The following is a 56,769-nucleotide window of genomic DNA, read 5'->3' on the forward strand; positions in this document are numbered from 1 at the left end:
CCATGGGGGGATGTGGTTGTCGCGCTCGATCAGCGTGGCTACCGGCCCGGTCCGCTCCAGTACCTGGAGATACAGTTGCCAGACGTCGTTGTCGATGGGCGCGCCGTGGTTGTCTATCAGCAGGCGTGCGCCGAGGCTGTCGGTGTCCTCGGCAAAGCCGGCCAGGTGAATTTCACCGGTCGCTTGCTGGGGCAGGGCGTCGAGGTAGGCCAGTGGATCGCGGCAGTGGTTGACGCACGAAACGTAGACGTTGTTCACATCCAGCAGCAGGCCGCAGCCGGTGCGCCGGATCACTTCGCTGATGAAGTGTGGCTCGTCGAGGGTCGAGGCCTCGAACGCCAGGTAGGTGGCCGGGTTTTCCAGCAACAGCGTACGTTTGAGGCTGGACTGCACCTGGTCGACGTGTTCGCAGACCCGGTCGAGGGTCGCTTCGTCGTAGGCCAGGGGGAGCAGGTCATTGAGGAACACCGGGCCGTGGCTGGACCAGGCCAGGTGTTCGGAAAAGGATTGGGGCTGATAGCGTTCGACCAATGCGGCCAGGCGCTGCAAATGCGCGACATCCAGCGGCCCCTCCCCACCGATCGACAGGCCGACGCCGTGTAGCGACAGCGGATACTGTTCGCGTATCCGCCCCAGGAAGTGATGAAGCGGCCCGCCGGCCACCATGTAGTTTTCCGCATGCACTTCGAAAAAGCCCAGGTCCGGTCGGGTCTGGAGCACCTCACGAAAATGCTCGCTCTTGAGCCCCAACCCTGCCCTTGGCGGCAGCCGGTTATCAGTGGCGAGGGCGGGGGGATTCAACATGGTGGCGGGCCTCAGGCAGATGCGATCAGGACTTGGCTTTGAACGCTTCGAGCTGGCCGAAACCAGTCGGGGAGGTTTTGCTTTCCATGGTGGTGCAAGTGCCTTTGGGTACCGATTTCCAGGCGTTGCCCTGATAGTCCATTTTTGCCGTACCGGCGCAGGTGGTGCCGGCACCGGCGGCGCAGTCGTTCTTGCCTTTGAGGGCAATGCCGAAGCATTTTTCCATGGTGTCGTCGGCTGCGTGGACGGTCGAGACGGCTGTCATGCTCAGGGCAGAACCCAGGGCCAGGACCAGGGCGGTGGCGGACAGGGTGCGGGTCGAAGCAGTCATGATGATTCTCCAGTCATTCAGGGAAATGAACCGGCGTTAGCGCCGGTCTGCTGAACTAGAGAGGGGAGGTGGGGGAGTGTTACAGCGGGCTACCGATATTTTTTCGGTTACCCAAACCCGTGGCGAGGGAGCAAGCTCGCGCTGGGACCTGTAGGAGCTGGCGAAGGCTCGGGCCGCGTTCGGACGATCTTTTGATCTTGATCTTTCGCTTTAGACTCAATTGTCCGGGACAAGATCGCAGCCTCGCTTCGCTCGACAGCTCCTACATTGGGCAATAAAAAACGGCCCGAAGGCCGTTTTTTTATTGCTGCAGACTCAACCGCCCAGGTACGCCTCGCGTACTTTCGGGTCGGTCAGCAGGGCTTCACCGGTGCCTTGCATCACCACGCGACCGTTCTCCAGAACGTACGCCCGGTCGGCGATTTTCAGCGCCTGGTTGGCGTTCTGCTCCACCAGGAACACCGTCACGCCATCCTTGCGCAGCTGTTCGATGATGTCGAAGATCTGCTGGATGATGATCGGTGCCAGGCCCAGGGAAGGCTCGTCGAGCAGCAGCAGCTTGGGCTTGCTCATCAGCGCACGGCCGATGGCGAGCATTTGCTGTTCGCCGCCGGACATGGTGCCGCCGCGCTGGGTGAAGCGTTCTTTCAGGCGTGGGAAAAGGTGCAGGACCTTGTCCATTTGTTCCTGATAGTCGCCCTTGTCGGTAAAGAATCCGCCCATGGCGAGGTTTTCTTCCACGGTCAGCCGGGCAAATACCCGACGACCTTCCGGCACCACCGCAATGCTCTTGCGCATGATCCGTGACGAGTCCTGGCCCACCAGTTCCTCACCCATGTAGCGGATGCTGCCGCTGTGGGCCTGGGGCGAACCGCAGAGCGTCATCAGCAGGGTGGATTTGCCGGCGCCGTTGGCACCGATCAGCGTCACGATTTCGCCTTGGCGGACTTCGACGTTGACGCTGTGCAAGGCCTGGATCTTGCCGTAGAAGGTGGAAACGTTTTCGAATTGCAGCATTTACGCTTCCCCCAGGTAGGCTTTGATCACTTCAGGATTGTCGCGGATCTGTTCCGGCGAGCCGTTGGCCAGGGGAGTGCCCTGGTTGATCACGACGATGTGGTCGGAAATGCTCATGACCAGCTTCATGTCGTGCTCGATCAGCAGCACGGTGACGTTGTGCTCCTCGCGCAGCACGCCGATCAGCGCTTTCAGGTCTTCGGTTTCCTTGGGGTTCAGGCCGGCGGCCGGCTCGTCGAGCATGAGGATCCGCGGACGGGTCATCATGCAGCGGGCGATTTCCAGGCGTCGTTGCTGACCGTAGGCCAGGGTCCCGGCGGTACGGTTGGCAAACTCCTTGAGGTTGACCTTGTCCAGCCAGTACTCGGCGTACTCCATGGCCTCGCGTTCGCTTTTGCGGAACGCCGGGGTTTTGAACAGGCCGGCAAAGAAGTTGGTGTTCAGGTGACGATGCTGGGCGATCAGCAGGTTTTCGACCGCCGTCATGTCCTTGAACAGCCGCACGTTCTGGAAGGTGCGCACCACACCCTTGCGGGCGATCTGGTGGCCGGGCAGGCCCTGGATCGGCTCGCCGTCCAGCACGATGGTGCCGCCGGTGGGCTGGTAGAAGCCGGTCAGGCAGTTGAACACGGTGGTCTTGCCCGCGCCGTTAGGTCCGATCAGCGCAACGACCTGTTTTTCTTTCACGGTCAGGGCCACGCCGTTGACCGCCAGCAAGCCGCCGAAGCGCATGCTTAAATTTTCAACTTTCAGGATCTCGCGGCTCATTTGCGCAGCTCCATGTGGGGGCGTTGCATAGGCAGCAGACCTTGAGGACGCCAGATCATCATCAGCACCATCAAGGCGCCGAACATCAACATGCGGTATTCGCTGAATTCACGCATCATTTCGGGCAGCAGGATCATCACGATGGCCGCCAGGATCACGCCCAACTGCGAGCCCATCCCGCCCAGTACCACGATGGCGAGGATGATCGCCGACTCGATGAAGGTGAAGGATTCCGGGGTCACCAGGCCTTGGCGAGCGGCAAAGAAACTGCCGGCAAAACCGGCGAACGCAGCACCGAGGGTGAAGGCCGACAGCTTGATGATCGTCGGGTTGAGACCCAGGGCACGGCAGGCGATTTCGTCTTCACGCAATGCCTCCCAGGCGCGCCCGATCGGCATGCGCAGCAGGCGGTTGATGACGAACAGCGCGGCCAGGGCCAGCAACAGGGCAACCAGGTAGAGGAAGATCACCTTGTTGATCGAGTTGTATTCCAGGCCGAAGTACTCGTGGAAGGTCTGCAGGCCTTCGGCGGCTTTACGTTCGAAGGTCAGGCCGAAGAACGTCGGTTTCTCGATGTTGCTGATCCCGTTCGGGCCACCGGTGATGTCGGTCAGGTTGCGCAGGAACAGACGGATGATCTCGCCAAAACCCAGGGTCACGATGGCCAGGTAGTCACCGCGCAAGCGCAGGACCGGGAACCCCAGCAGGAAACCGAAGGTGGCGGCCATCATCCCGGCGATCGGCAGGCAGATCCAGAAGCTCAGGCCGAAGTAGTGGGACAGCAGCGCATAGCTGTAGGCACCGACGGCGTAGAAGCCGACATAACCCAGGTCCAGCAGGCCGGCCAGGCCTACCACGATGTTCAGGCCAAGGCCGAGCATCACGTAGATCAGGATCAGCGTGGCGATGTCCACCGCGCCGCGGGAGCCGAAGAACGGCCAGACCAGGGCCACGACGATCAGGCCCAGGACGATCCAGCGCTGGGTCGATGGCAGGGTCAGGAAGTTGCTGGCCTTGGCCGGGATCACCGGCAGGCCGGGCGACGACTTCCACATGGCGCTGATCTGCGTGCTGAACAGCACACGCAGGAACATCAGCAGCGAACACACGGCGATGGTCGCCAGGATGGCCGGGCTGGTGCCATGCACTTCCAGGTTGATACCGACGATGGTCAGTTTAAGACCCAGTACCGGGTAGGCCACGGCCCAGACCAGCAGGGCGCTGAAGAGCGCCGATTTGAGATGCCTAGTCATACTTTCTCAACCTCCGGGCGGCCCAGGATGCCGGTCGGCCGGAATAACAGAACCAGAACCAACAAGCCGAATGCCACGACGTCCTTGTACTGGTCGCCGAAGATGTCGGCGCCAAAGGCTTCCGCCACGCCCAGCACCAGCCCGCCGAGCATCGCGCCGGGAATGCTGCCGATGCCGCCCAGTACCGCGGCGGTGAAGGCTTTCAGGCCGACGAGGAAGCCGGCGTTGGGGTTGATCACGCCGTATTGCATGCTCAACAGCACCGCGGCGATGGCCGCCAGGGCCGCACCGATGACGAAGGTCAGGGCGATGATGTTGTTGGTGTTGATGCCCAGCAGGTTGGCCATCTTGATGTCCTCGGCACAGGCGCGGCAGGCGCGGCCCAGGCGGGAACGGGAGATGAACAGCGTCAGGCCGAGCATGGCGACCAGGGTCACCACGAACACCACGATTTGCATGTAGGAAATCAGCACTTCATGTGCCCCGCCTGGCCCGATGGCAAAGTTGCCCGGAATCAGGTTGGGTATGGATTTGTCCTTGGAGTCTTGCGAAAGCAGTACCGTGTTCTGCAGGAAGATCGACATGCCGATGGCGGAAATCAGCGGGATCAGACGGTTGCTGCCGCGCAGGGGGCGGTAGGCGATCCGTTCGATGCTGTAGCCATAGGAGCTGGTGACGACGATGCTCGCGATGAAAGCCGCGGTCATCAACAGCGGGACACTGTCGAGTCCCATCATGGCCAGCCCGGCGATGGCGATGAACGCCACGTAGGAGCCGATCATGTACACCTCGCCGTGGGCGAAGTTGATCATTCCAATGATGCCGTAAACCATCGTATAGCCGATGGCGATCAGGGCATACGTGCTGCCAACGGTCAGGCCGTTAACCAGCTGCTGGAAGAAGTGATAGATGTCAGGCATTACAGCGCTCCTAAAAACCTGATACGCATTTCACTGGTGGAGTCATTTTCCCGCCCGGGTCCCGTGGATCTGCATCCACTTCGAACACGAGGTTTGCCAGCGAACCGCTGATGACGGTTTTGAGATTTTCAGGTGGGGAGACTGGCGGATCACGCCAGCGCGGCCCAATACATTTAAAACAAAGCCCACGGCACGCCGTGGGCTTTATTGGCAGTCAGTCAGGCCAGGCCTTACTGAGGCGAAGCTTCGGTTTTAGGTTTGCCGAAGTGCCACTCGTAGACCACGAACTTGAAGTCCTTCAGGTCGCCCTTCGCATCGAAGCTCAGGTCACCGGTTGGGGTCTTGAAGGTGCCGGCGTGGATGGCTTCAGCCACTTTGGCCGCGTCTTCGCTCTTGGCTGTGGTGATGGCCTGGGCAATCACCTGGACAGCGGAGTAGGACGGGAACACGAACGGACCGCTTGGGTCTTCTTTCTTGGCCTTGAACGCGTCAGCCAGGGCGACGTTGGCCGGATCCTGGTCGAAGGATTTCGGCAGGGTCACCAGCAGGCCTTCGGAAGCGTCCTTGGCGATCTGCGAGATGGAGTCGTTACCCACGCCTTCCGGACCCATGAACTTGGCCTTCAGGCCTTTTTCCTGGGATTGACGCAGGATCAGGCCCAGCTCCGGGTGGTAGCCGCCGTAGTAGACGAAGTCGACGTTGGCTTGCTTGAGCTTGGCGATCATCGAGGAGAAGTCTTTGTCGCCGGCGTTCACGCCTTCGAAGACGGCAACCTTGACGCCTTTGTCTTCGAGGGTTTTCTTCACGGCGCTGGCGATGCCTTCACCGTACTGCTGCTTGTCGTGCAGGACTGCAACGACTTTCGGCTTGACGTGGTCGGCGATGTAGTTGCCGGCCGCAGGACCCTGGGCGCTGTCCAGGCCGATGGTGCGGAAGATCATCTTGTAGCCGCGAGCGGTGATGTCCGGGCTGGTAGCCGCCGGGGTGATCATGATCACGCCTTCGTCTTCATAGATGTCCGAAGCGGGCTGGGTGGAGCTGGAGCACAGGTGGCCGACCACGAACTTGATGCCGTCGTTGACGACTTTGTTCGCGACCGCGACCGCTTGTTTTGGATCACAGGCGTCATCGTATTCAACGGCGACGAGTTGCTTGCCGTCGACGCCGCCCTTGGCGTTGATCTGTTCGATGGCCATTTTCGCGCCGCTGAACTGCATGTCGCCGTATTGGGCTACAGGGCCGGTCTTCGGGCCGGCGATGCCGATCTTGATGGTGTCGGCGGCAAACGAATGGCTGGCAACCCCGGCCAGAACCATAGCGGCAAACAGTTTGGAAATCTGCTTAGTAGCCTTAGTCATAGTGCTCCACTCATGCTGTTGTAGTTTTTATAGTCCTGGCGCCGTAGCAGCAGAACCGGGTCAGATATCTTGGATATCCTCGCGGAAAATGCCCCCGGCAACTGTACCGGTACAGTGTAGAGCGCCGATTGTTGGCAAGGGAAGCTGGCGCTTGGGGGCAAAACCTGAGGGTGTCGCTTAATTGAAAGAAAAAGACAGAATGGCGGCGGGGTTTGTCCGGTCATATCGGCAATCCTTGGCTTTCCTGCACTTTTCAATCGGTACTGCAATTGCTACCGGGTTTTTCTGCCAGACCACCGACGTTATCATTCGCGCCGATTTCTTTTCCGGACAGGTCCCATGAATCAAGAACCTAGCACCCTCTATGCCAAGCTGCTTGGTGAAACCGCATCCATTACCTGGAAAGAGCTGGAGCCGTTCTTTGCCAAGGGTGCCCTATTGTGGGTCGATCCGGCACTGGATTTGATCGCCGCCGCCGAGGCTGTTGCCCAGGACGAAGGTACCAAAGTCGCCGCCTGGCTGGCCGCCGAGCAGCTCGCCAAGCTGTCTGAAACGCGGGCGCTGGATTTTCTGGAACGCGATCCGCAGCTTTGGGCGGTGGTGGTTTCGCCCTGGATTATGATCCAGGAAAGGGCGTCGAACTGATCGATGCACCAAGTTGGTTCGTGTTCGGGTGGGCAAGAAAGTGTGTAGGTGAGTAGCGTGATGGCGTCCTGCCGTGGCGAAACGCCACAGGGGAGGGTGACGTATACGTAACGGGAACAGTTTATGGAGCAGCCTTTGGGCTGCTCAATTGTTTCTGGATGTAGTGCAGATCAAAAGATCGTCCGAACGCGGCCCGAGCCTTCGGCAGCTCCTACAGGGGCGCGCTGCGAATTCAAGTGAACCGCAGCCTGTAGGAGCTGCCGAAGGCTGCGATCTTTCAAGACTTACCTCAATACGTCCTGCCAGTATGGTTATTAAGCGAAATAACCTTGGTCTTGCCAATGCGGTGACGGTAGATCTCGCGCAGGTACTTGATGGATTTCTTCACGCAGTCGCGGGACAAGCGGATGTCGTTGATCGAGACGAACTTGTCCTTGTCGTTGATCAGCTCGCGATACTTCTTCTCATACATCGGCTTGATCGCGTACCAGTTGGTGTCGAGGATCTTCGCCGGGTTTTCGAATTCGTTGAGCAGGTCGTCGATGCGCGCTTCGTCGAAGTCTTCATTGATGATGAAGTCCAGGATCGAGTTGTCCAGGGTGTCATCGAAGCGGTACGGGGTGCGGGCGAAGCAGCGTTTGATGAAGGCCACGATCAGGGTCAGGAAGTCGTCCGACAGGCACGGGCTCTTGGCGATCAGGGTAGTCAGCGACAGGTTCGCCGACGCGCCGATCACCAACGCGTAACGCTTGAGGGTGGTGTTGGGGAACAGGCTGTTGAGGTGGGTCTTGAGCCGGTTCAGGTCCATGTAGGACAGCTTGTAGTCCTTGGGCAAGGAAACGATGGACACCACCGACGAGCAGTTCTTGAAGAAGTGCAGGTCATGCAGGGCGGCTGCGTCGTAGCCGGAATTCTTGTACTGCTCCAGCGAGGCGCGGTAGCGCTTGGATTCGATCGGCAACAGGCTGATGCCTTCGATGGCCTGGGTGACCTTGTTGAAGTGCGGCAGGTCGATGGAGCGGAAGAACAGGTCGTCGATGTTCAGGCGTGGCGGCTCTTTCTCGAACACCTTGAACTTGTCGCCGCTCGGCGCCGGGGTTTCCGGGACGACGGACTCGGCGTAGGCAATTGCCACCGGGCCGGCCAGGCTCATGAACAGGTCGTTGGCGTCCAGGCGAATGGTTTCGCCAATGTCGATGCCGGCACGGCGGAAGTAGTTCTGATCGTAGTCGGTGGTAACCGCCTGGGCCGTCAGGATGTTGAAGATCTGCTGGGAGATGTACTGGTTGGCGTGTTTCTCCATGGCATTGACATCGATGTTCTGGATGTTGCCGTCATCGCTTTCTTCGGCGTAGCGCATGATGTCGTTGGAGATCAGCATCATCGCGTTCCAGGGGCGGATACGGCCCATCACGCTGGCTTCGCTGCTGTCTTCGTTGGCGAAGTTGTACGAGAAATCCCATTCTTCCGACAGGTACTTGCACAGCAGGCGTCCGGCGTTGATGTGCAAGGCTTCGGACATTTCGCTGCGGTGGTCGGAAATATTCGGAAGTACGCAGATGCCGCTGGTGAAAATCGGTTCGAAGACGAAGGAATGACCGCTCTTGCTGTCGTGTTCGTCCATCGGCTTGGTGTCGAACGTCTTGTTCATGTATGAGTATTGCTGGGCCAGGCCGAACTCCGAGGCCATGCCTGAACCGGTACCGCCGCCGGCACTGAAGATCGAGAAGTACAGGCGCGACTGGTTGGCCTTGATGCCGCAGCTGTCGATCAGGTACGAGTGGATCATTTTCCAGTCGGGGCTGGAGAACCGCTGGGTGTCCTTGTTCAGGATGATCTTGGCCAGGTACTGGCCCAGGATCGGCGCGTTACCGGCGCCACCGGCGTGGACTTCCGAGAGGTCCATGATCTTCATTTTGCTGTAGTCGCGCAAAAAGCCGCTTTTCTCGCCCTTGCGCGAGAAACGGATACGCCCGGCGATGTCCTTGTCCAGGTCGCCGAGCATCACCAGCGGTTCCACCAGGAACACCGGTTTGCTGGCCTTGCTGGTGCCCAGGCGCAGGTTGTTGCGGATCCACTGCGCGGGACTGTAGCCCTTGTCGCTGTAGGCCTTGTCTTCGGCGTTGAATTCGTTGAGGTAGAACTTGCGGGCGTTGTACACCAGCTCCGCCACGTCCAGGGCGATGTTGGAGCCGCAGCGCCCCAGGCCGATCAGGCACACCGACGGGAACTCCTGCTGGGCGCGGTCGCTCTCGTCCTCTACCAGATGGGGCGGGCGCGGGAACACCGCGTCGCGCAGGCCATCGAGGTTGTCGAGGATCCGGTCGGTGTTGGTTTCGGTGAAATACAGATACTGCTGAGTCGACAGGGGACGCGAGCTGCTCGATGGTTTCGAGACTTCAGGGCCGTTGGCGGCCGGGCTCAGGGTCAGATCGGATACCGCAGTGGCTGTTTTTTTGGAAGTCATTGTGCGCCATATGCCTGAACTGGTTGGTTCGACGAGTCGCTGTCATCGAACCATCGCGGATGGGAGCTCGCGTCCGTGGATGGCGCGAAGGTCGGCCCCGAGCGTCCAGGGCTATAGCCTGAGCGCCGCTCGAGAGATTCTTTCCTGATAGGTTGAATCGGCCACCGGAAGATGATCTTTAATCAGGAATGGGCGAAATGATGGCAATTGTTACAGGAAATTGACCGTTATCAAGAAACGCGCCGCTCGCCATGGGTGGGTATCAGCCGTGCGAATGATTGGAGACAGCCTGCGCGCCGCTGTCTAGATTGCAGATTCCGCTAATGCTCCATAACAATAAAAGAGACGGACCCATGCAGAACTCGACCCAAGCGGCGAATGCCTGGCGCATTCTGTTCCTGTTGTTCCTGGCCAACCTGTTCAACTTCTTCGACCGCACCATCCCGGCGATCATCATCGAGCCGATCCGCATGGAGTGGAGCCTCAGCGACTTCCAGATCGGCATCATCGGCACCGCTTTCACCATCGTCTACGCCATTGCCGGGTTGCCATTGGGACGCATGGCCGATACCGGTTCGCGCAGCAAGTTGATGGGCTGGGGCCTGGCGACCTGGAGCGCGCTGACGGCGGTCAACGGCCTGGTGGGCAGTTTCTGGGCGTTCCTGGTGGTGCGCATGGGCGTCGGGATCGGCGAGGCGAGTTATGCGCCGGCGGCCAACTCACTGATTGGCGATCTGTTTCCGGCCCATCGCCGGGCGCGGGCCATGGGCATCTTCATGCTGGGCCTGCCGATTGGCTTGCTGCTGGCGTTCTTCACCATCGGCGCGATGGTCAAGGCCTTCGACAGCTGGCGCGCGCCGTTCTTTATCGCGGCTGTGCCAGGCTTGGTGCTGGCGCTATTCATGTTCTTCATCAAGGAACCCAAGCGCGGCGCGGCGGAAACCGTGCAGGTGTCCCAGGAAAAGATCGACCGGCCAATCCGTCGGGTATTGGCAATTCCCACTTTCCTGTGGCTGGTGCTGGCCGGGTTGTGCTTCAACTTCGCAACCTATGCCTGCAACTCCTTCCTGGTGCCAATGCTGCAACGCTATTTCCTGATGCCGTTGCACGAGGCGGCGGTGGCGACCGGGATCATGGTGGGTGTGACCGGGCTGTTCGGCTTGACCCTCGGCGGCTGGATCGCCGACAAGATTCACCAGCGCGTGCCCAGTGGTCGCTTGCTGTTCGCCGCGTTCAGCCTGGTGATCTCGACGCTCACCACTGCCTGGGCATTGCATGCCGGGCGGATTGAAATCGGTGTGTTCGTCGCGGTGTTCAGTGTTGGCTGGTTGTTCGCCTATACCTTTTATACCTGCGTGTACACGGCGATCCAGGACGTGGTCGAGCCGCGCCTGCGGGCCACGGCGATGGCGCTGTTCTTCGCCGGCCTGTACTTGCTCGGTGGCGGATTGGGGCCGGTAGTGGTGGGCGGTTTGTCCGACTACTTCGCCCGCACGGCCATGGCCGCGGCTGGAGTCGACCAGATGACCGAGGCGTTCAAGGCCATCGGCCTGCATGACGCGATGTACCTGATTCCGGTGGCGCTGTTCCTGACCATGGTGTTCCTGTTCCTGGCGTCACGTTGTTTTGTGCGTGATGCCAAGCGGATGAAGGATGGGATGAGCGCGGTGGTGGTGCCCGGAGGTGTCGTGGCGACGGCCTAAAGAGATTTTGTGGCAATGATGCTGATCGTTCCCACGCTCTGCGTGGGAACGCCTCGACGGACGCTCTGCGTTCGGCTCTGCAGGGACGCGGAGCGTCCCGGGCTGCATTCCCACGCAGAGCGTGGGAACGATCATGTGCTAGCGGACCTTCTCATCTCGCCCACGCAGCAAGCGGTTGGGCATCACCAGCGCCGCGGCCAACCCCAACAGCGACACTGCCGCGCTGATCACCAGCAAATGCCGGAACGTCGCCTGCAATTCCTGGCGCAAGGCGTTCTGCGCCTCGCCCGGGGCGGCGTTCAGGCCGTCGAGCAAGACGTTGCCGGAATGCCCTTCGCCGATCAGCGACGCGCTGGCGAGCTGGGCGAAGCTTGAATCCTGCAGCAAGGCCAGCAGCAACGCGGACATCAGTGCCACGCCCACCGCGCCGCCAAGGGAGCGGAACAGGTTGGTGGTGCTGGTGGCGACGCCGATGTCTTGTTGGTGTACGGCGTTCTGCGCACCCACCAGCGAAGTGGGAAACTGCATGCCGGAGGCGATGCCGCTGAGCAGCATGAACAGGCTGCTCAGCCAGAGCGCGGCGGGCGGGGTGAAAGCCATGCCGAGGATAGCGAGCGGGAAGAGCAGGGCGCCGCTCAGGATCATCGGCTTGTAGCGCCCCGTGACCGAGGTCCGGCGTCCGGCGAAATACGCGCCGATCGGCAGCCCGATTGCCAGCGGCAACAAGTGCAACGCCGCACTGTCGGCGCCGGCGCCGGTCACGCTCTGGAAGCGCAACGGCACCAGCACCGTCAGGGAAATTGCCTGGAAACTGGTGAAGAACACCGTGCACCAACACAGCACCGCATCGCGGTTGGCGAACAGGTGCATCGGCAACAACGGCTCCCGCGCCCGGCGCTCGTGCCAGGCGAACACCCCCAGCGCCGCGCCTGCGCAACCCAGCAATCCCAGCACTTCACGGCTGTACCAGGCATGACCCTGGCCGACCTGGGTGATCCCCAACAGCAGCGCCGTCAGGCCGATGATCAGCAACACGGTGCCCAGGTAATCGATGATCGGCGTGCGTTGCGGCACCGGCAGCCCGACCAGGCTGCGTCGGGCCACCCACCAGGCCACCAGGCCCAGCGGCAGGTTGATCCAGAACACCCAGCGCCACGACAGGTACTCGGTCATGTAGCCGCCGAGCACCGGCCCGGCGACGCTGGCCACCGCGTACATACTGCTGAAATAACCCTGGTAGCGGCCGCGTTCGCGGGGCGGGATGATGTCGCCGATGATCGCCTGGCTCACCGAAATCATCCCGCCGGCGCCGATGCCCTGGAAAATCCGCGCCAGCACCAGTTGTTCCATGTTTTGTGCCAGGCCGCAGAACAGCGAGGCCAGGGTGAACAGGCCCATGCCGAACAGCATCAGCGGCCGGCGACCGTAGAGGTCGCCGAGCTTGCCGTAGATCGGCACCGCCACGGTCATGGCGACCATGTAGCCGGAAATCACCCAGGCCAGCAGGCTGACGTCGGCAAACTGTGCGGAGATGGCCGGCATCGAGACGGCGACGATGGTCTGGTCCAGCGCACCCAGGAAAATCGCCAGCATCAGGGCTGCCAGCACGCTGCGGATGGCCGGTTTTGGGGCTTGGAGCGTATTGAACTGAGTCAAGGCAGAACCTGCGGGCATCGCGCCGGAGAGGCAAAATGGACGAAACCCGCAGTTTAAGTCGATAGGCGACTATTCGATAGCCTCGTAAGGAAGTCCGACGTAATTTTCCGCGATAGTCTTGCGACCGGCCTCGGAGTCGACGAAATATTCCAGCTCGGCTTCGCTGATGCGCTGGTTGAAGGCATCGTCGTCGAAGCGGTGCAGCATCGACGTCATCCACCAGGAAAACCGCTCGGCCTTCCAGACGCGCCGCAGGCAGATGGCCGAATACTTCTCCAGCAGATCCACACGGCCGTCGCGATAGACCTTGAGCAGGATGTTGAACAGCGTGCTGACATCGCTGGCCGCCAGGTTCAGCCCCTTGGCGCCGGTGGGCGGGACGATGTGGGCCGCGTCGCCCACCAGGAACATCCGCCCATACTGCATCGGCTCGACCACGAAGCTGCGCAGCGGGGCGATGCTTTTTTCGATGGACGGGCCGGTCACCAGGGCCTCGGCCAGGTCGGCGGGCAGGCGGTTTTTCAGTTCATCCCAGAAGCGCTCGTCCGGCCAGTCGGCGACTTGTTCCTCGGCGGGTACTTGCAGGTAATAACGGGTGCGGGTCTTGGAGCGCATGCTGCACAAGGCAAAACCGCGTGCGTGGCGAGCGTAGACCAGTTCTTCGTGGACTGGCGGGGTGTCGGCCAGCACGCCGAGCCAGCCAAACGGGTAGACGCGTTCGAAGACCTTGAGTTTTTCCGCAGGAATGGACTGTCGCGCCACGCCGTGGAAACCGTCGCAACCGGCAATGTAGTCGCAGTCCAGGCGCCAGGTTTCCCCTTCATGCTCGAAGATCACGAAAGGGTTTTCGGTTTGCATGTCGTGGGGCTGGGCATTGCTGGCCAGGTACAGGGTCCGGGCGCCGGCGGCTTCGCGGGCGGCCATCAAGTCGCGGGTCACTTCGGTCTGGCCGTAGACCATGACATTTTTACCACCGGTCAGCCCTTTGAGGTCGATGTGCACCCGCCGATCGTTGAGTACCAGTTCAAAACCGTCATGGGGCAGGCCTTCGGTGTCCATGCGCTGGCCAACGCCAGCCTGGCGCAACAGTTCGACCATGCCTTGCTCCAGCACACCGGCGCGGATGCGGCTCAGTACGTATTCCGGGGTCTGGCGTTCGAGGATGACAGTGTCGATCCCTGCGTTGTGCAGCAACTGGCCGAGCAGCAGGCCAGAGGGGCCGGCACCGATAATAGCGACTTGGGTCTTGAGGGTTTTCATTGTTGTTATGACTCGCACGAAGCACGCGACCAGGGTCGGTGTTGATTATTAGAAATCGAGTGCCTACATTTTTCGCTTGCGGACCTGTCAGTTGAAGGGGAAAACTGAGCCGATACCTGTTCTTTTTACCAATTGGTGCGATTATCGCCCGCAACCCCAGGCCCGGATCCACGTTATGAAAAAACCTGACCTGCCTTCGATCCCGGTGTTCAAGCTCTATGGCGAGAGCCAGGAATGGCCGACGCCGGACTTGTTGCACTGCGAGACCATCTCCAAGCGCAGTCGCGAGCATCAATGGGAAATCAAGCCTCATCGGCATGCCGATCTGTGCCAGTTGTTGTTTGTCTTCAAGGGCCAGGCGGAGCTGGAAATCGAGGGCCGGCGCACGCTACTCACCGAGCCGGCCGTGCAGATCCTGCCGCCGCTGTCGGTCCATGGCTTTCGTTTTTCCGAGGATGTGGAAGGTTACGTGGTGACCCTGGCGGCGCCGCTGGTCACGCACCTGCAAGCGCAACTGGGGCATTCGGTCAACGTCCTGGCCCAGGCCGAAAGCTACCCCGCCCTTGAGAATGCCGAGTACCTCAATAGCCTGTTCAGCGCCTTGCAGAATGAGTACGTGGGGCATCAACCGGCGCGGGAAATGCTGATGCATGCGCTGGTCAGCGTGATCATGGTCTGGGTCAGCCGCCAGGTGATGCAGCGCCACACCCAGGCCCAGCGCCCGCAACGGGCCCGGGAATACCTCAACGGTTTCATTCAGTTGGTGGAAGAAACCTATCGCGAGCACGTCAAGGTCGAGGACCTGGCCCATCGCCTGGGCATTTCCGTGTCGCACCTCAACGGCACCTGTCGGGAACTGGCGGGGCAACCGGCGTTGCAGATCATGCATGAGCGCCAGTTGCTGGAAGCCAAGCGCCTGCTGACCTATACCGGCATGACCATCTACGAGATTTCCGAAATGCTCGGGTTTTCCGACCCGACCAACTTCACCCGGCTGTTCCGTCGGCGCGTCGGCATCTCGCCCAAGGCGTTCCGGGACCGGCTCAAGACCGATCAACAGGACGACTGACCACGCCTCAGCGCAGGGCGTTCAGGGTTGCGCTGTGGGGGATGCACCGTTCGAAGTTGCAACTGGCGTATTCACGGGGCAGTTGCCTGGCCTGCTCGACCCGGTAGGCCGCAGTGCCGTACAGCGCAAGCGTGGCGGCGCAGGTGACAAAAATGGCGAGGCGTCTTCTTGTTTTAATGTTCATGGCGGTGACCTCTGAACGAATACCCGGGGGGTACTACTTTCAGAATAGGTCAGCCGTGGCGAGTTGCCAGCCTGGCAGGCTTTGTGTGTAACCCGATATTCAGAACACTGATATCCCTTATGGGAGCGAGCTTGTGGGAGCAAGGCTTGCCCGCGATGCAAACACCTCGGTGTAACTGATAGACCGAGGCGATGCCATCGCGGGTAAGCCTTGCTCCCACAGGTCTGCTCCCACAAACAGGGGTAGAGGGTTTCGGGCGGTTATTCCAGGTGTTCTGGCTTCATCGGGTCGCCTGGCTTGACGTCCAGTTGCTTGCGCACGTCTTCGAACATTTCGTCGTAGTACTTGTGCATCGAGCCGATGCTCGCGGTCTTGGGCAAGCCGTATTTCTGGGCGATGCGCGTGGCATGGCGGGCGAAGTCGAAGGCCTGGTCCTTGGCCAGGAAGAACGTCTCGTCCAGGGTCTTGTCCTCGATGGTGCCATGCACCCGGAACGACATGCCCGTGCCCTCCTTGCCGTCCTGGTCGACCTTGTAGTCGATGCACAGGTTGTAGCTGAAATCGTCCTTGTTCAGCGCATGGCGCTCCATGTGCAGGTGTCCGGGTTCAAACATGGCCATAAGCAACTCTCCTTTGAAGGCATGGGGAGTAGGGCAGACCCTGGATCCGCCCCGCAAGTTTCCTGTTATCGATAAGCGATGCCAGGTGTCGCCGTGCTGATGCGGGTGCCGGCCTTGCCCTGGACGATCGCTTCGATGTCCGAGAGTGAACCGATCACCGCGACCTTGCCAGTGTTGCGCGCGAATTCGCAGGCCGCCTGTACCTTCGGCCCCATGGAGCCGGCGGCGAAGCCGAGCTTTTCCATTTCGTCGGGGTGGGCCTGGGCGATGGCTTTCTGGGTCGGCTTGCCGAAGTCGATGTACGCGGCGTTGACGTCGGTGGCGATCACCAGCAGATCGCTTTCCAGCTGTTCGGCGAGCAGCGCCGAGCACAGGTCCTTGTCGATCACCGCTTCCACGCCTTGCAGCTTGCCGTCGGCGTCGTACATCGTCGGGATGCCGCCACCGCCGGCACAGATCACGATGCTGCCCTTTTCCAGCAGCCATTTGATCGGGCGGATTTCAAAGATGCGCTTGGGCCTGGGGCTTGCCACCACGCGGCGGAACTTGTCGCCGTCGGGGGCGATGGACCAGCCCTTTTCCGCCGCGAGTTTTTCCGCCTCGCTCTTGCTGTAGACCGGGCCGATGGGCTTGCTGGGCTTCTGGAAGGCCGGGTCGTTGCCATCCACTTCGACCTGGGTCAGCAGCGTGGCGAAGGGGACTTCGAAGTCCAGCAGATTGCCCAGTTCCTGTTCGATGATGTAGCCGATCATGCCTTCGGTTTCGGCGCCGAGCACGTCCAGCGGATACGGCGTGACCGAGGTGTAGGCCGCCGCCTGCAACGACAGCAGGCCGACCTGCGGGCCGTTGCCGTGGGCGATGACCAGTTGGTTGCCAGGGTGGATTTTCGCGATCTGTTCGGTCGCGGTGCGGATGTTGATGCGTTGATTGTCTGCGGTCATGGGTTCACCCCGACGCAGGAGGGCGTTACCGCCCAGGGCAACGACGATACGCATGGTGCTGTCCTTTCAAAAATGGAACGAGAACGCAGTGATGATCGTTCCCACGCTCTGCGTGGGAACGCCGCCCGGGACGCTCCGCGTCCCTGTGACGCAGAGCGTCACCGGATGCATTCCCACGCAGAGCGTGGGAACGATCACTCTTCAAGCGCCTAGATATCCGCCAACGCCGACACCAGGATCGCCTTGATGGTGTGCATGCGGTTTTCCGCTTGCTCGAAGGCGATGTTGGCCGGCGATTCGAACACTTCCTCGGTCACTTCCACGCCATTGGCCAGGTTCGGATAACGGGCGGCGATGTCCTTGCCGACCTTGGTTTCGCTGTTATGGAACGCCGGCAGGCAGTGCATGAACTTCACCCGCGGGTTGCCCGAGGCTTTCATCATTTGCGCGTTGACCTGGTAGGGCAGCAATTGCTCGATGCGCTCATCCCAGGCTTCCACCGGCTCACCCATGGACACCCAGATGTCGGTGTGGATGAAGTCCACGCCCTTGACGGCTTCCTTCGGGTCTTCGGTGATGGTGAGGCGCGCGCCACTTTCGGCGGCGAAGGCCTGGCACTGGTCGATGAAGTCCTGGTGCGGCCACAAGGCTTTCGGCGCGCCGATACGCACGTCCATGCCCAGTTTGGCGCCGATCATCAGCAGCGAATTACCCATGTTGTAGCGGGCATCGCCCAGGTAGGCGTAGCTGATGTCATGCAGCGGCTTGTCGCTGTGTTCGCGCATGGTCAGGGTGTCGGCGATCATTTGGGTGGGGTGGAATTCGGCGGTCAGGCCGTTGAATACCGGCACCCCGGCGAACTTGGCCAGTTCCTCGACGATCTCCTGTTCGAAGCCTCGGTATTCGATGGCGTCGAACATCCGGCCCAGGACCCGGGCGGTGTCTTTCATGCTTTCCTTGTGCCCGATCTGCGACGACACCGGGTCGATGTAGGTGACGTGGGCGCCCTGGTCATGGGCCGCGACTTCGAAGGCGCAGCGGGTGCGGGTCGAGGTCTTTTCGAAGATCAGCGCGATGTTCTTGCCCTTGAGGTGCTGCTGTTCGGTGCCGGTGTACTTGGCACGCTTGAGGTCGCGGGACAGGTCCAGCAGAAAGTGCAGCTCGCGGTTGGTGTGGTGCATCAGACTCAGCAGGCTGCGGTTGCGCATGTTGAACGCCATGATGTGGATCTCCTCAGGTGTAGGTTATCCCCGGGGCCGGTCTCTGCCGTGGGATGCAGAGCAGTGCCGGCCCTGGCTCAAAGGTTAGTAATCGATCGGGTCGCGGATGATCGGGCAGGTCATGCAGTGACCACCGCCACGGCCCCGGCCCAGTTCGCTGGCACTGATGGTGATGACTTCCACACCGGCCTTGCGCAGCAGGGTGTTGGTGTAGGTGTTGCGGTCGTAGCCGATCACCACGCCCGGCTCCACGGCCACCACGTTGTTGCCGTCGTCCCATTGTTCGCGTTCGGCGGCGAAGCTGTTGCCACCGGTTTCCACCACTCGCAGCGCTGGCAGCTTGAGGGCCGCGGCCACGGTGTCGAGGAAGCTGCTGTCCTCGCGGCGCACGTCGATGCCGCCGGGTTTGCTCTCGTCAGGGCGCAGGGAGAAGGCGACGATCTGGCTCACCACTTCCGGGAAAATCGTGACCAGGTCGCGGTCGCAGAAGCTGAACACGGTGTCCAGGTGCATGGCGGCGCGGGATTTCGGCAAGCCGGCGACGATCACCCGCTCCACGGCCTTGTGCTTGAACAGATTCAGCGCCAGTTGGCCGATGGCTTGGCGGGACGAGCGCTCGCCCATGCCGATCAGCACCACGCCGTTACCGATGGGCATCACGTCGCCGCCTTCGAGGGTGGCGTTGCCGTGATCCTGGTCCGGGTCGCCGTACCAGACCTGGAAGTCAGCCTGGGTGAACTCGGGGTGGAATTTGTAGATGGCGCTGGCCAGCAGGGTTTCCTGGCGGCGTGCTGGCCAATACATAGGGTTCAGGGTTACGCCGCCGTAGATCCAGCAAGTGGTGTCGCGGGTGAACTGGGTGTTGGGCAGCGGCGGCAGGATGAAGCTGGAGTGCCCGAGGAAGTCGCGGAACATCTGGATGGTCTTGCCACCGAAGCTGTCCGGCAGGTCATCGGCCGAGACGCCGCCGATCAGGAATTCGGCGATATGACGCGGCTCCAGGCTGCGCAGCCACGAACCGACTTCGTTCACCAGGCCAAGGCCCACCGAGTTGGCGGTGATCTTGCGCTGCAGGATCCAGTCCAGGGCTTCGGGGATGGCGACGATGTCGGTCAGCAGGTTGTGCATTTCCAGTACGTCGATGTCACGCTCGCGCATCTTGGTGACGAAATCGAAATGGTCGCGCTTGGCCTGGTTGACCCAGATCACATCGTCGAACAGCAGTTCGTCGCAGTTGTTCGGGGTCAGCCGCTGGTGGGCCAGGCCTGGGGAGCACACCATGACTTTACGTAGTTTGCCGGCTTCGGAATGCACGCCGTATTTCACTTTTTCCGTGGTCATTACAAATCCTCCAGTTAGAACAATCAGCCAACTACAAGGTCAGGAAGCCGTCGTAGAGCCCGTAGGCCGCCACCAGGGCGCCTGCGATCACTGCGGCGAAAATCAGCTTCTCGACAGAGGTGAAAATCGGTTTGCCCAGCTCGCGCTTGGCCTTGGCGAACAGGATCGCGCCGGGGGCATAGAGCAGGGCGGAGAGCAGCAGGTACTTGATGCCGCCGGCATACAGCAGCCACACCGCATAGATCAGGGCGATGGCGCCTATGGCCAGGTCTTTGCGGCGCTCGGCCGCGAAGCCTTCGTAGGTCTCGCCGCGCACCGCCAGCAACACGGCGTAGGCCGCAGACCACAGGTACGGCACCAGAATCATCGAGGTGGCGAGGTAGATCAGTGACAGGTAAGTGCTGGCCGAAAACAGGGTGATGACCAAAAACACCTGGACCATCGCGTTGGTCAGCCACAGGGCGTTGGCTGGTACGTGGTTGGCGTTTTCCCGGCGCAGGAACTCGGGCATGGTGTGGTCTTTGGCGGCGGCGAACATGATTTCGGCGCACAGCAGCACCCAGGACAGCAGGGCGCCGAGCAGCGAGATGATCAGGCCGACGCTGATCAGCACCGCGCCCCAGTGACCCACGACATGCTCCAGCACGGCGGCCATGGAGGGGTTCTGCAACTTCGCCAGTTCTGGCTGGGTCATGATGCCCAGGGACAGCACGTTCACCAGTACCAGGAACAGCAGCACGGTGATGAAGCCGATGACGGTGGCCTTGCCCACGTCGGTGCGTTTCTCGGCGCGGGCGGAAAAAATACTCGCGCCTTCGATGCCGATGAACACCCACACGGTGACCAGCATCATCTTGCGCACCTGGTTCATCACGCTGCCCAGGTCCGGGTTCATCGTGCCCCAGATGTCCCGGGTGAAGATCTCGAGCTTGAAGGCGAACACCGCGATCAACACGAACAGCACCAGTGGCACGACCTTGGCGACGGTGGTTACCAGGTTGATGAACGCAGCTTCCTTGATACCGCGCAGCACCAGCCAATGCACCGCCCACAACAACACCGAGGCGCCAATCACCGCAGCTACGGTGTTGCCCTCGCCAAAAATCGGGAAAAAGTAGCCCAAGGTGCTGAACAGCAGCACGAAGTAGCCGACGTTGCCCAGCCAGGCGCTGATCCAGTAGCCCCACGCGGATGAGAAACCCATGTAGTCGCCGAACCCGGCCTTGGCGTAGGCATACACCCCACCATCCAGATCGGGTTTGCGGTTGGCCAGGGTCTGGAACACGAAGGCCAGGGTCAGCATGCCGACGGCGGTAATCGCCCAGCCGATCAGCACGGCACCGACATCGGCACTGGCCGCCATGTTTTGTGGCAAGGAAAAGATTCCCCCGCCGATCATTGAGCCGACCACCAGCGCAACCAGCGCACCCAATCGAAGTTTTCCGGGTGTATCAGACATTTGCGAGACTCCAGTGCAGGAGAAGAGAGTCAACAGACTAGGTCGATTTGAAAGTTGAATATCTGATCTGGATCAGTGCATGACAACATTCCATTGTTAATGAAGGAGTTAACACCGTCCGTTGGCGTCTTGAAGTTGCTCGAAAGGCCCGTTTCAGAGCCTTTGGCAAAGTCTTTGTGAAGGTTTTCTTGCCGTGGGATTATTCACGCTAGTTGATTTTCACTGAGTCGCAACTATTTTGTAGGCTGCGTTCGTGACAATAATAATGGGCTGTCATGATCTTTTTAATTAGGGCCTTGGAGAATGGCCGAGTCATAAGCCTTTGGACTTTGTGTGGATGGCGTTATTCAAAAACGTTATGTCGCTTTATTTACTTAATTTAATAGTGAGAGAACATGCCGCAGCCGATTGAAAAGTTGCCACTGGGCGCACTGATCGCACTGGTGGTGGGGTCAATGATCGGCGGCGGGATTTTTTCCCTGCCGCAAAACATGGCGGCTCGGGCCGATGTCGGTGCGGTGCTGATCGGCTGGTCGATTACCGCCGTCGGCATGCTGACCCTGGCCTTCGTGTTCCAGACCCTGGCCAATCGCAAGCCGGAATTGGACTCGGGCGTGTACGCCTACGCCAAGGCCGGGTTCGGCGACTACATGGGGTTCTCGTCTGCCTGGGGCTACTGGATCAGCGCCTGGATGGGCAATGTCGGTTACTTCGTGTTGCTGTTCAGCACCTTGGGCTACTTCTTCCCGGTGTTCGGCCAAGGCAACACGCCGGTGGCCATCGGCTGTGCGTCGTTGTTGCTGTGGGCGGTGCATTTCCTGGTGTTGCGCGGGATCAAGGAGGCGGCCTTCATCAACCTGGTAACCACCGTGGCCAAGGTCGTGCCGCTGTTGATGTTCGTCGTCATGGCCGCCGTGGCCTTCAAGGCCGAGATTTTCACCCGCGATATCTGGGGCGCGATGAGTCCGGACCTGGGCAGTGTGATGGACCAGGTGCGGCACATGATGCTGGTGACGGTGTTCGTGTTCATCGGCATCGAAGGCGCCAGCGTCTATTCGGCACGGGCAGAAAGACGCGCGGACGTAGGGCGTGCGACGGTGATCGGGTTCCTCGGGGTATTGGCGCTGCTGGTGCTGGTGAATGTGTTGTCCCTGGGGGTCATGAGCCAGCCGGAACTGGCACAGTTGCAGAACCCGTCCCTGGCCGGCGTCCTGGAGCACATTGTCGGGCCTTGGGGCGCGTTGCTGATCAGCCTGGGGCTGGCGGTTTCACTGTTGGGAGCCTTGCTGTCCTGGGCGCTGTTGTGCGCTGAAATCCTCTACGCCACCGCCCGGGACAAGACCATGCCGGCGTTCCTGACCAAGGAGAATGCCAACCATGCGCCGGTCAACGCGCTGTGGCTGACCAATGGCATGATCCAGCTGTTTTTGCTGATCACTCTGTTTTCCGCAGGCACCTACACCAGCCTGATTTACCTCGCCTCGTCGATGATCCTGGTGCCGTACCTGTGGTCGGCGGCTTATGCGGTGCTGCTTTGCGCCCGGGGGGAAACCTACGAACAGGGCTCGGCCCGGCGCATGAAGGACCTGTGCATCGGTGGTGTCGCGCTGTGTTACGCGGTGTGGCTGCTGTATGCCGGCGGCGTGAAATACCTGCTGTTGTCGGCGCTGTTGTACGCACCCGGGGTGATCCTGTTTGCCCAGGCCAAGCGCGAGCAGCGCCAGCCCTTGTTCACCCACGTGGAAAAGGGGATTTTTGCTTGCGTGATGTCAGGGGCGGGCATGGCGGCTTATGGGTTGTACAGTGGGTTTTTGGCGTTGTGAGGCTTATCGCGATGTTGAGGTGACTCCTGTGGCGAGGGGTTTTATGTGGGAGCAAAGCTTGCTCGCGAAACAGGCGCCTCGATTTCTGAGAGACCGCAGCGCTTCCATCGCGGGCAAGCCTTGCTCCCACATCAATTCCCTCACCACCGTGCCCGATGCGCGCCCAGTTCCGCCGCCGGCAAGCTCCATTGCAGTGGCGTCCCGGTGATTTTCACGGGCACCTGCAGGCGATGGGCCGGTCCCCATGGGGTCTGTTCGACCACCAGGCCCTGATCATCCTCGGCCTCGGCTCGCAATGGGCTCGAATTTCCGGCGCCACGTTCGATCAACAGCTTCGCCGTGCGTGCCAGTGACAAGCGTGCCGAGCCGCCGTGACCGCTTGCCAGGCGCCGGGACAACAACACCAGGGCGCTGGCCGCCAGCAGATAGCCGGTGCCGTGATCCAGCGCTTGCACCGGCAGCGGTGTCGGTTTGTCGGTGTGTTTCCAGCCCATGCCGGCTTCGGCGATGCCGCTGCTCATCTGCACCAGGCTGTCGAAGCCGCGCCGGTTCTGCCACGGGCCGCTCCAGCCGTAGGCATTGAGGCTGACGTCGATCAGGCCCGGGGCCATCTGCCGACGCTGCTCGGCGCCGTAGCCCAGGCGCTCGAGGGCGTCGGCACGGTAGCCGTGCAAGAGGATGTCGGTGTCCTTGAGCAATGCCTCGAACGCCGCGCGATCTTCGGCCCGATGCAAGTCGAGGCGGGCGCAGCGTTTGCCCAGGGTGACTTCCGGCACCACGCCGGGTTCGCTCCAGGTCGGCGGGTCGATGCGTAGCACGTCGGCCCCCAGGCCAGCGAGGAAGCGGCTGGCGACGGGGCCGGCCAGCACGCGGGTCAGGTCCAGCACCTTGAGGCCCGCCAGTGGCTGGGTCACGGAGCCGAGCCAGGGTTTGCGCTGCTCTCCAGTCGTTTCACTCAGGTGCACCAGCGGCTCGGCATTCACCGCCAGGCCTTGGGGATGGACCTGCCACGTCTGCCACGAACGCATCTCGGCGGCGCAACCGCCGGCGTCGACCACGGCCTGTTCCAGCTCGGCCTTGTTCCATCGGGCCACCCTGGCCGCCATGTCGGCGCGGTCGGTGCAGGTGCCGAGGACTTTTTCCGCCGCAAGGCGATGAGGCGGTGCGTTGGTGTGCAGGCGAATCCAGCCATCGGCGCTGGCGTAGTCGCCGGCCACCGGGTCCCACATCGGCGGCACGCTCCAGCCGATGGGGCGCAGGGAGGTGGAGAACCAGAATGACGCCAGGCGCCGGTCGACCTCGACAGGTGGCAGGCGAGCGGTTTGTTGCTGGATGAGTTCGGCGGTTGCCTGGCCGGCCACGGCGATGCTGGCGCTGGCCAGCTCCGTGACAGCGAAGGCCGAGGGCAGCGCGCCGTCGCCAGTGAAGGTGATTGGGGTCGTGGGCAAACCGAGTGCGGTTTGCATGGACGTGAGCAGATCTGACATCGAAAGCCCTCCAGTACGAGAGGGCGATCATAGTTCAAAAATCCGTTGGGGGTAGCTGCGCATCCCGGCGGTAGCAAGAGCCCTGTGCCTGTTCCGGGCGCGACCAGATCCACAGATTGCCCAGGCCCATGCCGGCGAGCGCGAGGTAAACCGGCCAGGCGTGGTCGAGCAGCACCAGCATCAAGCCTGCGCAGAGCAGCATGCTGGTGGTGGCACCGACCTTGGCCCGGCGCGGGATGACCTTGCCGTTGCGCCAGTTGTGCAGCATCGGCCCGAACAGCAGATGGTTCTCCAGCCAGGCGCTCAGGCGCGGCGAACTGCGGGTCGCAGCCCAGGCGGCCAACAGGACGAACTCGGTCGTCGGCAAGCCGGGCACGACGATGGCGACCAGGCCGATGGCCAGGCTGGTGTAGGCGAGCAGGGCGAAGAGCAGTTGGGTGAGTTTTGAGGGGCGGTTCATTGGCTTGCGTTCTGGCATGCGAATTTGCGGTGTGATCACTGATTGTTATTCGCTGATATCCCTGTGGGAGCGAGCCTGCTCGCGATAGCGGTATGTCAGTCACATTGATGCTGACTGATCCAACGCCATCGCGAGCAGGCTCGCTCCCACAATGGAAAGTACGGACACTTCAGGCCAGTTCGGCCGCATAAGCGCGTTCCAGGAGCACCGTAAACCGGTTGAAGGCGTCCAGTGCGCCTTGGTCCGCCTCGGCTTCCTGTTGTTCGCTGAAGGCCAGGCTGTCGAGGGTGCGGGTGAAGGATTTCCAGCCTTCGGCGCGCCCTCCGGCAGGTTCTGCCAGGTGCCGGGCGCCGAAGGTCTCGCTCAATCCCAGGCCCACGGCACGCTTGATCAAGAACGCGGCGCCGAGCTTGGAGCCTTCGGAGACGAACAGCCAACCCAGGGCTTCGGCCTGGGTCGGTTTTTTGACCGCACCGGCCACTGGCGCAGGGACTTCGGTGTCCAGGTCTGCCAGATCCGCCTTGGCCGCCTCTGCCCGGCACCGGGCCGAGAGGTCGGGGATCAGGGCGGACAGTTCGACGTCGTTGTACAGCGCCACCAGTTCCGACTGGAACAGGTACTGGGCGACGACAAAACGGGCGAAGCTGGCCGGGGTTGCGAACGGGGCGTGGGCCTTGACCAGTGCGTCGAGCCGGCTGTGGGGCTCGTGGGTGATCTGGTTCAGGCGTTGGGAACGTGAAGCGGGATGTTGTGTGGTCATGAAAAAAATCCTTCGAATTAGAACGGTGTGGCAAGGGGTGTGGGAGCAAAGCTTGCTCGCGAAACAGGCGCCTCGATCTCTGAAAGACCGCATCGCCTGCATCGCGGGCAAGCCTTGCTCCCACATGACCCTCCTCACCACAGGTATTTGTTTTGCCTGGCAAATCGAGTCAGATATCCCAGATCAGGTTCACCGCGAAGTTACGCCCCGGCGCGGTCAGGCGATCGAGGTTGGCGGGGCTCAGCACCGCCGCTTCGCCAACGCTGTCGTAGCCGCGCACGTCGTCCCACAGCCAGTACTTCTTGTCGGTGAGGTTGTAGAGGCCGCCGCTGACGGTTACGTCGTCGGTCACCTTGTAGAAACCGCTCAGGTCGAGGATGCCGAAGCCCGGTGTCTTGAACTGGCTGCTCACGCCATCGGGCGAGTTGAAGTTGCTGTCGTCGACGCGGTCCTTTTTCTTGACCAAGGTCCAACTGAGCAAAGTGCCATATCGGTCCTGGTCGTAGCCCAGGCCGAACACGCCGGTCAGCGGGTTGACGCTGTTGAGCGGCTCGCCGGTGTCGTTGTTGCGACCGTACGCGTAGGCCACCGAGCCTTGGGTGTACAAGCCCTTCGGTGCGCCAAACACGTCCAGTTCCAGGCGCCCCCTGGCCTCGGCGCCCTTGATGGTGGCGTGCTTGATGTTGTTGCTCTGGAAGGTCAACTGGTCGGCGCCGGGGGTGATGGCATCTTCGTTGATGAAGTCGCGGTACTTGTTGTAGAACACCGCCACGTCGAACGAGCCGGAATCGAAACGGCCGCGAAGGCCGGTCTCGTAGCTCTTGCTTTTTTCCGGTTCCAGATCGGGGTTGGGTTCTACGCTATAGCCGGCACCGGGGTTGTCGAAACGACCGTACAGGGCCTTGGCGGTCGGGGTGCGGAAACCTTCGGCGTACTGGCCGTACCAGGTGTACTCATCGCTCAGGGCGTAGGTCACGCCGAACTTCGGTGAGACGCGGTGCCAGGTCTTGTTCTTGCCGCTGACGTCACCGCCGCCGCTAGGGTCCACGGTGTCGAGGAATTCCTCGGTCAGGTGCGGCTTGAGCCGGGTGTAGTCGTAGCGCAGGCCAGGCGTGAAGGTCCATTTGTCCCAACTGATCTGGTCCTGGGTGAACAGGCTGTAGGTATTGATGGTCGGGTCCGGGAAATCACTGGCTTTTGCCAGTACGTCCCGGGTGCTGATGGCGCCTACAGCGGAGCAACCGACGCCAACCGCCAGGCACACGCCATTGCCGCTGCGCGAGCCGGTGACTTTCTGTTGCTTGAGGGTGGTGCCGTAAGTCAGTGCGTGATCGGTGTCGGCGACGCTGAAGGCCTTGTCCAGCTGCGCGTCGAAGACCCACTGTTTCTCTTCATAGAGGGTCTCCCGGGTGCGCAGGACCCGGCGGGTGATGGGGAAGTAGAATTCGGCGGTGCTCTGGTCGGTCTTGGCCACCTGGTGATTCAGGCTCCACTTGATGTGATCGGCCAGCAGGCTGTCGAGGGCGAAGTTGTGCTCCAGGCCGAAACGCTCGCGGGTGATGGTGTCGTTGCCGGTGCGCCACTGGTACATGCCGCCGGGCAGCACAGAGGCGGGGATGGCCGGTTGGCCGTTGGCGTAGGGGCCGCCGTAGGCGCTTTTCAGGTCGCTGTCGCGGTCGTCCTTGTATTTCTCGTAGACCAGGCCAAGGCGTGCGTCATCGTTGTAGTTCCAGCCGAGCTTGGCCAGCACGTTGTTGGCGCGCACGTCTTCGGGGTTGGCGGCGGTGCGGTCCAGGCCGGTGCCGTTGTGGCTGCCGTAGGATTCGGTTTCATGACCGTCGCGCTGGCTGTAATGCAACAGACCATCGAACTGCCCGCTGCGGCCGGCGACGGTGGCGGACTTGAGCCAGCTTTCGTCGGCGGAGCTGTAGCCGGTCTTCAGGCGGGCGCCAACGTCCTCGCCCGGCTTGATGATGTCGTCCGGATCGAGAGTGAAATAGCTGACGGCGCCGCCAATGGCATTGCTGCCGTACAGCACCGAGGCCGGGCCGCGCAGGATTTCCACGCGCTTGATGATTTCCGGGTCGACGTAGTTGCGCTGGGTCTTGGCGTAGGGGCCGTTGAAGAAGCCGCCGGGGATTTCCACGCCGTCGATCTGGGTCAGGATCCGGTTGCCGTCGATGCCGCGGATGTTGTAGCCGCTGATACCGCCGCGCTGGCCCGCGCCGCCCACCGATACGCCCGGCTCATAGCGCACCAGGTCCTTGAGGGTATTGACGTTGTTGCGATCCAGTTCCTGGCGGTCGTGGACCGTGACCGTGCTCGGTACGCTGGTGATGTCCTGTTCCTGGCGGGTGGCGCTGATGGTCACCTGTTGCAACTCCAGCGCGCTGCCGGCGCTGCGTTTTTCCAGGACGATGCTGTTGTCGCCCAGTTTGCGGTAGCTCAGGTTGGTCCCCACCAACAGGCGCTCCAAGGCTTTTTCAGGTGACAGCGAGCCGTTCACCCCCGGCGAGGCGACGCCTGCGGCCAGTTCCGCGGGCATGCCGACTTGCCAGCCGGTGACCGCAGTGAATGCATTCAGGGCCGAGACCAGTGGCTGCCGGGCGATGGCAAAGCTGTAGTCGCCCATGTTGCGTGCAGCGGGTTGCACGGTGGTGGCGGCCAGGGCGAGCGGCGCGGTGCCGGCCATCAGGAGGGCGGCGGTGAGCAGTGACAGCGTGCAAGAGGGGGCAAGAAACCGGCAAGTAAGGCGAGAAGACATCGATAGCGCTCCGTGTCGCATCTGTTATAGGTGCAGATTCACATCGCTGGATGCGAATCAATTGCATTGGCTATAACGAGACGAATCAGCGGAGCCTATCGAGTAAAAATAATTCTCATTTAGTTCAGGATCACCAGCGCCGGGAACTCCTGGAGCCGCGCCGAGGTGATGTGGGCTAGCGAACGGACCACGTCCAACGGCTGGTCGAGGCGGTAATTGCCGGTCACAGCAACGTTGGCCAATTGTTCGTTACCGTTGATGATCCAGCCGGGGTAATAGCGTCGCAGCTCGGCCAGTACCTGGCTCAGTGGCCGGTTTTCGAACACCAGCCGACCCTGGACCCAGGCCAGGTCGGTGTTGGCATCGAGCCGGGCCGGGCGGTCGAAGCCGTTGGGGCCGATGCGGATGCTTTCGCCGGCCGACAGCCGCACATGGGCGTCGTTGCGGGTGGCCCGCAGGTCCACGTCGCCGCGCTGCACCTGGACCTGGGCCACGCCGTCGAGGTAACGCACGGCGAACGTGGTGTCGCTGACGCTGGCCATGACCGGGCCGGCATCGATTTCCAGCGGCAGGCTAAGGTTGCCCGGGACTTCGAAAAACGCCTCGCCCTTGTACAGGCGCGCCACATGCCGTTGCTCGTTGAACGTGCTGGAGAAGGCCGAATCGGTGTTGAGCAGGACCTTGGAGCCGTCCTCCAACTGCAAGCGCTGGCGCTCACCGACCACGGTCAGGTGGTCGGCCTGCAGGCGCAGGGGCAGGTCGCTGAAGTTGAACAGGCCGAGAAACAGCACGGCGGCGGTGGCCAGGGGTTTCCAGTGGGCGCGCAGGCGCGACAGCGCGGTGACCTTGGGCGTGGCTTCAAGTCGGCGGGCACTTTCCATCACCTGCGGGCCGTTCCAGATCGCCTGGGCCCGGGCGAACGCTTCGCCATGGCGTGGATCGGCCGCCAGCCAGGCGTGGAACTGCCGCGCCTGTTCCTCGCTGGGGTTGTCCAGCAGGATCAGCCAGTCCAGTGCCTGCTCCATGGCATGGGCGGTTTCCGGCGTCGGCTCAGGAGAAGGGGAGTAGTCCGTCACGGTGGGGTCTCGTTCCTCGGTTCAGCGGCAAGTTACAAGCTTCAAGCTTCAAGTCGCAAGCACAAGGCTGCACACAACTTGCAGCTTGCAGCTTGAAACTTATCGCTGCAGTTGTCCCACACAGATCGCCATGATCAGTTTCAGTTCCTTTTGCACGGTGCTCAGGGATACGCCCAGGCGTTCGGCGATTTGCTGGTAACTGTGGCCATGCAGGCGGCTGAGAATGAAGATCTGCTGCTGTCGCGAACTCAGGGCCTGGAGGCTGACGTTCAGGCGCTCGAGCAGTTGTTGGGCATGGGCGGCGTCCTCGGCGCTGCTCTGGGGGGCGACGACGTTGTGGACGACCTCCGGCGGTACGTCATCCAGCAAGGTCCGCGACTGGATGCGCCGGGCACGCAGATGGTCCAGCGCCAGGTTGCGGGCGGTCTGGAAAACAAAGGGTTCGAGGTGCTCGACCGTGCGTTCGCCCAAAGCGCGGGTGACGCGCAGGTAGGTTTCCTGGAGCAGGTCTTCGGCGGTACTGGGGTTGCTGACCATGCGCTCGAGGGTGCGCAGCAGCGGCGTGCGCTGGGCGAGGAAGACGTGATGAAAGCGCGATTGACTCACGGTAGGGCCCGATCCGGTTCGAGTAGATGATAATGCTTATCATCTACTCGGCAGGTCAAGCCTTCATTTCATCACGCCGAGCCCATGTGAGGAGCAAACCTTGGGGCAAACCTGTGGGAGCAAAGCTTGCCCGCGATAGCGTTCTCAAAGCCTGCACAGTTGCTGCATGTGACGGTGTCATCGCGAGCAAGCTTTGCTCCCACAGGCCTGCTCCCAGGGTTTGCTCTTACAGGCCCGCTCCACATTGGCCAGCAATGAGTTATTCGGCGTTACACAACGCCAGGCAGTTATCCAGCATGCGGTTGGAGAAGCCCCATTCGTTGTCATACCAGGCCAGTACCTTGAGCAGCTTGCCGCTGGCCTTGGTGTGGTTGGCGTCGAAGATCGACGACAGCGGATTGTGGTTGAAGTCACTGGAGACCAGCGGCAGGGTGTTGTAGCCGAGGATCTTCGAATGCTGGCTGGCATGGCGCAGCAGTTCGTTGACTTCTTCGGCCGACGCTTCGCGCTTGAGCTGCACGGTCAGATCCACCAGGGACACGTTGATCACCGGTACACGCACCGCCATGCCGGTCAGCTTGCCCGCCAGTTCCGGCAGCACCAGGCCCACCGCTTCGGCGGCGCCGGTCTTGCTCGGGATCATGTTCTGGGTCGCCGAGCGGGCGCGGTACGGGTCGCTGTGGTAGACGTCGGTCAGGTTCTGGTCGTTGGTGTAGGCGTGGATGGTGGTCATCAGGCCACTTTCGATGCCCAGCTCGCGGTGCAGCACCTGGGCCACTGGGGCCAGGCAGTTGGTGGTGCACGAAGCGTTGGAGATGATCTGGTGGGACTGGCGCAGGATATCGTGGTTCACGCCGTACACGACGGTAGCATCGGCACCCTTGGCCGGGGCCGAGATGATCACCTTGCGGGCGCCGGCGCTGATATGCGCGGCAGCCTTGGAGCGATCGGTGAACAGGCCGGTGCATTCGAACACGACGTCGATTTTTTCCGCCGCCCAAGGCAGTTCGGCCGGGTTGCGAATGGCGCTGACCGAGATGCGGTCGCCATTGACCGTCAGGCTTTCGTGATCGTGCTGCACGTCGGCATCGAACGTGCCGTGGACGGTGTCGAACTTGAGCAGATGAGCATTGATTGCACTGTCACCCAGGTCGTTGATGGCGACGATCTGCAGGTCGCGACGATAGCCTTGGGTATACAGTGCACGGAGGACGTTGCGGCCGATGCGGCCAAAACCATTGATTGCGATTCTAAGAGTCATTAACTGCGCCGCCGTCGATTTGTTGTTGGAATTACAAGATTATTCGCATAAAAATAGAAAACAAGCCTTTTTAGTGGCAATATTTTGTTTTATCTACAACGAGTGACCTGAATCAACTGGTCCGAATGGTCAAGAAACCGTCTGTCGCCTCGCCTTTTACACAGCGTGCAGCGGGCTTTTGATCAGCATAGACAATCAGGTCGCCACACCCGTTAGCCTGGAGTTCTACACATGCATCCCCGCGTTCTTGAGGTCACCGAACGGCTTATCGCCCGCAGCCGCGCCACGCGTCAGGCTTACCTTGCATTGATCCATGGTGCTGCCAGCGACGGTCCGATGCGCGGCAAGCTGCAGTGCGCCAACTTCGCTCACGGCGTGGCTGGTTGCGGCACCGAAGACAAGCATCACCTGCGGATGATGAACGCCGCCAACATTGCCATCGTGTCGTCCTATAACGACATGCTCTCGGCCCACCAGCCCTACGAAACCTTCCCGGAACAGATCAAGAAAGCCCTGCGCGAGATCGGCTCGGTCGGCCAGTTCGCCGGTGGCACGCCAGCGATGTGCGACGGCGTGACCCAGGGCGAGGCGGGGATGGAACTGAGCCTGCCGAGCCGCGAAGTGATCGCGCTTTCCACGGCGGTGGCGCTGTCCCACAACATGTTTGACGGCGCACTGATGCTTGGCATCTGCGACAAGATCGTCCCGGGCCTGATGATGGGCGCGCTGCGCTTCGGTCACTTGCCGACGATCTTCGTGCCAGGCGGGCCGATGGTCTCGGGCATTTCCAACAAGGAAAAAGCCGACGTGCGCCAGCGCTATGCCGAAGGCAAGGCCACCCGCGAAGAGCTGCTGGAATCGGAGATGAAGTCCTACCACAGCCCCGGCACCTGCACCTTCTACGGCACCGCCAACACCAACCAGTTGTTGATGGAAGTGATGGGCCTGCACTTGCCAGGCGCCTCGTTCGTCAACCCGAACACGCCGCTACGCGATGCCCTGACCCGTGAAGCGGCGTTCCAGGTCACGCGCATGACCAAGCAAAGCGGCAACTTCATGCCCATCGGCGAAATCGTCGACGAACGCTCGCTGGTCAACTCCATCGTCGCGCTGCATGCCACTGGCGGCTCCACCAACCACACCCTGCACATGCCGGCCATCGCCATGGCGGCGGGTATCCAGCTGACCTGGCAGGACATGGCCGACCTCTCCGAGGTGGTGCCGACCCTGAGCCACGTCTACCCGAACGGCAAGGCCGACATCAACCACTTCCAGGCGGCGGGCGGCATGTCGTTCCTGATCCGTGAATTGCTGGAAGCCGGTTTGCTCCACGAAAACGTCAACACCGTGCTCGGTCATGGCCTGAGCCGCTACACCCAGGAACCGTTCCTCGAGGACGGCGAGCTGGTGTGGCGCGACGGCCCGATCGAAAGCCTCGACGAAAACATCCTGCGCCCGGTAGCCCGTGCGTTCTCGTCTGAAGGCGGCCTGCGGGTGATGGAAGGCAACCTGGGCCGTGGGGTGATGAAGGTCTCCGCCGTGGCCTTGGAAAACCAGATTGTCGAAGCGCCTGCGATGGTCTTCCAGGATCAACAGGACCTCGCCGACGCGTTCAAGGCCGGCCTGCTGGAGAAGGACTTCGTCGCGGTGATGCGCTTCCAGGGCCCGCGCTCCAACGGCATGCCGGAGCTGCACAAGATGACGCCGTTCCTCGGTGTGCTGCAGGACCGTGGTTTCAAAGTGGCGCTGGTGACCGATGGGCGCATGTCTGGCGCGTCGGGGAAAATCCCGGCGGCCATTCATGTCAGCCCCGAAGCTTATGTCGGCGGTGCGTTGGCCCGGGTGCAGGAGGGCGATATCATCCGTGTCGATGGCGTCAAAGGCACCTTGGAACTGAAGGTGGACGCCGAGGAATTCGCCGCGCGCGAGCCTGCCAAGGGCCTGTTGGGCAACAACATTGGCACCGGTCGCGAGCTGTTCGGTTTCATGCGCATGGCCTTCAGCTCGGCGGAGCAGGGCGCCAGCGCCTTCACTTCTGCCCTGGAGACGCTTAATTGAAATTGGCTTTGGTCGGTGACATCGGTGGGACCAACGCACGCTTTGCGCTGTGGAAAAACCACACCCTGGAAAACATCCAGGTGTTGGCAACGGCGGATTACGCTTGCCCGGAGGATGCCATCCAGGTGTACCTGAACGGCATGGGCCTGAAACCGGGCGCGATCGGTTCGGTGTGCCTGTCGGTGGCCGGTCCGGTGAGCGGCGATGAGTTTCGCTTTACCAACAATCACTGGCGCCTTAGCAACCTGGCGTTCTGCCAGACCTTGCAAGTGGAGAAGCTGTTGCTGGTCAATGACTTCTCGGCCATGGCCCTGGGCATGACCCGTTTGCGTCCCGATGAATACCGGGTCGTGTGCGAAGGTACCCCGGAGCCGTTGCGCCCGGCCGTGGTGATCGGCCCGGGCACCGGGCTGGGCGTCGGTACGCTGCTGGACCTGGGCGAAGGTCGTTTCGCGGCGTTGCCGGGGGAGGGCGGCCATGTCGACCTGCCCATGAGCAGCCCGCGGGAAACCCAGCTGTGGCAGCATATCTACAACGAAATCGGCCACGTCAGCGCCGAAACCGCCCTGAGTGGCAGTGGTTTGCCTCGGGTGTACCGGGCCATTTGCGCGGTGGACGGCCATGTGCCGGTACTCGACACCCCCGAATCCATCACTGCCGCTGGCCTGGCCGGCGACCCGATTGCCCTGGAAGTGCTCGAGCAGTTCTGCCGCTGGCTGGGACGTGTGGCCGGCAACAATGTGTTGACGCTGGGCGGGCGCGGCGGTGTCTACATCGTCGGGGGCGTGGTCCCGCGGTTTGCCGATTTCTTCCTCGAAAGTGGTTTCGCTCGCTGCTTCGCCGACAAGGGCTGCATGAGCGATTACTTCAAGGGCATTCCGGTCTGGCTGGTGACCGCGCCGTACTCGGGCCTGATGGGCGCGGGTGTGGCGTTGGAGCAAAGTTAAGACCGCGTCGCTTGCATCGCGGGCAAGCCTTGCTCCCACAAGATGTGCTTGATCTTGCGGGGAGCACTGTGGGAGCAAAGCTTGCTCGCGATAAGGTCCGAACAGGCGATAAAAAACTTGATGTCCATCAGGCATAATCGCCCCCATCCAAACAACAAGGACGAGGCCCGTGAGTTCAGTGAACAAATCGATTTTGTTGGTCGACGACGACCAGGAGATTCGCGAACTGCTGGACACCTACCTCAGCCGTGCGGGTTTCCAGGTGCGGACCACACCCGACGGCGCCGGGTTTCGCCAGGCGCTGAACGATGCGCCGAGCGACCTGGTGATCCTCGATGTGATGCTGCCCGATGAAGATGGCTTCAGCCTGTGCCGCTGGGTTCGCCAGCACCCACGCCAGGCCCATGTGCCAATCATCATGCTCACCGCCAGTTCCGACGAGGCCGACCGGGTCATTGGTCTTGAACTGGGCGCCGATGATTACCTGGGCAAACCTTTCAGCCCTCGGGAATTGCAGGCGCGCATCAAGGCGCTGCTGCGTCGGGCGCAATTCGGCCAGGAGCGCTCCGGTGGTGAAGTGCTGGCCTTTGATGAATGGCGGCTGGACATGGTCAGCCATCGGCTGTTTCACACCGACGGTGAAGAAGTGATTCTCTCCGGTGCCGACTTCGCCCTGCTCAAGTTGTTTCTCGATCATCCCCAGGAAATTCTCGACCGCGACACCATCGGCAATGCGACCCGCGGTCGTGAGCTGATGCCCCTGGACCGGATCGTCGACATGGCAGTCAGTCGCCTGCGTCAGCGTCTGCGTGATACCGAAAAACCGCCGCGGCTGATTCGCACAGTGCGTGGCAGCGGTTATCAACTGGCGGCCAGTGTGGTTGCCAGCAATGGTCATTGACTGGATCAAAAAAGTCGCCCGACGGGTGCCGGTACCGCGCTCGCTGCTGGGACGGATGCTGCTGCTGACCTTGCTGGTGGTGCTGTTCGCCCAGACCCTGTCCAGCCTGATCTGGGTCTCGCAACTGCGCGCCACCCAACTCGAAGGCCTGGTCACCAGTGCCCGCAGCCTGGCCCATTCGATGACCGCCAGCGTCAGTTATTTGCGTTCGCTGCCGGTGGCGTACCGGCCATTGGTGCTGGACCAGTTGCGCAGCATGGGCGGTACGCGTTTTGTCGTGACGCTCAACGACAAGCCCCTGGGCATGGACGTTCTGCCAGTGACACCGCGCAAGCTGGCGGTGCTCAAGGCGGTGGACGATGTGCTGCGCCGCTCGTTGGGCAGTAGCGCCGACATCTCGGTGAATTTTGTCAGCCCCGACGACCTGCGAATTTTCAACGCCGGGCTCAAGCTCGATGAACTGCCCCGTTCGTGGGCCCATTACGCCTTGACCCTGGAACCAGTGAACCCGCCGGTACTGGTCACGCAAATCCAGATGGCGCCGGGGGAATGGCTGTACATCGCCTCGTTGCTGCCCGAACCCTACACCAGCCTCGAAGAGCAAGACCTGCCCAAGCAACAGGTCGGTTTCATCGTGCTCACCAGCAGCTTGCTGTTGCTGTTCATCGGTTTGCTGGTGCACTGGCAGAGCCGACCGCTCAAGCGTTTGGCCCGGGCCGCGCGGGACATGTCCCTGGGCGCCGAAGTGGAGCCGGTGGCCGAGGGCGGTGGTAGCGAAGTGGTGGAGGTGGGGCGGGCGTTCAATGCCATGCGCGAACGCATCAGCCGTTACCTGACGGAGCGCAGTCAATTGTTCAGCGCGATCTCCCACGACTTGCGCACACCGATCACCCGATTGCGGCTGCGGGTCGAGCTGCTGGAAGACGAGAACCTGCAGGCCAAGTTCGGTCGTGACCTGGATGAGCTGGAACTGCTGGTCAAAGGCGCGCTGCAATGCGTCAAGGACACCGACATCCACGAAAACATCGAGCCGGTGGACCTCAACCATGTGCTCGATTGCCTGGTCGAACCTTACCTGGCGCCCAACGGCAACGGCCGGGTGACCCAGGATGGCCGGGCGCTGGCGCCGTATCCCGGCAAGCCGCTGGCCCTCAAGCGCTGCATCGGCAACCTCATCGACAACGCCTTGAAATACGGACAGAACGCCCACCTGCACATCGATGACGATGAAACTGCGTTCATCCTGCACGTCGACGACGAAGGCCCCGGCGTGCCGGAACAGCGCCTGGAGCAAGTCTTCGAACCGCACTTCCGCCTCGCCGGGCAACAGCAAGGCTATGGCCTGGGCCTGGGCATCGCCCGCAACATCGCCCACAGCCATGGCGGCGAAGTGAGCTTGCAGAACCTGCGTGAAGGCGGGTTGCGGGTGACGTTGCAGTTGCCTCGCAGTGTGGAGTAGCCAGCCCTGTTGACTGATCGTTCCCACGCTCTGCGTGGGAATGCAGCCCGGGACGCTCTGCGTCCCATCTAAAGCCGAACGCGGAGCGTCCGTTGATGCATTCCCACGCGGAGCGTGGGAACGATCATCAAAGGAAATGTCACAGCTCGGTGACATAACTCGCCCCTTTCGTTACGTGCCCCTCGCCATCCCTTGTTTAGACTCCCTGCGTCAAAACAACAAAAAAGGTACCACCCAATGGACACCTTCCAACCGGCCTTCAGCAGTTGGCTGAACGCCCCTGTCCACCAGCAATGGCTTGCCGACGAAGGCTTGCGGCTGCTGGCGTTCGCCAAGGCGTCGAAGCTGGCGGACGGCTTTGGCAACCTGGACGAGCGCGGCCACCTGCCGGCCGATGCCCGGGCCGAGACCATGAACACTGCGCGCATGACCCACAGCTTCGCCATGGCCCACATCCAGGGCCTGCCGGGGTTTGCCGAGCTGGTGGACCACGGCGTCCAGGCGCTGAGCGGCCCTTTGCGCGACGCCGAACACGGTGGCTGGTTTGCCACGACGCGGCCTGATGAAGACGGCGCGGGCAAGGCGGCCTACCTGCATGCATTCGTTGCCCTGGCGGCCAGTTCCGCGGTGGTGGCCCAGCGCCCCGGCGCCCAGGCGTTGCTGGACGAAGCGGTGCGGATCATCGATGAGCATTTCTGGAGCGAAGAAGAGGGGGCACTGCGCGAATCCTTCAACCGCGATTGGAGTGAGGAAGAGGCCTATCGTGGCGCCAACAGCAACATGCACGCCACCGAAGCCTTCCTCGCCCTGGCCGATGCCACCGACGACCCACGCTGGCTGGCCCGCGCCCTGCACATCGTCGAACGGGTGATCCACACCCATGCCGCCGCCAACGACTACCTGGTGGTGGAGCATTTCGATCGCCACTGGCAGCCGCTGCGCGAATACAACCAGGACAACCCTGCCGATGGTTTCCGTCCCTACGGCACGACCCCTGGCCACGGTTTCGAATGGGCGCGACTGCTGCTGCATCTTGAAGCGGCGCGCGTCCAGATCGGCATGCTGACTCCGGGTTGGCTGGCCCAGGACGCACAAAAACTCTTCGACCAGAACTGCCGTCACGGCTGGGACGTCGATGGTGCGCCGGGCATTGTCTACACCTTGGATTGGGACAACCGCGCCGTGGTTCGCCATCGCCTGCACTGGGTCCACGCTGAAGCGGCGGCCGCTGCCAGCGCCTTGCTCAAACGCACCGACGAGGCGAAGTACGAAGCCTGGTACCGGCGATTCTGGGAGTTCTGTGACAAACATTTCATCGACCGCTGCAACGGCAGCTGGCATCACGAACTCGATCCGCAAAATTGCCCCAGCGCCGATATCTGGCCGGGCAAGCCGGACCTGTATCACGCCTGGCAGGCGGTCCTGATTCCGCGCCTGCCCCTGGCACCGAGCATGGCGTCAGCCCTGGCGCGGTTATCCAGGCCTGCGCCTGTGTAACCATGTCGTGACATTTGCACGTCCCTTCGTTACCTGCGAAGGGATTCCCTCTGATTAGAATCCATGCAGCGCAAGCACCAGACTTGCATGCATAACAACAAGAAAGGTAATTCTAGATGAATGCGATTTCTCGCCTCGCTACTGTCATTTCTCTTGCTTCCTTGCTTCCCGTCGCAGCATTCCCTGTCACTACCCTTGCCGCTGAATCCAAAGGTTCCGTGGAAGTCGTCCACTGGTGGACGTCGGGTGGTGAAAAAGCCGCGGTCGATGTGCTCAAGGCCCAGGTAGAAAAAGACGGCTTTACCTGGAAGGACGGCGCTGTGGCCGGTGGTGGCGGTTCCACTGCCATGACCGTGCTCAAGAGCCGCGCCGTGGCCGGCAACCCACCGGGCGTCGCCCAGATCAAGGGCCCGGACATCCAGGAATGGGCCTCCACCGGTCTGCTCGACAGCGACGTCCTGAAGGACGTTGCCAAGGCCGAGAAGTGGGACAGCCTGCTCGACAAGAAAGTCTCCGATACCGTGAAGTACGAAGGTGACTACGTCGCCGTGCCGGTGAACATCCACCGCGTCAACTGGCTGTGGATCAACCCGGAAGTCTTCAAGAAAGCCGGCATCACCAAGAACCCGACCACCCTCGAAGAATTCTACGCGGCCGGCGACAAGCTCAAGGCCGCGGGCTTTATTGCGCTCGCCCACGGTGGCCAGCCTTGGCAGGACAGCACTGTATTCGAAGCCGTGGTGCTCTCGGTCATGGGCGCTGATGGCTACAAGAAAGCCCTGGTCGACCTGGACAACAAGGCGCTGACTGGCCCTGAAATGGTCAAGGCGCTGACCGAACTGAAGAAAGTCGCGACCTACATGGACGCCGACGGCAAGGGCCAGGACTGGAACCTGGAAGCAGCCAAGGTCATCAACGGCAAGGCCGGCATGCAGATCATGGGTGACTGGGCCAAGAGCGAGTGGACCGCGGCGAAGAAAGTCGCCGGCAAGGACTACGAGTGCGTGGCCTTCCCGGGCACCGACAAGGCCTTCACCTACAACATCGACTCCCTGGCAGTGTTCAAGCAGAAGGACGCAGGCACTGCGGCTGGCCAGCAGGACATTGCCAAGGTCGTGCTGGGCGAGAACTTCCAGAAAGTCTTCAGCATCAACAAGGGCTCGATCCCGGTGCGTAACGACATGCTCGGCGACATGGCCAAGTACGGTTTCGATTCCTGTGCCCAGACCGCTGCCAAGGACTTCCTGACGGACGCCAAGTCCGGCGGCCTGCAGCCAAGCATGGCGCACAACATGGCGACCACGCTGGCCGTACAGGGTGCGTTCTTCGATGTGGTGACCAACTACATCAACGACCCGAAAGCCGACCCTGCCGATGCCGCCAAGAAACTGGGCGCAGCGGTTCAGTCGGCCAAGTAAGGCAGCTACAAGCTACAAGCTGCAAGGGGTCACTGCTGATCTTGCAGCTTGCAGCTTGTCACTTATAGCTGCCCTTAGTTCTTTTCTCTTGTACTGGATCTTCCCATGAGTTCTGTTGCTGTGTTCAGCAAGGCCTCGCCGTTCGATGCATTGCAGCGCTGGCTCCCGAAACTGGTGCTGGCGCCGAGCATGTTCATCGTCCTGGTGGGCTTCTATGGCTATATCTTGTGGACGTTCGTCCTGTCGTTCACCACTTCGACGTTCCTGCCGAACTACAAATGGGCTGGCCTGGCGCAATACGCGCGGCTGATGGACAACGACCGCTGGTGGGTGGCGAGCAAGAACCTGGCACTGTTCGGCGGCCTGTTCATCGGTATCACCCTGGTGATCGGCGTGCTGCTGGCGGTGTTCCTTGACCAGCGCATTCGTCGCGAAGGTTTCATCCGCACCATTTACCTGTACCCGATGGCGCTCTCGATGATCGTCACCGGTACGGCCTGGAAATGGCTGCTCAACCCGGGCATGGGCCTGGACAAATTGTTGCGTGACTGGGGTTGGGAAGGCTTCCGCCTGGATTGGCTGATCGACCCGGATCGCGTGGTGTACTGCCTGGTGATCGCCGCGGTATGGCAGGCCTCGGGCTTCATCATGGCGATGTTCCTGGCCGGCCTGCGGGGTGTCGATCAATCGATCATTCGTGCCGCGCAGATCGATGGCGCAAGCATGCCGCGCATCTACTGGAAAGTGGTGCTGCCGAGCCTGCGTCCGGTGTTCTTCAGCGCCGTGATGATCCTGGCGCACATCGCGATCAAGAGCTTCGACCTGGTGGCGGCGATGACAGCCGGCGGCCCGGGTTACTCCTCCGACCTGCCAGCCATGTTCATGTATTCCTTCACGTTCAGTCGCGGTCAGATGGGCATGGGCTCGGCCAGTGCAATCCTGATGCTCGGTGCGATTCTCGCAATCATCGTGCCTTACCTGTACTCCGAGCTGAGGACCAAGCGTCATGACTAGTCTCGCTGCCAAACCTTCCATCAGCCTGAGTCGCATCGCCATCTACGCGGTGCTGATCCTCGCCGTACTGCTTTACCTGGTGCCGTTGGTGGTCATGCTGTTGACCAGCTTCAAGACGCCGGAAGACATCAGCACCGGCAACCTGCTGAGCTGGCCGACCGTGGTCAGCGGCATCGGCTGGGTCAAGGCCTGGGCCACCGTCGACGGCTACTTCTGGAACTCGATCAAGATCACCGTCCCGGCGGTGCTGATCTCTACCGCCATCGGTGCCTTGAACGGCTACGTGTTGTCGATGTGGCGTTTTCGCGGTTCGCAGCTGTTCTTCGGCCTGTTGCTGTTCGGGTGCTTCCTGCCGTTCCAGACCGTCCTGCTGCCGGCCTCGTTCACCCTCGGCAAGATGGGCCTGGCCAGTACCACCACGGGCCTGGTGTTCGTGCACGTGGTCTACGGCCTGGCGTTCACCACGCTGTTCTTCCGCAACTACTACGTCAGCATTCCCGATGCACTGGTGAAGGCGGCGCGACTGGACGGTGCGGGGTTCTTCACCATTTTCCGGCGGATCATCCTGCCGATGTCCACCCCGATCATCATGGTCTGCCTGATCTGGCAGTTCACGCAGATCTGGAACGACTTCCTGTTCGGCGTGGTGTTCTCCAGCGGTGATTCGCAGCCCATCACGGTGGCGCTGAACAACTTGGTCAACACCAGTACCGGGGCCAAGGAATACAACGTGGACATGGCGGCGGCGATGATCGCCGGGCTGCCGACCCTGCTGGTCTATGTGGTCGCAGGCAAGTATTTCGTGCGCGGTCTGACGGCCGGCGCAGTCAAGGGGTAATCATGGCAACGCTTGAACTTCGCAACGTAAACAAGACCTATGGTGCCGGGCTGCCGGACACCCTGAAGAACATCGAGTTGTCGATCAAGGACGGTGAGTTCCTGATCCTTGTCGGGCCTTCGGGCTGTGGCAAGTCGACGCTGATGAACTGCATCGCCGGCCTTGAGACCATCACCGGCGGCGCAATCATGATCGGCGACCAGGACGTCAGCGGCATGAGCCCGAAAGATCGCGACATCGCCATGGTGTTCCAGTCCTACGCGCTGTACCCGACCATGAGCGTGCGCGAGAACATCGAGTTCGGCCTGAAAATCCGCAAGATGAAACAGTCGGACATCGACGAAGAAGTCACCCGCGTGGCCAAGCTGCTGCAGATCGAGCACCTGCTCAATCGCAAGCCCGGCCAGCTCTCCGGCGGCCAGCAACAGCGCGTGGCCATGGGCCGGGCGCTGGCGCGGCGGCCGAAGATCTACCTGTTCGACGAACCGCTGTCCAACCTCGACGCCAAGCTGCGGGTCGAGATGCGTACCGAAATGAAACTGATGCATCAGCGCCTGAAGACCACCACGGTCTACGTGACCCACGACCAGATCGAAGCGATGACCCTGGGCGACAAAGTGGCGGTGATGAAGGACGGGATCATCCAGCAGTTCGGCACGCCGAAAGACATCTACACCAACCCGGCCAACCTGTTCGTGGCGAGCTTCATCGGTTCGCCACCGATGAACTTCATCCCGCTGCGCCTGCAACGCAAGGACGGTCGCCTGCTGGCGCTGCTCGACAGCGGCCAGGCCCGTTGCGAACTGCCGATGGGCATGCAGGACGCCGGCCTGGAAGACCGCGAAGTGATCCTGGGCATGCGCCCGGAGCAGATCATGCTGGCGGGCAGCGAGCCCAACGGCTTGCCGACCATTCGCGCCGAAGTCCAGGTCACCGAGCCCACCGGGCCGGACACCCTGGTGTTCGTCAACCTCAACGACACCAAGGTCTGCTGCCGCCTGGCGCCGGACGTGGCACCGCAAGTCGGGGAGACCCTGACGCTGCAATTCGATCCATCGAAAGTGTTGCTGTTCGACGCCAAGTCCGGTGAACGCCTGGGCGTGGCCGGCCAGCCGCAAGCCGATGCCCGGTCGGCGAACGTGGCGCAGTTCAAAGGTCGATGAAGAACAAATGGGGGAGCAGGCCTGCTCCCACAGGAAGGAGTATGCGGTGGATGGGGACATCCGCCGCAATCGTTGTAAACCGCGTTAGATAAAAACAGTTAATAACAATAAAGACGAGGATGTAGGGATGAAGAAGAAAAATAACGCCCAGCTTATCTGCCAGTTGTCAGCCGTTGCGGCGATGATGCTGGCCGGTAGCGCACACGCTGCCGACGCGTTCAGCGCCGATTCGCAGTGGATGACGGGTGATTGGGGTGGCGAGCGGACCAAGCTGATCGAGCAAGGTATCGATATCAAGGCTGACTACGTCGGTGAAATGGGCGCCAACCTGCATGGCGGCTACAACAACGACAAGACGGCGCGTTACTCCGACCAGTTCGGTCTGGGTGTGGCGCTGGACCTGGAAAAACTGATGGGTTGGGATAACACCCAGGCCAAGATCCAGCTCACCAACCGTAACGGCGAAAACATTTCCAATGACCGTGTCGGCGATCCGCGTGCCGGCACCTTGAGCTCTTCCCAGGAAGTCTACGGCCGTGGGCACATGGTCCGCCTGACCCAATTGTGGATCAAGCACCAGTTCCTCGATGGCAAGCTGGACGTCAAGGCCGGTTACTTCGGCGAAGGCGAAGACTTCAACACCTTCCCTTGCGAGTTCCAGAACCTGGCGTTCTGCGGATCTCAAGCGGGTAACTGGGCGACCGGCATCTGGTACAACTGGCCGGTCATGCAGGCCGCACTTCGCGTGAAGTACAACATCACGCCTGAGTTCTATGCGCAGATCGGTGCTTACAACCAGAACCCATCGCAACTGGAACACGGTAACGGCTTCAAGCTCAGCGGCAGTGGTACCAAGGGTACCGTCATTCCGGTCGAGCTGGTCTGGTCGCCGAAGGTCAACAGCCTGCCGGGCGAATACCGTGTCGGTTACTACAAGAGCACGGCCGATGCCAATGACGTCCGTGAAGACGACAATGGCGATGACGCCGCGACTACCGGCAACGCCTATCGCAGCCACAACAGCAAGCACGGCTACTGGTTTGTCGCGCAACAACAACTCACCACTCACAACGGTGACGCTTCCCGCGGCCTGAACATCGCGGCCAACGCGACCTTCCACGACAAGGACACCAACTTCGTCGACAACTACCAGTCGCTGATGTTTGTGTACAAGGGGCCGTTCGATGCGCGTCCTAAAGATGACATCGGGATCGGTTTTGCCCGCATCCATGTCAACGATGACGTGAAGAAAAACTCCGAGCTGACCAACGTTGCCAATGGTGTCAGCGACTACAATGATCCGCTGTTCGCGCCGTTGCGTGACACTGAGTACAACTACGAGCTCAACTACGGCATCCACGTCACCAACTGGCTGACCGTGCGTCCCAACCTGCAATACATCACTCATCCAGGTGGTGTGGATGAAGTCGACAACGCGCTGGTGGCCGGCCTGAAAATTCAGTCGGTGTTCTAACGCTGTTGCGATAAGCTCCTCTCTATGTGCGCATATTTGCGGACGGCCAAGGCTGTCCGCTTTTTTTTGGGGAGCGCTTGGCTGGTGCAAAGTCTGTGGCGAGGGGCCTGTGGGAGCAAGGCTTGCCCGCGATGAAGACAACGCGGTCTCCCAGGGAAGCGAGGCGCTTTCATCGCGAGCAAGCTTTGCTCCCACAGCTCAATCGCCTTGCCACAACAAGCGTTGCAAACAGATGAGCAATTCAATGATTTCCAGGACCGCGGCCCATGCATGAGCATCCGCTACAACGCTTTTTCAGATCCTTGCGCGAACGCCCGGTGTTCGCGTGGGAGCGCTATCGGCAGCGCGATGTGTTGGTGATCGACCACCCGTTGTGCCAGGCGGTGTTCAGTCGCCAGGGCGCGCAGTTGCTGCATTTTCAACCGCGAGGCCAAAAGCCGTGGTTGTGGTGCGCGGCCAAGTGGCCACACGTCGGGGCGATCCGCGGCGGGGTGCCGGTGTGCTGGCCTTGGTATGGTCGTCATCCCAGCGAAAATGCCTGGCCATCCCACGGCTGGGCGCGGTTGATCGACTGGAAACTGCTCGACAGCCGCAGTGATGAAGACGGTGTGCATTTGCACTGGCAACTGCAGCTATGCGACTGGCAAGTGGATCTGCATGCAGACCTGGGTGAGCGCATGGAGCTGCACTTGAGCACCGAGCATCAGGACAGCCTGCCATGCCAGTTGAGCCAGGCCTTGCATGCGTACTGGCGTATTGGTGATGTCGGTGAGGTAGCGCTGTCTGGGCTCGAGGGCGCACAGGGTTACGATCAGTTGAGCCGTGCGGTTTGCCAGCAGGAAGGCGAGTTGCGGGTTGAGGGCGGCTGCCAGCGGGTGTTCCAGCATGAGGGGGAGTTGCAGCTCAAGGACCACGCCTGGCAGCGCGAATTGTGCATCGACACCGGCGACAGCGCCGACACCGTGGTCTGGCATCCGGGCGCACGGCCGTTGCTGGGGGTGAGTTGGGATGAAGTCAGTGAATTCGTCTGCGTCGAAGCGGCCAGTGGCGGCACCGACAGCCTGTGCCTGGCGCCGGGGGAGCGGGCGCACTTGAGTTTGCAGGCGTGGGTGGGGGCTTGATTCAGGTCAGTGGGTGAGACTAACGGCCCCTTCGCGAGCAGGCTCGCTCCCACAGGGTTTTGTGAGCGCCAAAGATCCAGTGTGGGAGCGAGCTTGCTCGCGATGACGGCCGATCAGGCAAGGCTCGGTCAGTTGAACTCATCCCCCACCGGATACCGGCTGGCGTTCAAACTTTCCTTGATCTTGCGCAGATGGGGTTGGAAGTCCACGCCCCGACGCAGGGTCATGCCGGTGGCGAGCACGTCCAGTACGGTGAGCTGGATAATCCGTGAGGTCATCGGCATGTAGATATCGGTGTCTTCGGGCAGCGGAATGTTCAGGCTCAGGGTACTGGCCTTGGCCAATGGCGAGCCTTCGGCGGTCAGGCCCAGCACCGACGCGCCGTTTTCCCGGGCGATGCGCGCCACTTCCACCAGCTCGCGGGTACGACCGGTGTAGGAAATGATCACGAACAGTTCACCGGTATGGGCCACCGACGCGATCATGCGCTGCATCAGTACGTCGGCATGAGCGGTCACTGCCAGGTTGAAGCGGAAAAACTTGTGCTGGGCATCCAGCGCCACCGGGGCGGAGGCGCCGAGGCCGAAGAAGTGGATTTGCCGGGCCTGGATCAGCAGGTCCACGGCGCGACTGATCAAATTGGGATCAAGGGCCTGGCAGGCGCTGTCCAATGAGGCAATGGCACTGCCAAAGATTTTCCGGGTGTAGGCTTCCGGGTTGTCGTCGGCCTCCACCGCACGGCTCACATAAGCAGCGCCGCTGGCCAGGCTTTGGGCCAATTGCAGCTTGAGTTCCGGGTAACCGCTGACGCCGAACGAGCGGCAGAAACGGTTGACGGTCGGTTCACTGACCGAAGCCGCCTGGGCGAGGGCAGCGATGCTGAAGCGGGTCGCCTGCTGCGGGTTGAGCAGGATGATCTCGGCCACCTTGCGTTCGGCCTTGTTCAGGTCTTCAAGGCGACTCTGGATCTGTTCCAGTAAATTTCGCACGCGGTCCATACAAGATTCCTAGGAAGACGGGTCTTTGATACGACCCTTTGCGGTGGCCTATCCTACTGATGGCTCCGACGGACCACCACTCGGAATCGGTATTTTCGAAAAATGTTGTGGTTATTACTACATTTTTCCTTGAGTGATACCTTGAAAAAAGGTATTTGTAGTTTAACTTGATAAAAGAACAAACATCATGCCTTCGATTACGGTTGAACCGTGCACCTTTGCCTTGTTCGGCGCGTTGGGCGATCTGGCCTTGCGCAAGCTCTTTCCTGCCCTGTATCAGCTCGATGGCGCCCAGTTGCTGCACGAGGACACGCGAATCATTGCGCTGGCCCGTGAACCCGGCAGCGAGCAGCAGCATCTGGCATTCATCACCGCCGAACTGCGACGCTACGTCGGGGAAAAAGACCTGGATGAGGGCGTACTCGAGCGTTTCCTGGCACGGTTGACCTACCTGCACGTGGATTTCCTCAAGGCCGACGATTACGTCGCCTTGGCCGAAGCAGCCGGTTCGACCCAGCAGGTCATTGCCTATTTCGCCACCCCGGCGGCGGTGTATGGGGCGATCTGCGAGAACCTGGCGAAGGTTGGCTTGAGCGAAAACACCCGTGTCGTGCTGGAGAAACCCATCGGCTCGGACCTGGAGTCTTCGCGCAAGGTCAACGACGCCGTGGCGCAGTTCTTCCCGGAAAACCGTACCTATCGCATCGACCATTACCTGGGCAAAGAGACGGTCCAGAACCTGATCGCGCTGCGGTTCGCCAACAGCCTGTTCGAAACCCAGTGGAACCAGAACTACATTTCCCATGTGGAAATCACCGTGGCCGAGAAGGTCGGTATCGAAGGCCGCTGGGGCTATTTCGACAAGGCCGGCCAACTGCGGGACATGATCCAGAACCACCTGTTGCAGCTGCTGTGCCTGATCGCCATGGACCCACCGGCCGACTTGTCCGCCGACAGCATCCGTGACGAGAAGGTCAAGGTGCTCAAGGCCCTGGCGCCGATCAGCCCGGAAGGCCTGACCACCCAGGTGGTGCGTGGCCAGTACATCGCCGGCCACAGCGAGGGCAAGGCAGTGCCTGGCTACCTCGAAGAACCCAACTCCAATACCCAGAGCGACACCGAGACGTTCGTCGCCCTGCGCGCCGACATCCGCAACTGGCGTTGGGCCGGGGTGCCGTTTTACCTGCGTACCGGCAAGCGCATGCCGCAAAAGCTGTCGCAGATCGTCATCCACTTCAAGGAACCGTCCCACTACATCTTCGCGCCCGAGCAGCGCTTGCAGATCAGCAACAAGCTGATCATCCGCCTGCAACCGGACGAAGGGATTTCCTTGCGAGTGATGACCAAGGAGCAGGGCCTGGACAAGGGCATGCAATTGCGCAGCGGTCCGTTGCAACTCAACTTCTCCGACACCTATCGCAGCGCACGTATTCCCGATGCATACGAGCGGTTGTTGCTGGAAGTCATGAACGGCAATCAGAACCTGTTTGTCCGTAAAGATGAAATTGAAGCCGCGTGGACGTGGTGTGACCAGTTGATCGCCGGGTGGAAGAAATCCGGCGATGCGCCCAAGCCGTATGCGGCTGGGTCCTGGGGGCCGATGAGCTCCATTGCACTGATCACGCGGGATGGGAGGTCATGGTATGGCGATATCTGAATTGAAACTGCCGCAGGGCGTTAGCGCCCATGAATTCAAGAACCCGGTGGTGCTGGCCGAAGGCCTGGCGCTGAACGTGGCCGAGCAGTTGCGTAATGCAATCGACGCACGCGGTGCGGCGACCCTCGTGGTTTCCGGTGGCCGCAGCCCGGTGGCGTTTTTCCAGCACCTGGCCAAGCAGGCGCTGGACTGGTCCAAAGTGGTGGTCAGCCTGGCCGATGAGCGCTGGGTACCGGTTGAACACGCCGACAGCAACGCCGGCCTGCTCAAGCGTTACCTGCTGCAAGGCGCGGCGGCCAAGGCCCAGTTCCTGAGCCTCTACAGCGCCAGCACCAACCTGGAAGCGGCTGCCGAGCAGGCCGATCGTCTGTTGGCCGAGTTGCCGCCGATCGATGTGCTGGTATTGGGCATGGGCGATGACGGGCACACCGCCTCGCTGTTCCCTGGCAGCCCGAACCTGGCCCAGGCCCTGGACGCCAATGGCACACGTCGCTGCTGGCCGATGCTGGCGCCGACCGTGCCGCACCAGCGCTTGACCATGAGCCGCGCCTTGCTGGCTTCGGCGCAACACAAAGTGCTGTCGATTTCCGGTCAGTCGAAATTGACCACCTTGAACGCTGCGGTGGCCGGTGACGATGTCGCCGAAATGCCGATCCGCGCGTTTTTGCAACCTACGTTAGAGATTTACTGGTGCCCATGAACCAAGGATCAGCCGCTATGACAAACCCATCCCCGACCGTTTCCATGGCGGACAAAGTTGCCCTGATCGACAGCCTCTGCGCCAAGGCGCGGATCCTGCCGGTGATCACCATCGCCCGTGAACAGGACATCCTGCCGCTGGCCGATGCCCTGGCTGCCGGTGGCCTGACGGCGCTGGAAGTGACGCTGCGTTCCCAATACGGCCTCAAGGCCATCCAGGTGCTGCGTGAGCAGCGTCCGGAACTGGTGACCGGTGCCGGCACGGTGCTCGACCGCCACATGCTGGACGCCGCCGAGGCTGCCGGTTCGCAGTTCATCGTCACTCCGGGCATCACCCGTGATCTGCTCGAGGCCAGCGTCTACAGCCCTATCCCGTTACTGCCCGGCATCAGCAACGCCTCGGGCATCATGGAAGGCTACAGCCTGGGCTATCGCCGCTTCAAACTGTTCCCGGCCGAAGTCAGCGGCGGCGTCGCGGCCATCAAGGCTTTGGGCGGCCCGTTCGGCGAAGTGAAATTCTGCCCGACCGGCGGCGTGAGCCCGGCCAACATCAAGAGCTACATGGCGTTGAAAAACGTGATGTGCGTGGGCGGTAGCTGGATGCTCGATCCTGAGTGGATCAAGAACGGCGACTGGGCCCGCATCCAGGAATGCACCGCCGAGGCCTTGGCGCTGCTGGACTGATTGTTTTACCGAACCTCGTTGGGTGTTCTACGGTTTTACGGTGCGCTTGGTCGGCGCGCCGTTTTTTTTTGCCTGGGTTTTTATGGCAGCACAAAACTCCTGTGGCGAGGGAGCTTGCTCCCGCTGGGGTACGTGTAGGAGCTGTGTAGGAGCTGACGAGTGCAACGAGGCTGCGATCTTTCCACTGACAATTGAGTCGAGAGCGAAAGAGCAAGATCAAAAAATCGCAGGCTTCGCCAGCTCCTACAGAGCCCTGCGGGAGCAGGGATCTAGGTACGGCTCAGTTCAAGCAGTGCTTTGGTCAACCGCTCGATATCACTCGCCAAGGTAATCAGCCCCGGGGTAATGCGGATGCATGGCCCGACGCTGGTGTGGCGCACCACGGTGAAGATCCCATGCTCATTGAGCAATCGATCGGCCATCGCTTGTTGATCGGCCCGGGCGGTGAAGCGCATCGCGGTGATCCCGCAATAGAGGCGCTGGTCATCCGGGGTCATGACTTCGATGCCCGGCACATCGCGCACGGCGCTCACCCACAGGTCACGCAGATAACAGAGGCGCGCGCCTTTGGCCGAAGCGCCACCCAGGGCCTGGTGTTCTTCGAAGACCAGCGGCAGGGTGAGCAAGGCAGGGATGTTGGGCGTGCTGTGGGGCGTGCGTGAGCGGATGTCGGTGGCGGGGTAGCTGTCTTCGTCCATGTCCGGGTCGATGTCGGCCAAGCGCTGCGGGGCGATGTACAGGAAGCCCTGGGAGAGGGGGCCGCCGATCCACTTCTGCAGGTTGAACCCGGCGAATTCGATCCCGAGCTTCTTCAGGTCGAAATCGATCTGGCCCAGGGCGTGGGCACCGTCGAGGATGATGTCGACGGCAAACTCGCGGGCACTCTCGGCAATGGCCTGGACCGGCATCACCAGTCCGGTGAGGTGGTTGACGTAGGTCAGCGCCATCAACTTGAGGCGAGGGTAGCGAATGAACGCTTCGCGATAAGTGCCCACCAGGCTTTCGAAACTGGCCGGGTGCTGGTGGACGATTTCGATCACCTCCACGCCACGCTGGCGGGCCAGCCAGCGCATTGCACTTTTGACCGAGGCATATTCCAGATCACAGATCAGCACTTGATCGCCTGGCTTGAGGCCGTTGTAGTTGCGAATCAGCGTCTGCAAGGCGTCCACCGCGCTACCGGCCAATGCCACGCTCTGGGGGGATGCGTGGATCAGCCGGGCTACCTGCCGACGAATGGCTTCGCCGTGTTCACGGTCGAAATGCTGGCGCACGTACACCGAGTTGCCCCGGTTGATGAATTCGATGTTGCGCTGGTACTCCTCCACCACGGTGCGGGACATGCGTCCGAAGTAGCCGTTTTCCAGGTTGAGCGGGCCGGCGGGATCGATGTCGTAGCGGCCGACAAACGTCTGCCAGAAAGCTTCATCATGGGCGCGTAGCGTGTTTTCGGGCATGACGGGGCTCAACTGATCAGGGGCGAGGCTTGGGTTTGCCGTGTTTGGCGCGCAATGGATCGAGCAGGTCCGACAGCCCGTTGTGATCGATTTCCTGCATCAGTGCCAGCAAACCACCCAGTTCACCGTGAGGAAAACCCTCGCGGGCGAACCAGTTCAGGTATTGACCGGGCAGGTCAGCCAGGATTCGCCCCTTGTATTTGCCGAACGGCATTTGACGCGTGACGAGCAATTCGAGCTTTTCCGGGTTCATGGCAATCGTCTGATTCAAATCTGCCTCGAAAATACAGGCATTCTGCATGCAGGCCAAATGACAGATCATGCAAATAACGCGGATACAGTTTTCTGGTTTTTTGTTAAATGGCTGATTTTAAAGAAAATTAACTGGATTCTTTGACTGGCATGGCCGATGCAACAGCCCTTGCAGGTTTTTTATTCACCAAGCAAAGGAACTGAAAAATGACTGACATCAACAAAGAATCCATCTCCGTCTTGAACGACCTGATCGAGACCAGCAAAGATGGCCAGGAAGGCTTCAAGACCTGCGCTGAAGACATCAAGCACCCACAACTCAAGGCGCTGTTCGTTCAACGTGCTGCCGACTGCGCGACTGCTGCGGCCGAACTGCAAGCGGCGGTTCGCTCCCTGGGCGGCGATCCGGAAACCTCCACCAGCGTCGCCGGTGACCTGCACCGTCGTTGGGTGGACGTGAAATCCATGTTCACCGGCAAGGATGAAGAAGCGGTGCTCAACGAAGCCGAGCGTGGCGAAGACCATGCGCTCAAGGCCTACAAGGAAGCGCTCGAGAAAATCACCAAGCACAACCTGGTCGGCATTCGTGACCTGGTTGAGCGTCAGTACCACGGTGTGCAACGCAACCATGACCAGGTCAAGGCCCTGCGTAACCAGGCGCGCGCCAGCTAACAACGCGTCCTGATCAAAAAAAACGCCAGCTTGCCTGGCGTTTTTTTGTGGCCAGAGATTGCTCCCGCCAGACCAGCAGGAAATGTGTGGGAGCGGTGTAGGAGCGGTGTAGGAGCTGTGTAGGAGCTGTCGAGTGCAACGAGGCTGCGATCTTTCCCCAGGCAATTGCATCTCAAGCGAAAGATCAAAAGATCAAAAGATCGCAGGCTTCGCCAGCTCCTACAGGTCTTGGCGGGAGCAATCTCTGCCCACAAAAGCGTTCGAATGATTGGGCGACAAACAACTCTGGACTCGAATAGATAGCTAGCTAATAATTGCACCGCCGATCCCTCGCATTGCATCTATTGTTACTGGCGTCCCCCAAAGAGTTTTTCGCGTGCCCATAACCTTCCAGGCCTTGTTTGCCCCTGACCGCCTCGCTTTGCAGTTCGCCATCAAGACGGTGCTTGGTGCCGGGCTGGCGTTGTGGCTGGCGTTGCGCTGGGGGCTGGAGCAGCCGTCATGGGCGCTGATGACTGCGATCATCGTCGCCCAGCCACTGTCCGGGATGGTGGTGCAGAAGGGGTTGGCGCGATTGGTCGGCACGCTGGTGGGCACCGTCATGTCGGTGGTGTTCATGGGCCTGTTTGCCCAGGCGCCCTGGTTGTTCCTGCTGGCCTTGGCGCTCTGGCTGGGGTTGTGCACAGCCTGTTCGACGCTGTTGCGCAGTGCCTGGTCGTATTCATTCGTGCTGGCCGGTTACACGGTGGCGATCATTGCCTTGCCGGCCATTTCCCATCCGCTGGGTGTGTTCGACCAGGCGGTGGCGCGCTGCACCGAGATCAGCCTGGGCATTGTCTGCGCCACGGCGGCCAGTGCCTTGCTCTGGCCGTTGCGGGTCGAGCGGCAACTGGCCGGTCAGGCCCTTGCTGCCTGGCAGAGTGGCATGCAGGCCGCCCGGGCGACCCTGGCTGGCGATGTCCAGGCGCGAAAAGGGCTCCTGGAAATTCTGGGCAGGATCGTCGCGGTGGATGCCCAGCGCGAACATGCCTGGTTCGAAGGCAGCCGTGGCCGACAGCGAGCCCGGGCCATCAGCGGCTTGAGCCAGAAATTGCTGATGTTGCTGCGCCTTTCGCGCTCGGTGCGCCGGCAGTGGAAACAGCTCGATCCCGAGGAGGCCGAGGCTCTTCAGCCGTGGATGAACGAGGTACAGCAGGCCCTCGATGCCGACAGTGCGACCCTGCAGGCCTTGCGCCCCCGGGTATGGGATGCGTCTCACGACCCGCAGATCAGCTCGGCGCAGAGTTACTGCCTGGCGCGGTTCGCCTTGTTGCTCGATACCGCCCTGGCCGCCTGCGCGGCCTTGACGGCGGTACAGGAGGGCAGGGAGGCGGCGGATCCACCGCGAACCTTGGCGCCTCATCGTGATCTGTCCCTGGCCATGGTCTTTGGTGCGCGCAGCGCCCTGGCGTTCCTGGCGGTGGCCTGTTTCTGGCTGGCGACTGCCTGGCCCGCCGCATCGGGTGCGATGCTACTGACGTGCGTGGTGTGCAGCTTGTTTGCCAGTCGCGAAAACGGCGCGCAGATCGGTATGAGTTTTCTGCGGGGCATTCTGTTGGCCGTGCCGACGGCGTTCGTGATTGGCGAGCTTTTGCTACCGCAATGGAGCAGCTTTGCGATGCTGTGCATGGCCATGGGCGTGCCGTTGTTTTTCGGCGCGCTGGGTATGGCCAAGCCGCAGATCTTCGCCACGGCGACCTCGTTCTGCCTGCATTTCGTGGTGTTGATTTCACCGCTCAATGCCATGAAGTACGACGTCGCAGCGTTCTTCAACAGCGCCCAGGCCATGATGATTGGCGTGGGCGCGGCGGTGCTGGCCTTCAATCTGCTGATTTTGCGCAACCCGGCCTGGCACAGCCGTCGCCTGCTGGCCGCGACCCTCCACGATCTGGTGCGCCTGACCCATCGCAGCCTGCGTGGTGCCGAGAGCTGGTTCGGCGGACGCATGGCCGATCGGCTGTTGCAGCTTGCGCGGCATCACCCCGAATTGCCGGTGCAGGCGCGCAGCCGTTGGGATGATGGTTTGCTTGGCCTGGACATTGGCGATGAACTGTTGCATTTGCGCCTGAGCCTGGCCGTCGCCCAAGTGCCCGATACCCGGGCGCAGCGCCGTTATTTCGAAGCGCTGGAGCAGGTGCTCGAACACGGCCCGACCGGTGACCAGGCCGATGCACTGGCCCCGGCAAGCGCCGAGTTCCTGACGGAGTTGTCGAGCCAGCCGCCCGGTGACGCATTGAAGTTGGCCCAGGGCGCGGTGGTGCAATTGCAAAACAGCTGGCGCGCCTGGTGCCACCAGCACGAACCTGAACGACGGGAGCACAGCCATGGGCTTGCGTGAGTGGTCGATTGGCGGGGTGTTGCTCAGCCCGTTCCTGATTTATGTGGTGCTGGCGTTGCTGGTGACCGGTGCGTTGCGCCTGTTGCTCAGCCTGGTGCCGGCCGGGCGCTGGATCTGGCATGAAGCCTTGTTCGACTGCGCCCTGTATGTCTGTGTCCTGACCGTTATTACCGTGGTCCTCGGGCCGCTATAGGAGTTGAACATGCGTACATCCGTACGTGTCGCCGTCACGCTGTGCATGGTGGCCGTGGCGATCTTCGCCGGGTTTCACTTGTGGCAGTACTACATGCTCACACCCTGGACCCGCGATGCGCGGATCCGCGCCGACGTGGTGGTGATTGCCCCCGACGTGTCGGGTTGGGTGCGTGAGCTCAAGGCGGTGGATAACCAACAGGTCAAGGCCGGCGACGTGTTGCTGAGTATCGACCGCGAGCGTTTCGAGGCCGCGGTGGAGAAGGCTCGGGCGGTGGTGCAGACGCGCCAGCAGCAACTGAGCCTGCGTGAACACGAAGCCAGCCGCCGTGCGGCCCTTGGACCCCAGGCCATCAGCGCCGAACTGCGGGAAAACGCCCAGATCAACGCCGGCATCGCCCGCGGCGAACTGCGCGAAGCCCAGGCCGAGGCCAAGGTGGCCGAGCTCAACCTGGCGCGCAGCCAGGTCCTGGCCCCACGCAACGGCCACATCACCAACCTGCGCCTGGCCGAAGGCAACTACGTGAATGCCGGGCAGCCGGTGATGGCGCTGATCGACGACTCGACGTTCTATGTGCAGGCCTATTTCGAAGAAACCAAGTTGCCGAGGATCCGCGTGGGCGATCCGGTCAAGATCTGGCTGATGAGCGCCGGCCATGCGCTGGAGGGCCATGTCGAGAGCATCAGCCGTGGCATTACCGACCGCAACACCAATCCCGATGCGCAATTGCTGGCGGAGGTGGAGCCGACCTTCAACTGGGTGCGTCTGGCCCAGCGGATACCGGTGCGGATCAAGTTGGACAAGGTGCCGGAGGGGGTGAACCTGAGCGCGGGGATGACGGCGAGCGTGCAGGTGCGCGAAGGCCCGCCTTAAATGTGGGAGCAAGGCTTGCCCGCGATGAAGATAACTCAGTCTCTCAGGGAACCGAGGCGCCTGCATCGCGAGCAAGCTTTGCTCCCACATTTAAGGCTCGCCACAAGTCACTCACCGTAGGCGCCTGTGAATCAACCCACGGTGATCGCCGGCAACGTCGGCAAGGTCACGGTCTGCTGCTTGCGCGGTGCGAGGATTTCGGCTTCGCCGTCCACCACCAGCTCGTCGCGCTGGTTGAACACGCGCGTGGCGATGCGCACACGGAATTTCGGCAGTTTCTCCAGGATCTCCAGGCGCACGGTCAGGGTGTCGCCGATTTTCACCGGCTTCTGGAAGCTCATCTGCTGGCCGATGTAGATGGTGCCCGGCCCAGGCAACTCGCAGGCCACAGCGGCGCTGATCAGCGCACCGCTGAACATGCCGTGGGCGATGCGCTCCTTGAACATGCTCGCGGCGGCGAATTCGGCGTCCAGGTGCACCGGGTTGTGATCGCCCGACATCGCCGCGAACAGCTGGATGTCACGCTCTTCGACGGTCTTGCTGTAGCTGGCGGTCTGGCCTACTTCGAGGGCTTCGTAAGGGGTGTTGGTAACCTGGGTCATCTGTTTCAGATCCTGTGAAGGAGTAAAGGAAAAACGCTGCAAGCCTACTCGCTGCGTGGCGGCCGCTTGTGGCTCAGGGCCTGGGCAATCCAGGCCAGCACGTCGGCGGTCACTTCATCGCGGTTGGTTTCATTGAACAGTTCGTGCCGGGCCTGCGGGTAAATCGTCAATTGCAGGTGCCGGATGCCGGCGTCACGCAAGGCGTCGGCCAGATCCTTCAGACGCTTGCCTTCGCTCACCGGATCACATTCGCCACCGATCACCAGCAGGGGCAGGCCCGGATCGATCTGGGCGAGATTGGACGCTTTGCTGATTTGCTGCAACCCGCCGAGCAGGTCGACCCACAGTTGATTGGTGCAGCGAAAGCCACACAGCGGGTCGTGGACGTACTTGTCGACTTCGGCCGGGTCGCGGCTGAGCCAGTCGAAGGGGGTACGCGTGGGTTTGAATTTCTTGTTGAAACTGCCGAACGACAGCCACTCGATCAACGCGCTGCGCCCCGTGGCTCCCTGGCGCCAGCGTTCGAAGCGGGCGATCAGGCGAGCGCTGCGGTAGAGCGTCACCGGTTGAAAGTTCGATCCGCTGAGAATCGCCCCGTGCAGGCTGGCGCTGTGATGCAACAGGTAACCCTGGGCGATGTAGCTGCCCATGCTGTGGCCCAGCAACACGATGGGGGTTTCGGGGTGTTGTTGGCCGATGTGCTGGTTGAGACTGGCCAAGTCGCCCACGACTTTGGTCCAGCCGTCCTCGTCGGCAAAATGGCCGAGAATCGTTTCCTCGCCGGTCTTGCCATGGCCGCGCAGGTCCACAGCACAGACACCGTAGCCTTCGTCGCACAATGCCTGGGCCAGACGGGCGTAGCGGCCGCTGTGTTCGGCCATGCCGTGGGCCAGCATGATCATCGCCAACGGGGCGGTTTCGGGCAGCCACTGGTTGACGAACAGGCGGCTATGGTCGGTCGCGGTCAGCCAGAACGTTTGGTGGATCATGGCGATTCCTTTGCACAAAGTCAGACGCAGCGTCGCTGCATTGTATAGCGCATCCGCTGCGTCTCGCCTGATCAGGCCACGCCATGGCAGGAAGATTCACACAATCTATGACGCAGGTTGCCATATTTGCCTGATTGGCCATAGCTGCTAGTGTCCCAGGAGCTCCGCCTCTG

Annotated in this window: 51 protein-coding genes (1 of these 51 only partly in view); 23 read left to right on the top strand and 28 right to left on the bottom strand. The window is 61.5% G+C overall.

The window, feature by feature from the left end; genetic code table 11:
* The 7 genes from bufB to ASC85_RS07925 form a co-directional block, all read right to left on the bottom strand.
* A protein-coding gene (gene bufB, locus ASC85_RS07895) for an MNIO family bufferin maturase (RefSeq protein WP_057448894.1) crosses the window boundary here: on the bottom strand, positions 1-804 show its 5' portion. It extends 66 nt beyond the left edge of the window; 804 of the gene's 870 nt are visible here — the first part of the coding sequence; it begins with the start codon at positions 802-804; its stop codon lies off the left edge, out of view.
* 25 nt (positions 805-829) lie between these two features.
* Complete coding sequence (locus ASC85_RS07900; protein ID WP_057448895.1) at positions 830-1,135, bottom strand: BufA1 family periplasmic bufferin-type metallophore; 306 nt, start codon at positions 1,133-1,135, stop codon at positions 830-832.
* Positions 1,136-1,450: 315 nt separating this feature from the next.
* Positions 1,451-2,152, bottom strand: coding sequence for an ABC transporter ATP-binding protein (locus ASC85_RS07905; protein ID WP_003198474.1), 702 nt, complete (start codon positions 2,150-2,152; stop codon positions 1,451-1,453).
* The gene (gene livG, locus ASC85_RS07910) at positions 2,153-2,920 is read right to left on the bottom strand and encodes a high-affinity branched-chain amino acid ABC transporter ATP-binding protein LivG (protein ID WP_057448896.1); all 768 of its coding nucleotides are present in this window, start codon (positions 2,918-2,920) and stop codon (positions 2,153-2,155) included.
* Positions 2,917-4,173: a high-affinity branched-chain amino acid ABC transporter permease LivM gene (locus ASC85_RS07915; protein ID WP_003198478.1), complete on the bottom strand. Its 1,257-nt coding sequence runs from the start codon at positions 4,171-4,173 to the stop codon at positions 2,917-2,919. The genes livG and ASC85_RS07915 overlap by 4 nt, the downstream gene beginning before the upstream one ends.
* Positions 4,170-5,093, bottom strand: a complete 924-nt coding sequence (livH, locus tag ASC85_RS07920; protein ID WP_014336891.1) for a high-affinity branched-chain amino acid ABC transporter permease LivH — start codon at positions 5,091-5,093, stop codon at positions 4,170-4,172. Before livH ends, ASC85_RS07915 begins: the two co-directional genes overlap by 4 nt.
* A gap of 230 nt (positions 5,094-5,323) precedes the next feature.
* Entirely contained in the window at positions 5,324-6,451 is a 1,128-nt protein-coding gene (locus tag ASC85_RS07925) for a branched-chain amino acid ABC transporter substrate-binding protein (RefSeq protein ID WP_057448897.1), read from the bottom strand.
* A gap of 181 nt (positions 6,452-6,632) precedes the next feature.
* Between ASC85_RS07925 and ASC85_RS32070 the strand changes: the two genes are divergently transcribed.
* Both ASC85_RS32070 and ASC85_RS07930 read left to right on the top strand, forming a co-directional pair.
* Positions 6,633-6,794, top strand: coding sequence for a hypothetical protein (locus ASC85_RS32070; RefSeq protein WP_156395621.1), 162 nt, complete (start codon positions 6,633-6,635; stop codon positions 6,792-6,794).
* Entirely contained in the window at positions 6,791-7,096 is a 306-nt protein-coding gene (locus ASC85_RS07930; RefSeq protein ID WP_046065429.1) for a DUF2288 domain-containing protein, read from the top strand. The genes ASC85_RS32070 and ASC85_RS07930 overlap by 4 nt, the downstream gene beginning before the upstream one ends.
* A gap of 289 nt (positions 7,097-7,385) precedes the next feature.
* On the opposite strand, the gene ASC85_RS07935 is transcribed toward ASC85_RS07930, so the two are convergent.
* The gene (locus ASC85_RS07935) at positions 7,386-9,563 is read right to left on the bottom strand and encodes a hypothetical protein (protein ID WP_057448898.1); all 2,178 of its coding nucleotides are present in this window, start codon (positions 9,561-9,563) and stop codon (positions 7,386-7,388) included.
* 353 nt (positions 9,564-9,916) lie between these two features.
* Here ASC85_RS07935 and ASC85_RS07940 point away from each other — a divergent pair, with 353 nt between their 5' ends.
* Positions 9,917-11,266, top strand: a complete 1,350-nt coding sequence (locus tag ASC85_RS07940) for a spinster family MFS transporter (protein WP_057448899.1) — start codon at positions 9,917-9,919, stop codon at positions 11,264-11,266.
* Between the two features lie 138 nt (positions 11,267-11,404).
* On the opposite strand, the gene ASC85_RS07945 is transcribed toward ASC85_RS07940, so the two are convergent.
* Complete coding sequence (locus ASC85_RS07945) at positions 11,405-12,940, bottom strand: MDR family MFS transporter (RefSeq protein ID WP_156395622.1); 1,536 nt, start codon at positions 12,938-12,940, stop codon at positions 11,405-11,407.
* 51 nt (positions 12,941-12,991) lie between these two features.
* Positions 12,992-14,182 (bottom strand): 4-hydroxybenzoate 3-monooxygenase, encoded by a 1,191-nt coding sequence (gene pobA / locus ASC85_RS07950; RefSeq protein ID WP_057448901.1) that lies wholly within the window; start codon positions 14,180-14,182, stop codon positions 12,992-12,994.
* A gap of 175 nt (positions 14,183-14,357) precedes the next feature.
* Between pobA and ASC85_RS07955 the strand changes: the two genes are divergently transcribed.
* Positions 14,358-15,251 (top strand): helix-turn-helix domain-containing protein, encoded by an 894-nt coding sequence (locus ASC85_RS07955; protein ID WP_003198494.1) that lies wholly within the window; start codon positions 14,358-14,360, stop codon positions 15,249-15,251.
* Between the two features lie 7 nt (positions 15,252-15,258).
* On the opposite strand, the gene ASC85_RS32585 is transcribed toward ASC85_RS07955, so the two are convergent.
* The 6 genes from ASC85_RS32585 to arcD (ASC85_RS07980) all read right to left on the bottom strand — a co-directional run bounded on the left by ASC85_RS32585 (position 15,259) and on the right by arcD (ASC85_RS07980) (position 21,016).
* A complete protein-coding gene (locus tag ASC85_RS32585) occupies positions 15,259-15,435 on the bottom strand; it encodes a hypothetical protein (RefSeq protein WP_162843733.1) in 177 nt (58 codons plus the stop codon).
* Between the two features lie 260 nt (positions 15,436-15,695).
* Complete coding sequence (locus tag ASC85_RS07960) at positions 15,696-16,055, bottom strand: DUF5064 family protein (protein WP_018610734.1); 360 nt, start codon at positions 16,053-16,055, stop codon at positions 15,696-15,698.
* Positions 16,056-16,120: 65 nt separating this feature from the next.
* Entirely contained in the window at positions 16,121-17,050 is a 930-nt protein-coding gene (gene arcC / locus ASC85_RS07965; RefSeq protein ID WP_057448902.1) for a carbamate kinase, read from the bottom strand.
* Positions 17,051-17,205: 155 nt separating this feature from the next.
* Positions 17,206-18,216: an ornithine carbamoyltransferase gene (locus ASC85_RS07970; protein ID WP_057448903.1), complete on the bottom strand. Its 1,011-nt coding sequence runs from the start codon at positions 18,214-18,216 to the stop codon at positions 17,206-17,208.
* 84 nt (positions 18,217-18,300) lie between these two features.
* Positions 18,301-19,557 (bottom strand): arginine deiminase, encoded by a 1,257-nt coding sequence (gene arcA, locus ASC85_RS07975; RefSeq protein WP_057448904.1) that lies wholly within the window; start codon positions 19,555-19,557, stop codon positions 18,301-18,303.
* Positions 19,558-19,588: 31 nt separating this feature from the next.
* Complete coding sequence (gene arcD / locus ASC85_RS07980; protein ID WP_046065422.1) at positions 19,589-21,016, bottom strand: arginine-ornithine antiporter; 1,428 nt, start codon at positions 21,014-21,016, stop codon at positions 19,589-19,591.
* Positions 21,017-21,411: 395 nt separating this feature from the next.
* On the opposite strand from arcD (ASC85_RS07980), the gene arcD (ASC85_RS07985) reads away from it, so the two are divergent.
* Entirely contained in the window at positions 21,412-22,839 is a 1,428-nt protein-coding gene (gene arcD, locus ASC85_RS07985; protein WP_057448905.1) for an arginine-ornithine antiporter, read from the top strand.
* Between the two features lie 140 nt (positions 22,840-22,979).
* Here arcD (ASC85_RS07985) and ASC85_RS07990 read toward each other — a convergent pair whose 3' ends face one another.
* The 7 genes from ASC85_RS07990 to gap all read right to left on the bottom strand — a co-directional run bounded on the left by ASC85_RS07990 (position 22,980) and on the right by gap (position 31,253).
* Complete coding sequence (locus tag ASC85_RS07990) at positions 22,980-24,326, bottom strand: CoA transferase (protein ID WP_057448906.1); 1,347 nt, start codon at positions 24,324-24,326, stop codon at positions 22,980-22,982.
* A gap of 34 nt (positions 24,327-24,360) precedes the next feature.
* The gene (locus tag ASC85_RS07995; protein WP_057448907.1) at positions 24,361-24,786 is read right to left on the bottom strand and encodes a YbaN family protein; all 426 of its coding nucleotides are present in this window, start codon (positions 24,784-24,786) and stop codon (positions 24,361-24,363) included.
* Between the two features lie 169 nt (positions 24,787-24,955).
* The gene (locus ASC85_RS08000) at positions 24,956-25,546 is read right to left on the bottom strand and encodes a biliverdin-producing heme oxygenase (RefSeq protein WP_057448908.1); all 591 of its coding nucleotides are present in this window, start codon (positions 25,544-25,546) and stop codon (positions 24,956-24,958) included.
* A gap of 169 nt (positions 25,547-25,715) precedes the next feature.
* Positions 25,716-28,310 (bottom strand): TonB-dependent receptor, encoded by a 2,595-nt coding sequence (locus ASC85_RS08005; protein WP_057448909.1) that lies wholly within the window; start codon positions 28,308-28,310, stop codon positions 25,716-25,718.
* 119 nt (positions 28,311-28,429) lie between these two features.
* Positions 28,430-29,335: a FecR family protein gene (locus tag ASC85_RS08010; protein WP_082534339.1), complete on the bottom strand. Its 906-nt coding sequence runs from the start codon at positions 29,333-29,335 to the stop codon at positions 28,430-28,432.
* 150 nt (positions 29,336-29,485) lie between these two features.
* Positions 29,486-29,992, bottom strand: a complete 507-nt coding sequence (locus tag ASC85_RS08015; RefSeq protein WP_057448911.1) for an RNA polymerase sigma factor — start codon at positions 29,990-29,992, stop codon at positions 29,486-29,488.
* A 259-nt stretch (positions 29,993-30,251) separates the two neighbouring features.
* Entirely contained in the window at positions 30,252-31,253 is a 1,002-nt protein-coding gene (gap, locus tag ASC85_RS08020) for a type I glyceraldehyde-3-phosphate dehydrogenase (protein ID WP_003198523.1), read from the bottom strand.
* 231 nt (positions 31,254-31,484) lie between these two features.
* Here gap and edd point away from each other — a divergent pair, with 231 nt between their 5' ends.
* The 11 genes from edd to ASC85_RS08075 all read left to right on the top strand — a co-directional run bounded on the left by edd (position 31,485) and on the right by ASC85_RS08075 (position 45,143).
* Positions 31,485-33,311, top strand: a complete 1,827-nt coding sequence (gene edd, locus ASC85_RS08025; protein ID WP_057448912.1) for a phosphogluconate dehydratase — start codon at positions 31,485-31,487, stop codon at positions 33,309-33,311.
* Positions 33,308-34,258 carry a glucokinase gene (locus ASC85_RS08030; protein ID WP_046065414.1) on the top strand — a complete coding sequence of 317 codons (951 nt, stop codon included), beginning with the start codon at positions 33,308-33,310 and terminating at the stop codon, positions 34,256-34,258. Before edd ends, ASC85_RS08030 begins: the two co-directional genes overlap by 4 nt.
* A gap of 169 nt (positions 34,259-34,427) precedes the next feature.
* Positions 34,428-35,159, top strand: a complete 732-nt coding sequence (locus tag ASC85_RS08035) for a response regulator (RefSeq protein ID WP_057448913.1) — start codon at positions 34,428-34,430, stop codon at positions 35,157-35,159.
* Positions 35,149-36,618: an ATP-binding protein gene (locus ASC85_RS08040; protein WP_057448914.1), complete on the top strand. Its 1,470-nt coding sequence runs from the start codon at positions 35,149-35,151 to the stop codon at positions 36,616-36,618. Before ASC85_RS08035 ends, ASC85_RS08040 begins: the two co-directional genes overlap by 11 nt.
* 237 nt (positions 36,619-36,855) lie before the next feature.
* Entirely contained in the window at positions 36,856-38,115 is a 1,260-nt protein-coding gene (locus ASC85_RS08045; protein WP_057448915.1) for a D-mannose isomerase, read from the top strand.
* 116 nt (positions 38,116-38,231) lie between these two features.
* Entirely contained in the window at positions 38,232-39,533 is a 1,302-nt protein-coding gene (locus tag ASC85_RS08050; protein WP_057448916.1) for an ABC transporter substrate-binding protein, read from the top strand.
* Positions 39,534-39,638: 105 nt separating this feature from the next.
* Positions 39,639-40,547, top strand: coding sequence for a carbohydrate ABC transporter permease (locus tag ASC85_RS08055; protein WP_003198535.1), 909 nt, complete (start codon positions 39,639-39,641; stop codon positions 40,545-40,547).
* The gene (locus tag ASC85_RS08060; protein ID WP_003198539.1) at positions 40,540-41,385 is read left to right on the top strand and encodes a carbohydrate ABC transporter permease; all 846 of its coding nucleotides are present in this window, start codon (positions 40,540-40,542) and stop codon (positions 41,383-41,385) included. Before ASC85_RS08055 ends, ASC85_RS08060 begins: the two co-directional genes overlap by 8 nt.
* A 2-nt stretch (positions 41,386-41,387) precedes the next feature.
* Positions 41,388-42,548, top strand: a complete 1,161-nt coding sequence (locus ASC85_RS08065) for an ABC transporter ATP-binding protein (protein WP_014336918.1) — start codon at positions 41,388-41,390, stop codon at positions 42,546-42,548.
* Positions 42,549-42,675: 127 nt separating this feature from the next.
* On the top strand, positions 42,676-44,022 hold the full coding sequence (locus ASC85_RS08070) for a carbohydrate porin (protein WP_057448917.1): 1,347 nt from the start codon (positions 42,676-42,678) through the stop codon (positions 44,020-44,022).
* 266 nt (positions 44,023-44,288) lie between these two features.
* Positions 44,289-45,143, top strand: a complete 855-nt coding sequence (locus ASC85_RS08075; RefSeq protein ID WP_057448918.1) for a D-hexose-6-phosphate mutarotase — start codon at positions 44,289-44,291, stop codon at positions 45,141-45,143.
* 128 nt (positions 45,144-45,271) lie between these two features.
* Here the strand turns inward: ASC85_RS08075 and ASC85_RS08080 are convergent, their stop codons facing one another.
* The gene (locus tag ASC85_RS08080; protein ID WP_170842276.1) at positions 45,272-46,132 is read right to left on the bottom strand and encodes a MurR/RpiR family transcriptional regulator; all 861 of its coding nucleotides are present in this window, start codon (positions 46,130-46,132) and stop codon (positions 45,272-45,274) included.
* Positions 46,133-46,328: 196 nt separating this feature from the next.
* Here ASC85_RS08080 and zwf point away from each other — a divergent pair, with 196 nt between their 5' ends.
* Genes zwf through ASC85_RS08095 form a run of 3 tightly spaced genes read left to right on the top strand, consistent with a single transcriptional unit; the run spans position 46,329 to position 49,181 of the window.
* Entirely contained in the window at positions 46,329-47,798 is a 1,470-nt protein-coding gene (gene zwf / locus ASC85_RS08085) for a glucose-6-phosphate dehydrogenase (protein WP_003198549.1), read from the top strand.
* Positions 47,785-48,498 (top strand): 6-phosphogluconolactonase, encoded by a 714-nt coding sequence (gene pgl, locus ASC85_RS08090; protein ID WP_057448919.1) that lies wholly within the window; start codon positions 47,785-47,787, stop codon positions 48,496-48,498. Before zwf ends, pgl begins: the two co-directional genes overlap by 14 nt.
* Before the next feature lie 17 nt (positions 48,499-48,515).
* Entirely contained in the window at positions 48,516-49,181 is a 666-nt protein-coding gene (locus tag ASC85_RS08095) for a bifunctional 4-hydroxy-2-oxoglutarate aldolase/2-dehydro-3-deoxy-phosphogluconate aldolase (RefSeq protein WP_013692437.1), read from the top strand.
* Between the two features lie 269 nt (positions 49,182-49,450).
* On the opposite strand, the gene ASC85_RS08100 is transcribed toward ASC85_RS08095, so the two are convergent.
* Together ASC85_RS08100 and ASC85_RS08105 are read right to left on the bottom strand one after the other, a co-directional pair.
* Positions 49,451-50,638 carry an aminotransferase class V-fold PLP-dependent enzyme gene (locus ASC85_RS08100; protein WP_057448920.1) on the bottom strand — a complete coding sequence of 396 codons (1,188 nt, stop codon included), beginning with the start codon at positions 50,636-50,638 and terminating at the stop codon, positions 49,451-49,453.
* A gap of 16 nt (positions 50,639-50,654) precedes the next feature.
* Positions 50,655-50,891, bottom strand: a complete 237-nt coding sequence (locus tag ASC85_RS08105; protein WP_027912035.1) for a DUF3820 family protein — start codon at positions 50,889-50,891, stop codon at positions 50,655-50,657.
* A 206-nt stretch (positions 50,892-51,097) separates the two neighbouring features.
* On the opposite strand from ASC85_RS08105, the gene ASC85_RS08110 reads away from it, so the two are divergent.
* The 4 genes from ASC85_RS08110 to ASC85_RS08125 all read left to right on the top strand — a co-directional run bounded on the left by ASC85_RS08110 (position 51,098) and on the right by ASC85_RS08125 (position 55,005).
* Complete coding sequence (locus ASC85_RS08110; RefSeq protein WP_003198561.1) at positions 51,098-51,562, top strand: ferritin-like domain-containing protein; 465 nt, start codon at positions 51,098-51,100, stop codon at positions 51,560-51,562.
* 376 nt (positions 51,563-51,938) lie between these two features.
* A complete protein-coding gene (locus tag ASC85_RS08115; protein WP_057448921.1) occupies positions 51,939-53,939 on the top strand; it encodes an FUSC family protein in 2,001 nt (666 codons plus the stop codon).
* Entirely contained in the window at positions 53,926-54,132 is a 207-nt protein-coding gene (locus tag ASC85_RS08120; RefSeq protein ID WP_003198565.1) for a DUF1656 domain-containing protein, read from the top strand. Before ASC85_RS08115 ends, ASC85_RS08120 begins: the two co-directional genes overlap by 14 nt.
* Positions 54,133-54,141: 9 nt before the next feature.
* A complete protein-coding gene (locus ASC85_RS08125) occupies positions 54,142-55,005 on the top strand; it encodes an efflux RND transporter periplasmic adaptor subunit (RefSeq protein ID WP_057448922.1) in 864 nt (287 codons plus the stop codon).
* Positions 55,006-55,136: 131 nt separating this feature from the next.
* Here the strand turns inward: ASC85_RS08125 and ASC85_RS08130 are convergent, their stop codons facing one another.
* Together ASC85_RS08130 and ASC85_RS08135 are read right to left on the bottom strand one after the other, a co-directional pair.
* Entirely contained in the window at positions 55,137-55,607 is a 471-nt protein-coding gene (locus tag ASC85_RS08130; RefSeq protein WP_003198569.1) for a MaoC family dehydratase, read from the bottom strand.
* A 44-nt stretch (positions 55,608-55,651) separates the two neighbouring features.
* On the bottom strand, positions 55,652-56,596 hold the full coding sequence (locus ASC85_RS08135) for an alpha/beta hydrolase (RefSeq protein ID WP_057448923.1): 945 nt from the start codon (positions 56,594-56,596) through the stop codon (positions 55,652-55,654).
* Positions 56,597-56,769: the final 173 nt, after the last annotated feature.

Source organism: Pseudomonas sp. Root401, from assembly GCF_001425105.1.
GTDB classification, from domain to species: Bacteria; Pseudomonadota; Gammaproteobacteria; order Pseudomonadales; family Pseudomonadaceae; genus Aquipseudomonas; species Aquipseudomonas brassicacearum.

Coding starts and splice junctions, on each gene's coding strand:
- ASC85_RS07900 (WP_057448895.1), bottom strand. CDS start 1,135: ATGACTGCTTCGACCCGCACCCTGTCCGCCACCGCCCTGGTCCTGGCC.
- ASC85_RS07905 (WP_003198474.1), bottom strand. CDS start 2,152: ATGCTGCAATTCGAAAACGTTTCCACCTTCTACGGCAAGATCCAGGCC.
- livG (WP_057448896.1), bottom strand. CDS start 2,920: ATGAGCCGCGAGATCCTGAAAGTTGAAAATTTAAGCATGCGCTTCGGC.
- ASC85_RS07915 (WP_003198478.1), bottom strand. CDS start 4,173: ATGACTAGGCATCTCAAATCGGCGCTCTTCAGCGCCCTGCTGGTCTGG.
- livH (WP_014336891.1), bottom strand. CDS start 5,093: ATGCCTGACATCTATCACTTCTTCCAGCAGCTGGTTAACGGCCTGACC.
- ASC85_RS07925 (WP_057448897.1), bottom strand. CDS start 6,451: ATGACTAAGGCTACTAAGCAGATTTCCAAACTGTTTGCCGCTATGGTT.
- ASC85_RS07930 (WP_046065429.1), top strand. CDS start 6,791: ATGAATCAAGAACCTAGCACCCTCTATGCCAAGCTGCTTGGTGAAACC.
- ASC85_RS07935 (WP_057448898.1), bottom strand. CDS start 9,563: ATGACTTCCAAAAAAACAGCCACTGCGGTATCCGATCTGACCCTGAGC.
- ASC85_RS07940 (WP_057448899.1), top strand. CDS start 9,917: ATGCAGAACTCGACCCAAGCGGCGAATGCCTGGCGCATTCTGTTCCTG.
- ASC85_RS07945 (WP_156395622.1), bottom strand. CDS start 12,940: ATGCCCGCAGGTTCTGCCTTGACTCAGTTCAATACGCTCCAAGCCCCA.
- pobA (WP_057448901.1), bottom strand. CDS start 14,182: ATGAAAACCCTCAAGACCCAAGTCGCTATTATCGGTGCCGGCCCCTCT.
- ASC85_RS07955 (WP_003198494.1), top strand. CDS start 14,358: ATGAAAAAACCTGACCTGCCTTCGATCCCGGTGTTCAAGCTCTATGGC.
- ASC85_RS32585 (WP_162843733.1), bottom strand. CDS start 15,435: ATGAACATTAAAACAAGAAGACGCCTCGCCATTTTTGTCACCTGCGCC.
- ASC85_RS07960 (WP_018610734.1), bottom strand. CDS start 16,055: ATGGCCATGTTTGAACCCGGACACCTGCACATGGAGCGCCATGCGCTG.
- arcC (WP_057448902.1), bottom strand. CDS start 17,050: ATGCGTATCGTCGTTGCCCTGGGCGGTAACGCCCTCCTGCGTCGGGGT.
- ASC85_RS07970 (WP_057448903.1), bottom strand. CDS start 18,216: ATGGCGTTCAACATGCGCAACCGCAGCCTGCTGAGTCTGATGCACCAC.
- arcA (WP_057448904.1), bottom strand. CDS start 19,557: ATGACCACGGAAAAAGTGAAATACGGCGTGCATTCCGAAGCCGGCAAA.
- arcD (WP_046065422.1), bottom strand. CDS start 21,016: ATGTCTGATACACCCGGAAAACTTCGATTGGGTGCGCTGGTTGCGCTG.
- arcD (WP_057448905.1), top strand. CDS start 21,412: ATGCCGCAGCCGATTGAAAAGTTGCCACTGGGCGCACTGATCGCACTG.
- ASC85_RS07990 (WP_057448906.1), bottom strand. CDS start 24,326: ATGTCAGATCTGCTCACGTCCATGCAAACCGCACTCGGTTTGCCCACG.
- ASC85_RS07995 (WP_057448907.1), bottom strand. CDS start 24,786: ATGAACCGCCCCTCAAAACTCACCCAACTGCTCTTCGCCCTGCTCGCC.
- ASC85_RS08000 (WP_057448908.1), bottom strand. CDS start 25,546: ATGACCACACAACATCCCGCTTCACGTTCCCAACGCCTGAACCAGATC.
- ASC85_RS08005 (WP_057448909.1), bottom strand. CDS start 28,310: ATGTCTTCTCGCCTTACTTGCCGGTTTCTTGCCCCCTCTTGCACGCTG.
- ASC85_RS08010 (WP_082534339.1), bottom strand. CDS start 29,335: ATGGAGCAGGCACTGGACTGGCTGATCCTGCTGGACAACCCCAGCGAG.
- gap (WP_003198523.1), bottom strand. CDS start 31,253: ATGACTCTTAGAATCGCAATCAATGGTTTTGGCCGCATCGGCCGCAAC.
- edd (WP_057448912.1), top strand. CDS start 31,485: ATGCATCCCCGCGTTCTTGAGGTCACCGAACGGCTTATCGCCCGCAGC.
- ASC85_RS08040 (WP_057448914.1), top strand. CDS start 35,149: ATGGTCATTGACTGGATCAAAAAAGTCGCCCGACGGGTGCCGGTACCG.
- ASC85_RS08045 (WP_057448915.1), top strand. CDS start 36,856: ATGGACACCTTCCAACCGGCCTTCAGCAGTTGGCTGAACGCCCCTGTC.
- ASC85_RS08050 (WP_057448916.1), top strand. CDS start 38,232: ATGAATGCGATTTCTCGCCTCGCTACTGTCATTTCTCTTGCTTCCTTG.
- ASC85_RS08055 (WP_003198535.1), top strand. CDS start 39,639: ATGAGTTCTGTTGCTGTGTTCAGCAAGGCCTCGCCGTTCGATGCATTG.
- ASC85_RS08060 (WP_003198539.1), top strand. CDS start 40,540: ATGACTAGTCTCGCTGCCAAACCTTCCATCAGCCTGAGTCGCATCGCC.
- ASC85_RS08065 (WP_014336918.1), top strand. CDS start 41,388: ATGGCAACGCTTGAACTTCGCAACGTAAACAAGACCTATGGTGCCGGG.
- ASC85_RS08070 (WP_057448917.1), top strand. CDS start 42,676: ATGAAGAAGAAAAATAACGCCCAGCTTATCTGCCAGTTGTCAGCCGTT.
- ASC85_RS08075 (WP_057448918.1), top strand. CDS start 44,289: ATGCATGAGCATCCGCTACAACGCTTTTTCAGATCCTTGCGCGAACGC.
- zwf (WP_003198549.1), top strand. CDS start 46,329: ATGCCTTCGATTACGGTTGAACCGTGCACCTTTGCCTTGTTCGGCGCG.
- pgl (WP_057448919.1), top strand. CDS start 47,785: ATGGCGATATCTGAATTGAAACTGCCGCAGGGCGTTAGCGCCCATGAA.
- ASC85_RS08095 (WP_013692437.1), top strand. CDS start 48,516: ATGACAAACCCATCCCCGACCGTTTCCATGGCGGACAAAGTTGCCCTG.
- ASC85_RS08100 (WP_057448920.1), bottom strand. CDS start 50,638: ATGCCCGAAAACACGCTACGCGCCCATGATGAAGCTTTCTGGCAGACG.
- ASC85_RS08105 (WP_027912035.1), bottom strand. CDS start 50,891: ATGAACCCGGAAAAGCTCGAATTGCTCGTCACGCGTCAAATGCCGTTC.
- ASC85_RS08110 (WP_003198561.1), top strand. CDS start 51,098: ATGACTGACATCAACAAAGAATCCATCTCCGTCTTGAACGACCTGATC.
- ASC85_RS08120 (WP_003198565.1), top strand. CDS start 53,926: ATGGGCTTGCGTGAGTGGTCGATTGGCGGGGTGTTGCTCAGCCCGTTC.
- ASC85_RS08125 (WP_057448922.1), top strand. CDS start 54,142: ATGCGTACATCCGTACGTGTCGCCGTCACGCTGTGCATGGTGGCCGTG.
- ASC85_RS08130 (WP_003198569.1), bottom strand. CDS start 55,607: ATGACCCAGGTTACCAACACCCCTTACGAAGCCCTCGAAGTAGGCCAG.
- ASC85_RS08135 (WP_057448923.1), bottom strand. CDS start 56,596: ATGATCCACCAAACGTTCTGGCTGACCGCGACCGACCATAGCCGCCTG.